The organism is Streptomyces sp. CNH189, assembly GCF_000527195.1.
The window spans coordinates 1-56,802 of record NZ_AZUS01000001.1; the positions used below are offsets into that span (position 1 = coordinate 1).

A 56,802-nucleotide genomic window follows, 5' to 3' on the forward strand; every position below is an offset into this window, starting at 1 on the left:
ACGTTGGAGACGAACCGGAACGTCAACTCCCGCGCGGTGAAGGCGCGCAGCGCCTCGTACGCCATCGCCGGGCCCAGGTCCGAGCCGCCGATGCCGATGTTGACGACGTTACGGATACGCCGGCCGGTGTGACCGGTCCACTCGCCCGAACGGACCCGGTCCGCGAAGTCGGCCATCCGGTCCAGCACCGCGTGCACGGCCGGGACGACGTTCTCCCCGTCGACCTCGATCACCGCGTCCCGCGGCGCCCGCAGCGCGGTGTGCAGCACCGCCCGGTCCTCGGTGGTGTTGATCCGCTCCCCGCGGAACATCGCGTCCCGCAGCCCGGACACCTCCGTGGCCACCGCCAGTTCACGCAGCAGCCGCAGCGTCTCGTCGGTCACCAGATGCTTGGAGTAGTCGACGTACAGGTCACCGACGCGGAGGGTGTATCCGGTGCCGCGGCCCGGATCGGCGGCGAACAGCTCGCGCAGCCGCACCTCGCCGAGCTCCTCGCGGTGCTTGGCCAGTGCGGTCCACTCGGGCGTCTGGTTGAGCCTGGTACGGCCGTCTGCGTTCATCTCGGACGTGAGCCTTCTTCCTTTGTATGTCCCCGCTGTGCCGGCTGGTCCCAACCTAATTGATCAGCCGTGAGGAGGACGGAAGGAGTCCGGAGTGCGAACCGGCCGGACGGCGGGCGTGCGCGCCCGTCCGTCAGGTGTCAGATCTCGCCCCGCAGCTTGGCGAGCGCCTCGGCGAGGATCGCCTCGCCGTCCGCGTCACTGCGCCGCTCCCGCACGTAGGCGAGGTGCGTCTTGTAGGGCTCGGTGCGCGGCGGGTCCGGCGGGTTGTCGCGGTCCTGCCCCGCCGGGAATCCGCAGCGCGGGCAGTCCCAGGTGTCGGGCACCTGCGCGTCGCTGGCGAAGCTGGGCTGTGTCTCGTGTCCGTTGGAGCACCAGAAGGAGATGCGCAGCCGGGGCGCGGACTCGCCCCGCTCGGCCTCGCCCATCGGCCCCGCCCCGACCCGGCTTCCCCGGATCGCGTTGCCACTTGCCACGGTCGTAACTCCCTGCGTAATGGTGCCGCGAAGCGAGTCGGCGTACCGCTTCGCTGCGAGCGCCTCAGTCTACGTAAGGCCCAACGCGCGTCCAGCCATAGGAGTTACCTGTCTCCCCATCCAGACGCAAGCCCCATGATAGGCCGCGCTCAGCTGCGCGTACCCAACACGGGGCGTTACGTGGAGAATGGGGGCGGATCGCGCTTCCGGGATCAGTTGTTGAGCTTCATCGTGATGCCGAGCACCACGATGCAGGTGAACCACAGCAGACCGATCACGACGGTGATCCGGTCGAGGTTGCGCTCGGCGACCGAGGAGCCGCCGACGGAGGACTGCATGCCACCACCGAACATGTCGGAGAGGCCGCCGCCCTTCCCCTTGTGCATCAGCACCAGCAGCATCAGCAGCAGGCTGAAGACGATCAGGGCGATGGAGAACCCCAGAACCACGGCTGGACCAACTTCCTCGGAAACGGATGGACGACACGGGGTCCAGCACAGGACTGGACCCCGCAAGAGTACGACGGATCGGCCCTGCGGCCTACTCCCGTCCCGTGGGTACGCCCGCACGCGGGCGCACCCGGCGGCTCACTGGTCGCGGAACCGGATGATCTTGACGAATTCGTCCGCGTCCAGCGAGGCACCGCCGACCAGGGCACCGTCGATGTCGGCCTGCGCCATGATCTCGGCGACGTTGCCGGACTTCACGGAGCCGCCGTACTGGATGCGGACCTTGTCGGCCAGCTCCTCGGAGTACAGCTCGGCGAGCTTGCCGCGGATCGCCCCGCAGACCTCCTGGGCGTCCTCGGCACCGCAGACCTTGCCGGTGCCGATGGCCCACACCGGCTCGTAGGCGATCACGACGGTCTCGGCCTGCTCGGCCGGGAGGTCCTTCAGACCGCCCTCGACCTGGGCCAGGGTGTGGCTGACGTGGTTGCCCGCCTCACGGACCTCCAGCTCCTCGCCGACGCACAGGATGGGGGTGATGCCGTGCTTGTAGGCGGCCTTCACCTTGGCGTTCACGATCTCGTCGGTCTCGGCGTGGTACTGGCGGCGCTCGGAGTGGCCGATGGCCACGTAGGCGCACTTCAGCTTGGCCAGCATCGGGCCGGAGATCTCGCCGGTGTAGGCACCGCCGTCGTGCGCCGAGATGTCCTGGGCGCCGTACCTGATCTTCAGCTTGTCGCCGTCGACCAGGGTCTGCACGGAGCGCAGGTCGGTGAACGGCGGCAGGACGGCGACCTCGACGGCGTCGTAGTCCTTGTCGGCCAGGGCGAAGGCGAGCTTCTGGACGTGGGCGATGGCCTCGAGGTGGTTGAGGTTCATCTTCCAGTTGCCCGCCATCAGCGGCGTACGGGTGGTCATTGAGGGTCAGTCCTCCAGTGCTGCGAGGCCGGGGAGCGTCTTGCCCTCGAGATATTCGAGGGAGGCGCCGCCGCCGGTCGAGATGTGGCCGAATGCATGCTCGTCGAAGCCCAGGGTACGGACGGCCGCGGCGGAGTCGCCGCCGCCGACCACGGTGAAGCCCGGGGAGTCGAGGAGGGCCTGGGCGACCGCCTTGGTGCCCTCGGCGTAGTCGGGGTGCTCGAAGACGCCCATGGGGCCGTTCCAGAAGACGGTGGCGGCGTCGGCGAGCTTCGAGGCGTAGAGCTTGCGGGTCTCCGGACCGATGTCCAGGCCCAGGGTGCCGGCCGGGATGGCGTCCACGGCGACGGTGGCGGGGTTGCCCGGCGTCTTGGCCTTCATGTCGGGGAACTCCGGCGCGACGAGCGTGTCGACCGGCACCACCAGCTCCACGCCGTTCTTCTCGGCCCGCTCCAGGTACTCCTGGACGGCCGGGATCTGATCCTCCTGGAGCAGGGACGCGCCGACCTCGTGACCCTGGGCCTTGAGGAAGGTGTACGCCATGCCGCCGCCGATGAGGATGCGGTCGGCCTTGCCGAGCAGCTGGTCGATGACGGCGAGCTTGTCGGAGACCTTGGCGCCGCCGAGGGCGACGACGTAGGGCCGCTTGACGTCGTCGGTGAGCTTCCTCAGCACGCCGACCTCGGTGGCGATGAGGTACCCGGCGTAGTGCGGCAGGCGGGCCGGAAGGTCGAAGACCGAGGCGTGCTTGCGGTGCACAGCGCCGAAGCCGTCGCCGACGTAGACGTCGGCGAGGGCGGCGAGCCGGTCGGCGAAGGCGCCGCGCTCGGCGTCGTCCTTGCTGGTCTCGCCCGCGTTGAACCGGAGGTTCTCGACGACGGCGACCTGTCCGTCGGCGAGGCCGGAGACGGTGGACGTGGCCGAGTCGCCGACCGTGTCGGTGGCGAACGCGACGTCGGCGCCGAGGAGTTCACCGAGGCGCGCGGCGGCCGGGGCGAGCGAGAAGGCGGGGTCCGGGGCGCCCTTGGGGCGGCCCAGGTGCGAGGCCACGACCACGCGGGCGCCCGCGTCGGCGAGAGCCTTGACGGTGGGCACCACGGCGCGGATGCGGCCGTCGTCGGTGATGGTGGTGCCGTCCAGCGGCACGTTGAGGTCGGCGCGGACGAGGACCCGCCTGCCCGCGACCCCTTCGGAGAGGAGTTCGTCGATCGTCTTCATGGGGGCTCCCTGCTAGAGCAACGTGTTCAGCGACCTGTTCGCTCGTGATCGCTCGTGATCGAAAGAGGGCGACCGTTCCGATACGTGCGTCAGGGCCCGGACGGCGCGTCGCCGCGCCTTCCGAGCCCTGCACTCATATCAGGCCGCCCGCTCCGCGATCAGAGCTGGTTGCCCACGAAGACCGTGAGGTCGACGAGGCGGTTGCTGTAGCCCCACTCGTTGTCGTACCAGCCGATGACCTTCACGCTCTTGCCGTCCTGGACCATGGTCAGGGACGAGTCGAAGGTGCAGGACGCCGGGGCGTTGACGATGTCGGAGGAGACGATCGGGTCCTCCGTGTACTCCAGGTAGCCCTTCAGCTCGCCCTCGGCGGCCTTCTGGAAGGCGGCGTTGACCTCTTCCTTGGTGACCTCGCGGGAGAGCTCGACCACCAGGTCCGTGACGGAGCCGGTGGGCACCGGCACGCGCATGGCGATGCCGTCCAGCTTGCCCTTGAGCTGCGGCAGCACCAGGGCGGTGGCCTTCGCGGCACCGGTGGTGGTCGGGATGATGTTCTCGGCGGCGGCACGGGCGCGGCGCAGGTCCTTGTGCGGGAAGTCCAGGATGCGCTGGTCGTTCGTGTACGCGTGCACCGTCGTCATCAGGCCCTTGACGATGCCGAAGTTCTCGTCGAGGACCTTCGCCATCGGCGCCACACAGTTGGTGGTGCAGGAGGCGTTGGAGATGACGTGGTGGTTCGCCGCGTCGTACTGCTCGTGGTTCACGCCCATGACGAGGGTGATGTCCTCGCCCTTCGCCGGGGCGGAGATGATGACCTTCTTGGCGCCACCGGTGATGTGCTTCCCGGCGTCTTCCTTCTTGGTGAAGATGCCGGTCGACTCGATGACGATGTCGACACCCAGCTCGCCCCAGGGGATGTCGGCGGGGTTGCGCTCGGAGAGCACCTTGATCGTCTTGTCACCGACGGTGATGGTGTCCTCGGTGTGCGAGACCTCCTGCTTGAGACGGCCCAGGATGGTGTCGTACTTCAGCAGGTGCGCGGTGGTCGCCGTGTCGCCCAGGTCGTTGACGGCCACGATCTCGATGTCGGCGCCCTGCTCCAGCAGTGCGCGGAAGTAGTTCCGACCGATGCGGCCAAACCCGTTGATGCCTACGCGGATCGTCACGAACCGATCTCCTCGTTGGTACGCCGGCTCTGACGCCGGCGAGCTGTATTTGGGATGTCCCCGACCACTGCCGACCCTACCTCTCCGGGGCCCCGGCCGTGACATCGAGTTGTCCCATACCCGGCAGGGCGGTCCGTACCCGCCAGTAGGGTACGGACCGCCCCAGGGCGACGGACTTCAGTCACCCTTTTTCCCCGCCTGTGCCCGGTTTCGCCGGCCCGGGTGTCAGCCGCGCAGAGCGCCCAGTGCCTTCTTCACCAGGGCCGCCCGGTCGGCCGCGGACGTGAGGTGCTCCAGGCCGAATCCCAGCAGCACGGTGTCATCCGTGGTGACCGCCGCGTACGTCCGGAAGAGCTCCCCGGTGCGGGTCCAGTCCTTCAGGACGGCCGGACTGCCCGGGGGAGGCCCGGAGGCCCGCCAGGCGCCCAGCGACGCCTCGAAGCCCTCGGTCCCGGTGGCGGTGCCGCCGACGACCAGCGAGGCCTCGTCGGCGAGGACGCCCCGGCCGCCGCTGCCCGGGTCGGTGACATAGGCGAGGGACACCTCGGCGGTCCGCCCGGCGTAGGCGCTCAGGTCGAACTCGACCTGCTGCCAGCCTCCGGAGGAGCCGGTGAGGCTGTTCCAGGCCCCGGTGGAGCCGGTCGCGGCGCAACCGTCGTCGCTCAGCGTGAGGTAGTGCTCCAGCCAGGGGTGCCCGTCGATGTAGAACCCGGCCGCGCACTCGGACGGCACGGTGGTGCGGGTGGCACCGCCGGTCTCGGGCAGGGTCGTCCAGTCGTCGCCGCCGGCCGTGCGTGCCTCGACGATGACGTTGTCGTAGCCGGGCTCGGTGTCCCACAGCAGGCGGGTGCGCAGCGTGGGCCGCTCGGCGGCGGTGACACCGGTGAGGTCGACGGTGCGGGTGAGGCGCTTGTAGCCGTCGTCGGTGTGCACGGCGGCCGCCATGGAGGAGCCGGCGTAGGGCCCGTACGGGTTGACCGTGCCGGGGAAGGAGCCGGCCCCGGTGCTCGCGAACTGCGGGTACGTCCCGGCGGGCAGCTCGTCGGAGGTGAGGCCGTAGCTGCCGGCCCGGTCCAGCGGGTTGCCGGGCGTGTCGCCGAGCGGGCCGCCGGTGCCCGCGAGGGGTCCGGCGCCGGTGAACGCGGTGGCCCCCGCGGTGGAGGTGCGGGTGTAGGCGCCCAGGTAGTACTGGCTGAAGTCGTCGGACAGGACGCCGTCGCCGAGGTCGACGCTGCCGCCTGCCTGCTCGCCCGCCTCGATCAGCCGGCCGCCCTCGTTGAGGAAGGCGCGCAGCTGGAGCTGGGTCGCGACGCCCGGGACGCCCGCGCCGGTGTGGTGCACGACCGTGCGGAAGTGGCTCAGCACGCCGAGCGCGTCCGGGGCGCCCTGTTCGGCGACGTCCCAGACCGCGGCGGTCCGCCGGTTCGCGCGGAGCGCGTCGACGTACGCCTGCGTCCGCGTGGCCTTCGCGCCCTCCTCGGAGACGACGAGGACGTCCGCCCGGGGCCGCTGCGCCACGGTGTACCTGAAGGACGTGGCGGCGGCCTTCTTGCCGCCGCGGGCCTTGCCGGTGAACCACACCTCTACCCGGTCGCCGGGCTCGCCGTGCCGCACCTTCGCGCGGTACTCGTCGAAGTAGAGGTTGTCCTCGCCGCCGTACCGCTCGCCGCCCCGCCAGGGCCTGAGGTCCACGGTGTGGGTGCGCCCGCCGTTGACGCGGTACCGAAGCTGCTTGTCCCGCACGGACTTGCGCGCCACCACGGAGACCTCCTGGTCACCGCCGCGCGCGTAGGAGGTCGTGAAGGCCGCCGGGGTGAAGTCCGGGGCCTCAAGGCCGACCGCGGAGGACGGCCGGTCGGGGTGGGCGGTGGTCTCGGCGACGGAGAGCGCGAACGGGACGTTCTTGGCGAACTCCTGCTGAATCAGCTTCTCGTCGTCGGGGAAGGTGAAGCCGGAGCGGCAGTCGCGCGGGTTCCACGCGTCGTCGGGGTCGACCTCGGACGCGGTCTGGCAGGTCGACATCTCGGGGGTGAACATCGCCATGCCGTTGACGTTGGCCGCGTGCCCGTCGGCCTCGCCGTTGGTGGTGTACAGCTCGGAGGAGAGCTGCGGGTGGTACCCGGGGATCGCCGAGTTGTCCGGCGTGCCGGCCAGGGCCTCGTAGAGCACGTCGTCGGGTGTCGGGGTGGCCACCTGCCAGCCGACCCCGTAGAGGAGGAGTTCGGCGGCGGAGTGGTAGTTGATGCCGTAGGTGAAGCCGATGCGCTTCTGGAAGGCGTCGATCGCCTTGGTCTCGGGCTCGGACCCCGGGGAGGCGCCCCGGTAGGTCTGGCTGGTGGGGTTGGGCGAGGAGCCCTCGTCGTCGTATCCCCACTTGTAGGGGAAGTTCCGGTTGAGGTCGACGCCGTCGCCGGTGCTGATCACTCCGTCGCCGTTGACGTCCCGCAGGTTCTTGCGCCACAGGCGGTTGGCGTCGTCGGCGAAGGTGTGGTCGTAGCCGTCGGGGTTGGCGGACAGGACGAACCACAGTTCGGTGGTGTCGACGATCTTCCTGATCCGCTTGTCCGTCCGGTACCGGTCCAGGTAGTGGTGCATCAGCCGGCGGGTCATCTCCGGCGTGATCCACTCGCGGGCGTGCTGGTTGGACATGTAGAGGACGGCCGGCTTGGAGCCGTCCTTGCTCTTGCGGGCGTGCTTGGTGAGCTTCAGCGCGAGGATGTCCTGCCCCCGCACCGTCTTGCCGATGGAGACCACCTTGGTGAGGTCGGAGTGGCGCTGTGCGGTGCGCAGCATCTCCTCCTTGAGGCCGCCCTTGCCGCTGTACGGCCGGAAGACCCCCTCGGCGGCGGCCGCGACGCGCTTCTCCGCCCCGGCGGAGAGCGTGTGCTCGGTGAGGTCGACGCCCTGTTCCTCGAGCTTCTCGGCCTGTCCCTCGGTGAGGTACACCTCGACGGCGGCCGTGCCCCGGTCGGGCACCCGCTCGCCGAGTTCGTGGCCGTCCTGCCCCGCCGCCAGCAGCAGGGGTACCTGCCTCCGGGTGACGTCGGCGCGGTAGACCTTGACCTCGTCGGGGTCGCCGGCCGCGGGCTGTGCGGGTTGTGCCTGGGCGATGGGTGCGAAGCTCGCTCCGCCGATCAGGAGCGTGCCGACAGCGAGGATCGATCTCGCTCTGTGTCTCATGAGCCCCCCAGAGAGTGGTCCGCCACAGCAGCGAACGAATGCCAGGCTCATGACACAACATGATCGAGTCAAGGGCGCCGTCACGACACAGGCGAACCGGCGCCGGTCACCCATGTGGGCGGCGGCGCCGGTTCTCTGATCAGGCGTCAGATGAAGGGCGGGAACTCGTGACCGGGCGTCAGACGCCGATCTTGTCGTCCAGCTCCTCTCCGAGGTTGGCCTCCGTGCCGGGGATGCCGAGGTCCGAGGCGCGCTTGTCGGCCATCGCCAGCAGCCGGCGGATACGGCCCGCGACCGCGTCCTTGGTGAGCGGCGGGTCGGCGAGCGCGCCCAGCTCCTCCAGGGAGGCCTGCTTGTGCTCCATGCGCAGCCGGCCGGCGGCGGCGAGGTGCTCGGGGACGTCGTCCGCGAGGATCTCCAGAGCCCGCTGGACCCGGGCGCCCGCCGCGACCGCCGCGCGGGCGGAACGGCGCAGGTTGGCGTCGTCGAAGTTGGCCAGCCGGTTCGCCGTGGCCCGCACCTCGCGGCGCATCCGCCGCTCCTCCCAGGCCAGCACCGACTCGTGCGCGCCCAGCCGGGTGAGCAGCGCGCCGATCGCGTCACCGTCCCGGACGACCACCCGGTCCACACCGCGGACCTCGCGCGCCTTGGCCGCGATGTGCAGCCTGCGTGCGGCGCCCACCAGGGCGAGCGCGGCCTCGGGACCCGGGCAGGTCACCTCCAGGGAGGAGGAACGGCCCGGCTCGGTGAGGGAGCCGTGTGCGAGGAAGGCACCCCGCCAGGCCGCCTCGGCGTCACAGGTGGCCCCCGAGACCACCTGCGGGGGCAGGCCGCGGATCGGGCGGCCCCGCCCATCCACCAGGCCGGTCTGACGGGCCAGCTGGTCACCGCCCGCGACCACACGTACGACGTAGCGCGAGCCGCGGCGCAGTCCACCCGGCGCCATCACGATCAGCTCGGAGCTGTGGCCGAAGATCTCCAGGATGTCCCGCTTGAGCCGCCGGGCGGCCATCGCGGTGTCCAGCTCCGCCTCGATCACGATGCGCCCGCTGACCAGGTGGAGGCCGCCGGCGAACCGCAGAATGGCGGAGACCTCCGCCTTCCTGCAGCAGGTACGGGTGACGGGTAGCCGGCTGATCTCGTCCTTCACCGCTGCCGTCATCGCCATGGGCCGATCCTTCCATGCATCCGAAAAATACGGTCGTACGCGGCGGCCAACAGCTCCGGGTCGTGCCGGGGGCTTCCGTCGGTCCGGGCCACGGGGGCCAGCTCGACCGCGGCACCGAACCGCTTGGCGGCATCGGTCAGCAAGTCGCGGTCGGGCACGGCGGCCTCGTCGGCCAGCACCACGTCCAGGGCGAGTTTAGGGGCGTGTCGCCCCAAAACCTCCAAATGACGCTGCGGGGAGAAGCCCTCGGTTTCTCCGGGCTGCGGAGCGAGGTTCAGCGAGAGGACCCGGCGCGCCTTCGTCTCGACGAGGGCGTCCAGCAGCTCGGGGACCAGCAGGTGCGGGATCACCGAGGAGAACCAGGAGCCGGGCCCGAGGACCACCCAGTCGGCGTCCAGCACCGCGGCGACCGCCTCGGGCACGGCGGGCGGGTCGTTCGGGACGAGATGCACGGACTGCACCTCACCGGGGGTGAGGGCCACGGTGGCCTGGCCGCGGACCGTGTCGGTGTCGTCGGGGCGCTCGGGGTCGTGCCCCTTGACCAGGGCCTGCAACTCAAGCGGCACGGCTGACATGGGCAGCACCCGCCCGTGCGCGCCGAGCAGCCGGCCCACCAGGTCCAGCGCCTGGACGTGGTCGCCGAGCTGCTCCCACAGGGCGACGATCAGCAGATTGCCGACCGCGTGCTCGTGCAGGTCGCCCTTGGACTGGAAACGGTGCTGGATGACGCGCGCCCACGTCTGGCCCCAGTCGTCGTCCCCGCACAGCGCGGCCAGGGCCTTGCGCAGGTCACCCGGGGGCAGCACGCCCAGTTCGTCACGCAGCCGACCGCTGGAGCCGCCGTCGTCGGCGACGGTGACCACGGCCGTGAGGTCGCCGGTGATCCGGCGCAGTGCGGCGAGCGAGGCGGACAGACCCATGCCGCCGCCGAGGGCCACGACCTTGGGCTGGGTCCCCCTGCGGCGCGGCCGTCCGCCGCGCGTCTCGGCCGGCCGGCCGGCGCGGCCCTCGGGGACCGCCCTGCGCAGCCGGCTCAGCCGCGGAGTACGTCGTGTCATTCCCGTCCCATGTCCCGGTGGACGACCACCGTCTCCACGCCCTCGGCGGCGAGCCGGGCGGCGAGCTTCTCCGACATGGCGACCGAGCGGTGCTTGCCGCCGGTGCAGCCGACCGCGATGGTCACGTAGCGCTTGCCCTCACGGCGGTAGCCCGCGGCGACCATGCGCAGCAGCTCCGCGTACCGGTCGAGGAACTCCTTGGCGCCGGGCTGGTTGAAGACGTACGACGCCACCTCCTCGTTGAGGCCGGTGTAGGGGCGCAGCTCGGGGACCCAGTGCGGGTTGGGCAGGAACCGCATGTCCACGACCAGGTCGGCGTCGACCGGGAGGCCGTACTTGAAGCCGAAGGACATGACGGTGGCCCGCAGCTCGGGCTCCTCCTCGCCGGCGAACTGCGCGTGCATCTTGGCGCGCAGTTCGTGCACGTTGAGGCCGGAGGTGTCGATCACCAGGTCGGCGTCGCCGCGCAGCTCGCGCAGCAGCTCCCGCTCGGCGGCGATGCCGTCGACGATCCGGCCGTCACCCTGGAGCGGGTGGGGGCGGCGCACCGACTCGAAGCGGCGCACCAGGGCATCGTCGGAGGACTCCAGGAAGACGGTGCGCCGGGTGACACCGCGCGCGTCGAGGTCGGCGAGGGACTCGCGCAGGTTGTCGAAGAAACGCCGGCCGCGGACGTCGACGACGACCGCGATCCGGGCCACGTTGCCCTGGGAGCGCGCGCCGAGCTCCACCATGGTGGGGATCAGCGCGGGCGGCAGGTTGTCGACGACGAACCAGCCGAGGTCCTCCAGACACTTGGCGGCCGTCGACCGCCCGGCTCCGGACATGCCGGAAATGATCACCAGCTCGGGGATGCCCACCTCGGGCACCCCGCCGTTCTCCTTGCCCGTCTTCACCTGTGCTCCGTTGTCCTGCGGGGCGCCGGCGTGGGCCGCGGCCCCGCCGGCCTGCTGCGCCGCTCCGTCCCGCCGCCCGGCGGGCCCTGTCTCGTGCTCGGTCATCGCTCCTGCCCCCGTCGTTCGTCCGGGGCGCCCGTGGACACGGGCTCCCCCGGAGAACCCGTCTGCTGCCCGGGTTCTTCCGTGTCATCCATGATCTCGCCCGTCGCCGTGTTCACGGCGGGCCCGCCCGGCACCGCCTGGGCGAGAGCCGCGACGATCGTCTCGGCCGTCTTGCGGCCTATGCCCGGGACGTCACAGATCTGCTCGATTGTCGCCGACCGCAGCCTCTTCAACGAACCGAAGTGCTTGATCAGCGCCTGCTTGCGGGTGTCACCGAGACCGGGGACGTCGTCCAGGGGGCTGGAGCGGAAGCGCTTGGCGCGCTTGGTGCGCTGGTAGGTGATCGCGAAGCGGTGCGCCTCGTCACGGATGCGCTGCAGCAGGTAGAGGCCCTCGCTGGTGCGGGGCAGCACCACCGGGTCGTCGTCGCCGGGCAGCCACACCTCCTCCAGCCGCTTGGCGAGGCCGCACACGGCGATGTCGTCGATGCCCAGCTCGTCCAGCGCCCGCTGGGCCGCCGCGACCTGCGGCGCGCCGCCGTCGACCACGACGAGCTGCGGCGGGTACGCGAACCGCTTGGGACGCCCGTCGTCCTCGGTGAGGGTGCTGGCGGGCGGCTCGGCGAGGCCCGCGGAGGCCGTCCCCGGGTCCGCCTGCGCCCCGGGCTCGGCGCCCGGCTCCTCGCCGTCGGTCCACTCCCCCGTCCGCTCCTTCTCCGCCAGGTAGCGGCGGAAGCGGCGGGTGATCACCTCGTGCATGGACCGTACGTCGTCCTGGCCGGCGAAGCCCTTGATCTGGAAGCGGCGGTACTCGCTCTTGCGGGCCAGCCCGTCCTCGAAGACGACCATGGAGGCCACCACGTCGTCGCCCTGGAGATGCGAGATGTCGTAGCACTCGATCCGCAGCGGCGCGCTGTCCAGCTCCAGGGCGTCGCTGATCTCCTCCAGGGCACGCGAGCGCGTGGTGAGGTCGGAGGCGCGCTTGGTCTTGTGCAGCACGAGCGCCTGCCGGGCGTTGCGCTCGACGGTCTCCATCAGGGCCTTCTTGTCCCCACGCTGCGGGACGCGCAGGGAGACGTTCGACCCGCGCCGCCCGGTCAGCCACTCCTGTACCGGCTCCACCGGGTCAGGCAGGGCGGGGACCAGCACCTCGCGCGGGACCGCGTCGCCGGTCTCCTCGCCGTACAGCTGCTGCAGGGCGTGCTCCACCAGGGCGCCGGTGGTGACGTCCTCGACCTTGTCCGTGACCCAGCCGCGCTGGCCGCGCACGCGACCGCCGCGCACGTGGAAGATCTGGACGGCGGCCTCCAGCTCGTCCTCCGCGACCGCGATCAAATCGGCGTCGGTGGCGTCCGCCAGCACCACCGCGTTCTTCTCCATGGCCTTCTTCAGGGCCCCGATGTCGTCGCGCAGGCGCGCGGCCCGCTCGTACTCCATGTCCTCGGCCGCCTCCACCATCTGCCTCTCCAGACGGCGCAGGTAGGTGCCGGTGCGGCCGGCCACGAAGTCGCAGAACTCCTCGGCCAGTTCCCGGTGGTCCTCGGCGGTGATCCGCTCCACGCAAGGCGCCGAACACTTGCCGATGTAGCCGAGCAGGCAGGGGCGGCCGGTGCGGGCGGCGTTCTTGAACACCCCGGCGGAGCAGGTGCGCACCGGGAACACGCGCAGCATGAGGTCCACGGTGTCGCGGATCGCCCACGCGTGCGCGTACGGACCGAAGTAGCGCACGCCCTTCTTCTTGTGACCGCGCATCACCTGCACGCGCGGGAAGTCCTCGTTCATCGTGACCGCGAGGTACGGGTAGCTCTTGTCGTCGCGGTACTTGACGTTGAACCGGGGGTCGAACTCCTTGATCCAGGAGTACTCCAGCTGGAGCGCCTCGACCTCCGTCGAGACCACCGTCCACTCCACGGACGCGGCCGTGGTGACCATCGAGCGGGTGCGCGGGTGCAGCCCGGCCAGGTCCTGGAAGTAGTTCGCCAGGCGCTGGCGCAGGCTTTTCGCCTTCCCGACGTAGATCACCCGGCGGTGCTCGTCGCGGAACCGGTAGACCCCCGGCGAGTCGGGGATCTCACCCGGTCTGGGGCGGTAGCTGGAGGGGTCGGCCATGTCTCACACCCTACTGGCGGGGACCGACAGGGCGGCGGGGCCGTGGCCGGGGGTGCGGGGGCCGGGGGCGGGAGGGGTGCGGGAGAGGGGCGGGGGCGTGCGGGTGGCTCACCGGGGGATCAGGTGGCTTGGAGGTGCGGGTGGCTCGGGGGTGGGGAGCGCGGGGCTCGGCGGCGTGGGGGGGGCGGAGCCCTCATTCAGGGGTCTCCTGGGGCGCCCGAGGGCTGCCGGCGGGGGCCGGTGCGGTCCGGATGGGTTACGGGGGCCGGTAAGCGGGAATGTGGGGGGTCCGTGCCTCGGACGATCAACGGGGCCGGCGGCCGGACCACGGCGATGGTCCGGGCGGCGGTCCGAGCCGGCTGTCCGGCCGGTGGTCCGAGGCGGTCGTGACAGCGGTCACAGAAGTGGCCGCGAGTCGGGAGGTCGTATGCGGCAGATGCGGATCGAGAAAGCACGACGGCCGGCCCGGCACCGCCGGTACGCGGACGAGACGGCCGCCTTCCCCGAGTCCCTCGACCCGCGCGACCCCGACATCGTGCGCGCCAAGCGCCTGCGCGTCGCGGGGACGCGGCTCCGGGAGGAGAGCCGGGCCGACGGCTCCTGAACCTCCCCGGAGGTGGTGGCAGGCCTCGGCGTGAGCCCCGGCGGCCCCGGCCACCGGGCACCGGACACCGGACACCGGACACCGGACACCGGACGAACACCACATCACGTACGCACCCCACGGGGGCCGTACCGGCCAGACGGCCGGTACGGCCCCCGCTCGTGTGCCGCTCTTGGCCTCAGACGGTTGTCGGGACTTGGTCAACACGCTTCAATGCGTGGGAACTCGGGGCGCTGAACGACGGCGTACGCATGTGAAGACAGCGCCGTGCCGATGGGGGCGGGCCCCCGAGGTGCCCCGTGCGAACGGTCTGACCAGCCGTTGTGACTTTCACAGAAAGGCCCCTGCATGCCGCACGCCACACAGCACGCGGACGTCGTCACCGCAGAACTGGACTCGGCTCTGCGCGGCGGCCCGTTCCACGTCGCCCTGCGCGCCGCGATAGCCGCGCGGGGACTGCCGCTGCAGCGGGTGCAGCACCACCTGTCGCGCCACGGCGTGAAGGTGGGCGTCACCAGCCTGAGCTACTGGCAGCAGGGCGCCCGCCGCCCGCAGCGCCCTGAGTCGCTGCGCGCCGTACGGGCGCTGGAGGAGATCCTTCAGCTGCCGGAGGAGTCCTTGATCCGTCTGCTCGCCGAGTCGGACGAGCACACCGGGGACCGCCGCTCCTCCGCCCGGTCCTACCGCTCACTCGTGGAGGCCTCGGGCGTCCTGGACCGGCTGCTCGCCGAGTTCGGCGCCCCGCGCGACGGCGGCCTGCACAGCCTCGGCCACCACGAGCGGGTACGCATCGGGACGCGCCGGGAACTGGCCGGGCGCGAGTCGCACCACATCGTGCGCGCCTACCGCGACGGCGTCGACCGTTTCGTGGCCGTCCACCACGGCGACCCGGGCTCCGTCCCGGAGCGGATGAGCGTGCGCGCCCTGGAGAACTGCCGGATCGGACGCGTCCGTTGGCACCACGACACCGGTGTGCTCGCGGCGGAGCTGCTCTTCGACATCCGGCTACGGGCCGGCGACACGTTCCTCTTCCGGTACGCCGTGGAGGACGGCACCGCCGGCGTCGCGCGCGAGTACGTACGCGGCGCGGACTCCCCCGGCGGCCAGTACGCCCTCCAGGTCTGCTTCGACTCCGCGGCGCTCCCGGTACGGTGCCACCGCTTCACCCAGCACTCGGCCGCGGCACCACGCGGAGGACGCCAGGAACTGGCGCTCAGCGCACGGCACCGCTCGGTGCACCTGGTGGAACCCCGCCTGCGCACCGGCTACGTGGGGATCGCCTGGGACTGGGACTGATCCCCGGCCGGGCAGGGGCGGGCCGGGTCCGGGTGTCGCGGGACCGGGTCCGGGTGTCGAGGGGCCGGGTGTCGAGGGGCCGGGTGTCGCGGGTCCGGGTGTCGCGGGTCCGGGTGTCGCGGGTGCGGGCGGACCAGCTTCGGGCGGGCCGGGTCAGGCCTGCGGCTTGGCGACGAGCGTGCCGTTCTTGACCTCGACGGCCAGCGGCTTCAGGGGCGCCACGGCCGGCTCACGCAGCACCTTCCCGGTGGTGACGTCGAACTCGCTGCCGTGACACGGGCAGACCAGCCTGGTCCCGTCCAGCTTGTTGATGGGACAACCCGCGTGCGTGCAGACGGTGTTGTAGGCCTTGAAGGACCCGTCCTCGCCCCGGCTGACGACCACGTTGTGGTCCCGGTACAGCTTGGCGTCGCCCGCGGCGACCTCACTCTCTGGCCCCAGCTCGACGGGCCCGGCCAGCGCGGCGGACCTGTCGTCGCCGCTGCCCCCGCACGCGGTGAGGCCCAGTCCGACGACGGGAGTGAGAGCAGCGCCTCGCAGGACGGTCCGGCGGGTCGCGGCGGGTCGGGCGGACATGCGGGCTCCCACGGGTGGTACGCGGTGGACGAGTGTTCACCGGGACGATACCGGGGGCTCGGGGAGCGGCTCGCGGGTGGGTGAGGATGGGCGGCGGGGTGGCGGGGCGCGGGGGCGCAAACGCTCGCGCAAGGGCTTGCGTAAACGCTTGCGCGAGCGTTGGCGTAAGCGTTCGCGTAAACGCTTACGCAAGCGTTTACGCCCGCCCCTCCCATGCGATACGGTCCCCACCCGGGACCCCCGCACGACCAGCGGACCCCGCCGACCCGAAGGAGAGCGGACGATGGCGACCATGGCGGATGTGGCGCGCAGCGCCGGAGTCTCCATCGCGACCGTCTCGCACGTGCTGAACGGCACCCGCCCGGTGCTCCCCCACACCCGCCAGGCCGTCCTGGACGCCGTGGAGGAACTCGGCTACACCCCCAACACCCTGGCCCGCTCCCTGGTCACGGCCCGCACCCGGTCGATCGGTCTGGCGGTCTCGGCGATCAGCAACCCGTACTTCACGGAGATCCTGCAGGGCGTCGAGGCGGCGGCCCTGGAGCAGGGGTACAGCCTCCTCATCGCCGATCCGCACGACAACCCGGTGCACGAGCGCGAGGTCGTCCAGCTGCTGCACGAGCGCCGGGTGGACGGCATGATCGTCGCGCCGTCCCCCGAGCCCCGCGAGCTCCTCACGTACCTGGGACGGCACCGTGTACCGACCGTCTTCCTGGACCGGCTGGTCGATCCGCCCGGTGACGGCGAACCGCCCCTCTACGACCAGGTAGGCGCCGAGAGCACGGAGCCGACGGCCCGCCTGGTCACCCATCTCGCCGGTCTCGGTCACCGCCGTATCGGCCTGGTGGCCGGTCTGCCCGGGCTCAGTACGACCACCGAACGGATCACCGGCTACCGGCACGGACTCGCGGCCGCCGGGCTGCCGTTCGACGAGCGCATCCTGGTGCACGGCCACTCGGAGGCCGCCGGTGCCGAACGCGCCACGGCCGCTCTCCTGGACCTGGGGTCGCGCCCCACCGCGCTGGTCACCGCCAACAACGCCATGACGATCGGCGCGCTGCGCGCCCTACGCGCCCATGGTCTGTCCGTGCCCGGGGACATCGCCCTGTGCTGTTTCGACGACTTCGCCTGGGCGGACCTCTTCTCCCCCCGCCTCACGGCCGTGGCCCAGCCGAGCCGGGACATCGGCGCCCGGGCCGTACGGATGCTGCTGGACCGCCTCGCCGACCCCGGCCGGCCCACCCGCACCGAACGTCTCCCGTGCACCTTCGTGCACCGCACCTCCTGCGGCTGCCCGGACGGTCAGGAGCACCCCGGCGCCCCGGCGGCCCGCTCCACTTCCGCCGGCCCCTCCGCCCGCGCATCCGGCCCCAGGGCCCACCAGGAAAGGAACCCGTCGTGATCGTCGTAGCCGGTGAGGCACTGATCGACCTGGTACCGCGGGGGGCGGGTGCGCTCGCCGCGCTGACGCCGGCGCTCGGCGGCGGCCCCTTCAACACCGCGGTGGCCCTGGGCCGTCTCGGCTCCCCCACCGCGTTCTGCTCACGGATGTCGCGGGACCCCTTCGGGGAGGCGCTGCTGGAACGGCTGCGGGCCACCGGGGTGGACGTGTCGTCGGTGCAGCGCGGTGACGAGCCGACGACGCTCGCCGTGGCCACGGTCGGCACCGACGGCTCGGCGGCCTACTCCTTCTACGTGGAGGGCACGGCGGACCGGCTGTTCACCGAGCCCGAGGCGCTGCCCGCCGGTACCCGCGCGGTGTCCTTCGGGACCTGCTCGCTCGTGCTGGAACCGGGGGCGAGCGCGTACGAGGCCATGATGCGCGACACCTCCGCGCGGGGTGTGTTCACGGCGCTGGATCCCAACATCCGGGCGGGGCTGATCCCGGACGCCGACGCCTACCGGGCGCGGTTCCGCAGCTGGCTGCCGTCGGTGTCGTTGCTGAAGCTGTCCGCGGAGGACGCCGAGTGGCTCGGCGGGTCCCCGCGGGAGTGGCTGGCGGCCGGTCCCGCGGCGGTCGTGATCACCCGGGGCGGGGACGGGCTGACGGTGTTCACCCGCGAGGGGGCCGAGTACGCGGTGCCGGGTGAGCGAGTGAAGGTGGTGGACACCATCGGCGCGGGCGACACGGTGAACGCGGCCCTCCTCCACGGCCTGGCGGAGCGGGACGCGCTCAGTGCCGAGGGCCTGGCAGCGCTCGGTGCCGAGGGCTGGGAAAGCCTGCTGGGCTTCGCGGCACGCGCGGCGGCGATCACCTGTTCCCGCGCCGGTGCGGAACCGCCGTACGCCCATGAGCTGGCGCCGCGGGCCCTCTGACGCACGTGTGCCGTGCCGCGGGGGCTTCCCCTGCGGCACGGCACACACGTCCGGGCGAGCGGGCCGCTCAGGCCTTGGCGCCGCGCGTCGTCTTCTTCGCGGCGGCCTTGGTGGCGGTCTTCTTGGCCGCGCCGGCCGTGACCGACTTGATGGCAGTCTTCTTGGCGGCCGACCTGGCGGCGACCGTCTTCTTCGCCGCCGCCTTGCGCGGGGCCCGGACCTGCGGGGCGTCGCTGATCCGCTCCGCGCCCAGAATCTCGCGCAGGAACTTGCCCGTATGGCTGGCCGGCTCGCCGGCGACCTGCTCGGGCGTGCCCTCCGCGACGACCAGGCCGCCGCCGGAACCGCCCTCGGGACCCATGTCGACGACCCAGTCGGCCGTCTTGATCACATCGAGGTTGTGCTCGATGACGATCACGGTGTTGCCCTTGTCGACCAGGCCGGACAGGACCGTCAGCAGCTTGCTGATGTCCTCGAAGTGCAGACCGGTGGTGGGCTCGTCGAGGACGTAGACCGTACGGCCGGTGGAGCGCTTCTGCAGTTCGCTGGCCAGCTTCACGCGCTGCGCCTCGCCGCCGGACAGGGTGGTCGCCGACTGCCCGAGCCGGACGTAGCCGAGGCCGACGTCGTTGAGCGTCCTCAGGTGGCGGGAGATCGCCGGGACCGCCTCGAAGAAGTGCATGGCCTCTTCGATCGGCATGTTCAGCACGTCGGCGATGGACTTGCCCTTGTAGTGGACCTCCAGGGTCTCCCGGTTGTACCGGGCGCCGTGGCAGACCTCGCAGGGGACGTAGACGTCCGGCAGGAAGTTCATCTCGATCTTGATCGTGCCGTCGCCCGCGCAGTTCTCGCAGCGGCCGCCCTTGACGTTGAAGGAGAACCGGCCCGGCATGTAGCCGCGCACCTTCGCCTCCGTCGTCTCCGCGAACAGCTTGCGGACGTGGTCGAAGACGCCCGTGTACGTCGCCGGGTTGGACCGCGGGGTGCGGCCGATGGGCGACTGGTCGACGTGGACGACCTTGTCGACGAGGTCGTCGCCGTCCACGCGCGTGTGGCGGCCGGGAACGCTGCGCGCGCCGTTCAGCTCACGGGCCAGGTGCGTGTACAGGATGTCGTTGACCAGCGTGGACTTGCCGGAACCGGACACACCGGTGACCGCGGTGAACACGCCCAGGGGGAAGGACACGTCGATGTCCTGCAGGTTGTTCTCCCGGGCGCCGCGCACCGTGATGCGGCGCGACGGGTCCTGCGGGCGCCGGACGTCGGGCAGCGGGATCGCCTTCCTGCCGGACAGGTACTGGCCGGTCTGCGACTCCTCGTTGACGAGCAGCTCCTTGAGGGAGCCGCTGTGCACGACCTTGCCGCCGTGCTCGCCGGCGCCGGGGCCGATGTCGACGATCCAGTCGGCGACCTTGATGGTGTCCTCGTCGTGCTCCACGACGATGAGCGTGTTGCCCATGTCGCGTAGCCGGACCAGGGTCTCGATGAGCCGGTGGTTGTCGCGCTGGTGCAGACCGATGGACGGCTCGTCGAGCACGTACAGCACGCCGACGAGTCCGCTGCCGATCTGGGTGGCCAGGCGGATGCGCTGGGCCTCGCCACCGGAGAGGGTGCCGGCCGCGCGGTTCAGCGAGAGGTAGTCCAGGCCGACGTCGACCAGGAACCGCAGCCGCTCGTTGACCTCCTTGAGCACCCGCTCGGCGATCTTCTTGTCGCGGGCGGTGAGCTTCAGTTCGCCCAGGAAGTCCGCGCAGTCGCTGATGGACATCGCGGAGACCTCGGCGATGGACCTGCCCATCACCGTGACCGCGAGAACGATCGGCTTGAGGCGTGTGCCCTCACAGGCGGGGCAGGGCACCTCGCGCATGTAGCCCTCGAAGCGCTCGCGGCTGGCGTCGCTCTCGGCCTCGCTGTGCCGGCGCTTGACGAACGGCACCGCGCCCTCGAAGGCGGTGGTGTAGCGGCGCTCGCGCCCGTAGCGGTTGCGGTAGCGGACCTCGACCTGGGTCTTGTGGCCGTGGAGCAGGGCCTTCTTGGCGCGCTGCGGCAGACCGGCCCACGGGATGTCCGTGCGGAAGCCCAGCGCGTCGGCGAGGGCTCCGATCAGGCGGTCGAAGTAGTCCTTGGTGTGGCCGTGCGACCACGGGTGGATGGCGCCCTCGTCCAGGCTCTTGTCCGGGTCGGGGACGATCAGCTCGGGGTCTACCTCCATGCGCGTGCCGATGCCCGTGCACTCGGGGCAGGCGCCGAAGGGCGAGTTGAAGGAGAACGAGCGGGGCTCAAGCTCCTCGAACGACAGGTCGTCGTACGGGCAGTAGAGGTGCTCGGAGTACATGCGCTCGCGCTCGGGGTCGTCCTCGGGGAGGTCGACGAAGTCGAGCACGACCATGCCGCCGGACAGCCCGAGGGCGGTCTCCACGGAGTCCGTGAGACGGCGCTTGGCGCTGTCCTTGACGGTGAGGCGGTCCACGACCACCTCGATGGTGTGCTTCTCCTGCTTCTTCAGCGTGGGCGGGGTCGACAGCTGGACGGTCTCGCCGTCCACCCGCGCGCGGGAGTAGCCCTTGGTCTGGAGGTCGGAGAAGAGGTCGACGAACTCGCCCTTGCGCTCACGCACCAGCGGGGAGAGCACCTGGAAGCGGCTGCCCTCCGGCAGCTCCAGGACCCTGTCGACGATGGCCTGCGGCGACTGGCGGGTGATCGGACGGCCGCACTCGGGGCAGTGCGGCTTGCCGATGCGCGCGAAGAGCAGGCGCAGGTAGTCGTAGACCTCGGTGATGGTGCCGACCGTGGAGCGCGGGTTGCGCGAGGTCGACTTCTGGTCGATCGAGACCGCCGGGGACAGTCCCTCGATGAAGTCGACGTCCGGCTTGTCCATCTGGCCGAGGAACTGCCGGGCGTAGGAGGAGAGCGACTCGACGTAACGCCGCTGCCCCTCGGCGAAGATGGTGTCGAAGGCCAGCGAGGACTTGCCCGACCCCGACAGGCCCGTGAAGACGATGAGCGAGTCGCGCGGGAGGTCGAGCGAGACGTTCTTGAGGTTGTGCTCGCGCGCTCCGCGGACGATGAGACGGTCGGCCACGCCGGTCCGCACCTTTCTTGAGGGAAGTGACAGGGGCGGGGCCCCCGTCACTTTCAGACTAGGGGGAGCCACTGACAACGCCGGTTCGGATTCACGGATAGTCAACAAACCCCGGCTCTCCAGCATGCCCGACGCCGGACCCGACCTTATAGCACGTGTATTCGATTTCACTGTCGGGTTCACCTGCTTCACCCGAAGGTGTGACGCGGCTAGGGTCGGCGGCATGATGGATCACGCTGATGACCTGGTGTCTGTACACGCCGCTACCGAGCGGCTGCTCCGCGCGGTCGGCGCAGTGGACAACGCGGCTGTGACCCAGTCGTCACGCCTGCCGGGCTGGACCCGGGGTCACGTCCTCGCCCACCTGTCCCGTAACGCGGACGCCCTGGTGAACGTCTTCGAGGGCCGCCCCATGTACGTCTCCGCCGAGGCCCGGGACGCCGACATCGAGGCGGGCGCCCCGCGCCCCCTGGACGCGCAGCTCGCGGACCTGCGGGAGAGCGCGGAACGCCTCCGCGCGGCCGCCGGGCGCGTGGCGGACTGGTCCCGCGTCGTCGAACTGCGCAACGGTGTCACCGACCGTGCGGAGCGGGTGCCGTTCCGGCGCTGGATCGAGGTGGAGCTGCACCACGTGGACCTGGGGATCGGTTACGAGCTGGAGGACCTGCCGGCCGACTTCACCGAACGGGAGATCGGCTTCCTCGCCGCACGGTTCAGCGGCCACCCCGACGTGCCCGCGACCACCCTCGCCGCTACGGACGGCCGCGCCTGGACGACCGGCGGCGGGGCGGACGACGACCCGGTCGCGGTCGAGGGGACGGCCGCCGACCTGCTCGGCTGGCTCGCCGGCCGCCGGGACGGCGCCGCCCTCGCGGTGAAGGGCGGCGCTCTCCCGTCGCTGCCCCCGCTGTGAGGTCTGTCCGGTGCCGGTTCCGGCGCTAGGCTGACATCCATGACGTACAGCGGTCGGGTGACGGTCGGCGGCCCAGCACACGTGCACGAACTCAAGGACCTGATGATCACCAAGGTCGCGGTCGGCCCCATGGACAACAACGCGTACCTGCTGCGTTGCCGGGCCACCGACGAGCAACTGCTGATCGACGCGGCGAACGACGCCGGGACGCTGCTGGGCACGATCGGTGACGACGGCATCGCGTCCGTCGTCACCACCCACCGGCACGGCGACCACTGGCAGGCACTCGCGGAGGTCGTGGCCGCCACCGCCGCCCGCACCTACGCGGGCCGGCACGACGCCGAGGGCATCCCGGTGCCGACCGACGTGCCGGTCGACGACGGCGACGTCATCCGCGTCGGGCAGGTGGAGCTCACCGCCCGCCACCTCGTCGGTCACACCCCCGGCTCGATCGCCCTCGTCTACGACGACCCCCACGGGCATCCCCATGTGTTCACCGGGGACTGTCTGTTCCCGGGCGGTGTGGGCAACACCCACAAGGACCCGAAGGCGTTCGCGAGCCTCCTGCACGACGTCGAGACCAAGATCTTCGACGCGCTCCCGGACGAGACCTGGGTCTACCCGGGCCACGGCAACGACACCACTCTCGGGACCGAGCGCCCGCACCTGCGGGAGTGGCGCGAGCGGGGCTGGTGAACCGGCGGCGGCCCGCTCAGGTCACGCCTCGGCCTGTCCCGGGCCGGCCAGCGCCGCGATCCGCTCCACCGCGAACACGTACCCCTGGACACCGCACCCCGCGATGACGCCGTCGGCGCGCAGGGAGACGTAGGAGTGGTGCCGGAAGCTCTCCCTGCGGTGGATGTTGGAGATGTGGACCTCCACCACGGGCAGCCCGTCGCAGGCGTTGAGAGCGTCGAGGATCGCGACGGAGGTGTGCGAGTAGGCACCGGGGTTGATCACGATGCCGCAGTGGTTCAGCCGTGCCTCGTGGATCCAGTCCACCAGCTGCCCCTCGTGGTTGGACTGGCGGAGGTCGACGGTGCCGTTGCGGGCGGCGGCCGCCCTGGCGCACATCGCCTCGACGTCGGCCAGGGTCTCGCGCCCGTAGATCTCCGGCTGTCGCTGACCGAGCAGGTTCAGGTTCGGCCCGTTGAGAATCATGATCGGGGCGTCGGCCAGGTTGCGGGGCACGGTTCCTCCGGTCCGTCGAGGGTGCGGTTCCTCGCCGGAACCGCTGATCGCACCCGGTCTATCACGCCGCGCCGAGGTGGCCCACGCCGCTGCCGCCCACGCTGACTCCCGCCTACCGCAGGCGCCCGGGCCTCCCGGCGGCATGGTCGTCCGGGCGGCCCGGGCGCTGTCACGGGCGGGTGCGGCTCGTGCCGCCGTCAGGGGTTGATCGCGAGTTCCAGATAGGCGGCGAGCAGCACCAGGTGCACGCCTCCCTGAAGCGGTGTGGCCCGGCCCGGGACCACCGTCAGCGCGCTCACCACGACGGTCAGGGCCAGCAGCACCATGTGGGTGCTGCCGAGACCGAGGATCAGCGCGCCGGGCAGCCAAAGCGTCGCCACCGCGACGGCGGGGATGGTCAGGCCGATGCTGGCCATGGCCGACCCCAGCGCCAGGTTCATGCTGGTCTGCACCTGGTTGCGGTGTGCCGCGCGCACGGCGGCGATGGTCTCCGGCAGCAGCACCAGCAGAGCGATGATCACACCGACGACGCCGTGGCCGAGACCGGCCGCCTCCACCCCGGACTCGATCGTCGGTGAGACGCCTTTGGCCAGACCGACGACACCGACCAGGGCCAGGAGCAGCATCCCCAGGCTGATCAGCGCCGTGCGCGTGGAGGGCGCCTCGGCGTGCGCCTCGGGAGAGGGTTTCTCCCCCTGTCTCACCACCGGCAGGAAGTAGTCGCGGTGCCGCACGGTCTGGGTCGCGACGAACAGCCCGTAGAGGGTCAGCGACGCGATGGCGGCGAAGGTCAGCTGGACGGTGGAGAACTCCGCACCCGTCTTGCTCGTGGTGAACGTCGGTATCACGAGGCTGAGCGTCGCCAGTGTGGTCACGGTGGCGAGGGCGGCTCCGGTGCCCTCCGAGTTGAAGACGGCCGTCTTGTGCCGCAGCGAGCCGACGAGCAGGCTGAGTCCGAGGATGCCGTTACAGGTGATCATCACGGCGGCGAACACGGTGTCCCGGGCGAGCGTCGCGCTCTTGTCGCCGCCGTCGAGCATCAGGGTGACGATGAGCGCCACCTCGATGACCGTGACGGCGACCGCCAGGACCAGGGAGCCGAACGGCTCACCTACCCGGTGGGCGACCACCTCGGCATGGTGCACGGCCGCCAGCACCGCCCCCGCCAGGACCACGGTCACCACCACGACGATCCCGCCGGGCAGGTCCCTTCCCCAGGTCAGGGCGAGCAGTACGACAGCGAGCACCGGAACGGCGAGCGTCCATCGTGAGGCCATGGACTTGATCCGATCCGTCATGCGGCGATCGTCCCCGGCATGAGGGAGCGCGGCATTTCGAGGACTTTCGACCACCGGGCGATCGTGGAGGGCGTCGGATGTGTCACCGCCGTACGGCGACCCCTTCCGCTCCGCGATCCTGATCGTCTCGGGGTCATCATGGTCACGCATGGCCTCCTTCTACGAGTCGAGTGCGGTCTGCGCCGCCCGCGGGCGGCGCGGTGAACGTGCGGGCCCGGGAGCGTCGGCCGGCGACGTGCTGTCCTGCGCTCCCGGTGCCCGGTGTTCCTGATGTGCGGTGCCCCGATGTCGGACGGTTGTCCGACGGATCAGGCGTCGACGTCGGTCTTCGTGGAACTCTCGCCCCGGTCCGTGGCCGCCTCGGCCTCCGCCTTCTTGCGGGACGCCCGGAGGCTGGTGATCGTGGTGACGATCAGGACCGAACAGATCACGCCCAGCGAGACCGGAATGCTGATCTCGGGCACGTGCACCCCGGACTCGTGCAGGGCGTGCAGCACCAGCTTCACGCCGATGAAGCCCAGGATGATCGACAGCCCGTAGGACAGGTGGACCAGCTTCCTGAGCAGTCCGCCGATGAGGAAGTACAACTGGCGCAGACCCATCAGCGCGAACGCGTTGGCCGTGAACACGATGTACGGGTCCTGGGTCAGACCGAAGATCGCCGGGATCGAGTCCAGTGCGAACAGGACGTCGGTGGTGCCGATGGCGAGCATCACGACGAGCATCGGGGTCATGACCCGCTTGCCGTTCTGCTGGATCCACAGCTTGGTGCCGTGGTAGCGGTCGGCCACCCCGAAGCGACGCTCGGCCGCCTTGAGGAGCTTGTTCTCCTCGAACTCCTCGTCCTCCTCGTCGGCCCTGGCCTCCTGGATGAGCTTCCAGGCGGTGTAGATCAGGAAAGCACCGAAGATGTAGAACACCCAGGAGAAGCTGGCGATGATGGCGGCACCGGCGGCGATGAATATCGCGCGCAGCACCAGGGCGATGAGCACGCCGACCAGCAGTACGCGCTGCTGGTACTGCGAGGGCACCGCGAACTTCGCCATGATCAGCACGAAGACGAAGAGGTTGTCGACGCTCAGCGACTTCTCGGTGATGTAGCCGGCGAAGAACTCGCCCGCCGGCTGGCCGCCTTCGAAGACCAGCAGCCCGAGCCCGAAGAGCCCGGCCAGGACGATCCAGACGACGGTCCAGATCCCGGCCTCCTTGACGGACACGTCATGAGGTTTGCGGCCGATGAAGAAATCGACGGCGATCAGGGCGCACAGGCCCACGATCGTCAAGACCCACAGGGTCAGGGAAACATCCACTGCGCCTCCGGCAGATACGTCACACGGCAAATGTCAGCGTCGTCGCTGCCGGAGGTCTCTTCCACCCAAGCCTGGACGCTTGCTGCGCCCGGGCGGTTGGGCCGACGCCCCGGGATCTGGCCTGATCCGTATTGACGGGGTCGCCGCACAGACAGGGAGTACTCCCCTCCGTGCGGCCAAGACTACCCAATCACCAAGGATTGGTAAAGAGATCGATAAAGGAAGCACAAAATCCCTGGTCAGAGGGCTTTACACGTCCTTGGTCAAAGGTGTTGGAGGCTCACCTGTTCCACGTCCGGCGGGCCTGTGCGACCCGGGTGAGCACCTGACGCAGCACCTGGCTGCCCGGTGGCACGACCGGCGGCTCGTAGGTCCAGGCGTGCCCCACCCACGGGTCGGCGAGGTGATCGTCCGGCACCGCGGTCAGTCGCAGCAGCGAACGCCACAGCGGGTCGAGCAGCGGCCCGTATCCCGCGGACTCCTCGCGGTCCGCGACCATCATGAGGTGGACGCCGACCGACGGCCCTTCGTCGACGAGGTAGCGCAGCTGGTTCACGGCACGGTCGTCGAAGCCGTGCGGGAAGTCGTTGACGATCAGCAACTGCTGCGAGGTGTCGAACCCGGGCGGCAGCGCGTCGGGGGCGCCGCCGCGCAGCGCCATCTGGACCAGGTCGACCCGCTGCGTCAGCCGGGCCAGCACCTCCGTCACCCCCGCGGCGCCCTGGGCGGGGGTGACGGCGAGGACGCCGGTCTGGGTCAGCGGTGCGAGCGCCTGCGCCCCGGATCCGGCCGGATCGATGACGTGCACGGTGAACTCGCCCGCGGGGTAGACGGCGAGCAGTCGGGCCGCGTGCGCCACCGCGGTCTCCATGGCCAGGCGCCGCATGTCGTGGGAGTCCGTGAACGACCCGTCCAGGGCGTCGGTGCGTCCGCTGTCGATCCACAGCCCGCGCTCCAGCGGCAGCCTGAGCAGCATGGGAATGCGGATCGACTCGGCCTCGGGAAGCCGGAGGTCGCCCAGACGCAGCGCCATGGGTATCTCCATCGGCACCCGGTGGGCGTGCCAGCAGGGGTTGTCCCAGCGGGCGAAGGCCGGGGGCAGGGCCGGCTCGACGACCTCGGCCTCGGCGACGAGCTGGGCGACGTCCCGGTCGAGGGACGCCCGCGCCTGGTCGACGAGTTGCGCGTACCGGGTACGGGCCGCCTCCCGGGCGGCGTCGCCCTGCCCGCCGATGCGGCTGCGCGGGTCGGACAGGGCCTGCTCAAGCTCCTTGTCCATCCGCGATTCGGCGAAGTCCACCGCGCTGCGGTACGCGGCGGTGGTGCGGGCCAGGTCCTCGAACATGCCCCAGACCTGGTTGTAGAGCCGCTCCTCCATGGACCAGCCGGTCGCGTCGCCGGCCACCGGCCGCGCGGGCTGTCCGGGCTGCGCCGGGGGTGCCGCGGGCGGGGGCGGGGGCGGAGCGGAGGTCTGTCTGCGGGGGTGGCTGTAGTTGACGGGACCCCCGCCGGTGGTGGCGTGCGGGTCCGCGTTGCCGTAGGCGGGCTGCGGTCCGCCCTCGCCCTGGCCGCCGACCGGCTGTCCGCCGAACGACGGCGCGGGGCCGGGGGTGCCTTGGGGGGCGGCGCCCTGGTCGGGACCGACCGCGGGGGCCGCCGCCTGCCGGGAGCGGTCTCCGTCGGCCGGGCGGGGCGGGGGCGCCTGGACGGAGCGGGCGAGGCCCCGGGCGACCGCCTCGTCGATGCCGGCCGCGAGCTGCACGGCCTCGGGCAGTCCCTGGTCGGCGAAGAGTTCGGCCAGTCCGCCCGCGTAGCCCTGGCCCACGGCGCGCACCTTCCAGGCGCCCTGACGCCGGTAGAGCTCCAGCGCGACGACGGCGGTCTCGGCCTCCAGGCCGGTGATGGTATAGCTGGCGACCTCGGCGCCGTCGAGTCCCGTGACGGCGACGAAGGGGGCCGCCACGGCCCCGAAGCGGGCCGGCCCCGCGCCGCCGTTCGCGGCGGGCAGGGCGAGCAGCACGCTGACACGGTGGACCGCGTCGGTCACGGCGTCCAGGTCCACCGCGAGACGGTGGTCGGCGGCCGCCTGGCGCGACACCTCCAGACCGGGCTGCACGGGCGCGCCGGGGTGGGCCACCCACTCCGTACCGTGGATCCGCCCGTTCTCGTCACTGAGCGCGGCGGCTGCCGCGACCGGTGTGCCGGCCGAGATCCGGACTTCCAGACGGGACTGGGACAGCGGGTGGTTCTGCCCCCGCACCAGCTCGGCCGTCATCGCCTTGGTCCCCCTGCGTCGCGTTGATGTGTCGGGTGGCCGCGAACCGGCCCCGGGCGGGGGCCGGTTCACCTCCGGGTGCTCAGAGGACCGGCAGGATGGCCGGCATCAGGTCCTGGAAGGTACGGCCGTTGGCCGGGTTGCCGAGGGCCGTCATCGACCAGCCCGATCCGACGCGGTGCACCTTGGCCATGATCTGGGCGGTGAAGGCTCCGCCGCCGGCGAGCGTGTAACGGGCGAGCTCCTGGCCGTTGGTCTCGTCGACCAGGCGGCAGAAGGCGTTCTGCACCTCCTGGAACGTCTGGCCCGTGAAGGAGTTCACGGTGAAGACGATCTGGTCGATGTGGACCGGGACGCGCGACAGGTCGACGAGGATCGCCTCGTCGTCGCCGCCCTGGCCGACGCCGCCGACGAGGTTGTCACCGGTGTGGCGCACGGAGCCGTCGTCGCTCACCAGGTGGCGGAAGAAGACGACGTCGACCGGCTGCTTGTCGGCGAACAGGACGGCGGAGGCGTCCAGGTCGATCTCCCGGGTGCGCGAGCCGAACAGGCCGCGACGGGGAGCCGCCTGCCAGCCGAGACCCATGCGCACCGCGGTCAGGCTGCCGCCGTCGTTCTTCTGCAGACTGATGGCCTGACCCTTGGTCATGTTGACGGTCACGCGCTGATTCCCCTCTCGGACGTCCCCTGTTGCCGCGAAGACCGCGGTTGCCGAGAACCCTACGCAGGCGCACTGACAGTGACGTACCCCGGTCCACACTTTGTGTCGGTCTTGCAACACATTCCGGTGGACGTCAGGACAGGCCCGCCTCCTGCATCTGCCGCAGTTCCTTCTTCATCTCCGACACCTCGTCGCGCAGCCGTGCCGCGATCTCGAACTGCAGGTCGGCGGCGGCGGCCCGCATCCGCGTGGTGAGTTCCTCGATCTGCCCGGCGAGTTCGGCCGCGGGACGGTCGGTGGGCACGGTCTCGGCGGCCTTGGCCTTGGCACCCTTGGCGTTCTTCGCGCCCTTGGCCGCCTTGCCGAGGGCCGGCACGGGCGCCTTGGTGCCGCCGCCGTCCTTCTTGGCCTGGCGGTAGCCCGACCCGAGCAGCTGCTCGGTGTCGATGTCCTCGCGGGCGATCTGCGCGACGATGTCGTTGATCTTCTTGCGCAGGGGCTGCGGGTCGACGCCGTTCGCCTTGTTGTAGGCGATCTGCTTCTCCCGGCGGCGGTTGGTCTCCTCGATGGCCCTCTCCATCGCCGGCGTGATCTTGTCGGCGTACATGTGGACCTGTCCGGAGACGTTGCGCGCCGCGCGGCCGATGGTCTGGATCAGGGAGGTGCCGGACCGCAGGAAGCCTTCCTTGTCGGCGTCGAGGATCGCCACCAGGGAGACCTCGGGCAGGTCGAGCCCCTCGCGCAGCAGGTTGATGCCGACGAGGACGTCGTACTCGCCGCTGCGCAGCTCGCGCAGGAGCTCCACACGGCGCAGGGTGTCGACGTCGCTGTGCAGGTAGCGCACCTGGATGCCGAGCTCGAGGAAGTAGTCCGTGAGGTCCTCGGCCATCTTCTTGGTGAGCGTGGTGACCAGGACGCGCTCGTCCTTCTCCACGCGGGTGCGGATCTCGTGGACCAGGTCGTCGATCTGGCCCTCGGTGGGCTTGACGACGACCTCGGGGTCGACGAGGCCGGTCGGGCGGATGATCTGCTCGACGAAGCCGTCGGAGCGGGAGAGCTCGTACTGCCCGGGGGTGGCCGACAGGTACACGGTCTGGCCGACGCGCTCCTGGAACTCCTCCCACTTCAGCGGGCGGTTGTCCAGGGCGGAGGGCAGCCGGAAGCCGTGGTCGACGAGGGTGCGCTTGCGGGAGGCGTCGCCCTCGTACATGGCGCCGATCTGCGGGACGGTGACATGCGACTCGTCGATGACGAGCAGGAAGTCGTCCGGGAAGTAGTCCAGCAGGGTGTTGGGCGGGGAGCCCGGGGAGCGGCCGTCGAAGTGCATCGAGTAGTTCTCCACGCCGGAGCAGGAGCCGATCTGGCGGAGCATCTCGATGTCGTAGGTGGTCCGCATGCGCAGTCGCTGGGCCTCCAGCAGCTTGCCCTGCTTCTCCATCTCCGTGAGGCGCTCGACGAGCTCCTTCTCGATGTCGTTGACCGCGCGCTCCAGGCGCTCGGGGCCGGCGACGTAGTGGGAGGCGGGGAAGACGTAGAGCTGCTGGTCGTCGCTGATGATCTCGCCGGTGAGCGGGTGCAGCGTGGACAGCGCCTCGATCTCGTCGCCGAACATCTCGATGCGGACGGCGAGCTCCTCGTAGACCGGGAAGATCTCGATGGTGTCGCCCCGGACGCGGAAGGTGCCGCGGCTGAAGGCCATGTCGTTGCGCGTGTACTGGATGTCCACGAAGCGGCGCAGCAGTTCGTCGCGGTCGAACTCGTCGCCGACGCGGAGGGGCACCATGCGGTCCACGTACTCCTGCGGCGTGCCCAGGCCGTAGATGCAGGAGACGGAGGCGACCACGACGACGTCGCGGCGGGTGAGCAGCGAGTTGGTCGCCGAGTGCCGCAGCCGCTCGACCTCCTCGTTGATCGAGGAGTCCTTCTCGATGTAGGTGTCCGACTGCGGGACGTACGCCTCGGGCTGGTAGTAGTCGTAGTACGACACGAAGTACTCGACCGCGTTGTTCGGCAGCAGCTCGCGGAACTCGTTGGCCAGCTGGGCGGCCAGGGTCTTGTTCGGCGCCATGACCAGGGTGGGGCGCTGGAGCTTCTCGATCATCCACGCGGTGGTGGCGGACTTGCCGGTGCCGGTGGCGCCGAGCAGAACGACGTCCTGCTCGCCCGCCTCGATGCGCCGGGCGAGCTCGGCGATGGCCGCGGGCTGGTCGCCGTTGGGCTGGTAGGGGCTGACGACCTCGAAGGGCGCCACCGTGCGTTCGATCTTGGAAACGGGCCGCATGCCATCCACGGTACGACCCCCCACTGACAACGGGTCCGGGTCAGCGTCGCTGGGGCGTGCGGGCGCGGTGTTCCACGGGGCCGCGGGCGCTCAGCCGGGCGCGCGGTGAGGGGTGGTGGGCCGGGGAGTGGGCGGGGATGCCGGGGCGGGGGTCGGTGGCGGGCGCCGCGGGCCGGCCCATGACCACCAGCGGGTCGAAGATGACCACGATGCCCGCGAGGACGAGGACGGCCAGTGGGCCGACCATCATGGGGCCGAGCAGCGCGGCGGCGGACTCTCCCGTGTCGGGCGCGGCCGTGCCGTGCACGTGGACGTCGACGGCGGCCATGCCCAGGTAGTGCATTCCGGTGACCGCGAGACCCATGACCAGACTCGCGCCCACGCTCCACAGGAAGCCCCTGGCCTGGCCCGCAGCCCACAGGGCGGCGCTGGCGGCGGCCATGGCGACGGCCACGGAGGCGGCGACGGTGAGGGTGTTGTACTCCAGCTGTCCGTCGAGGCTCATGCCGGCCATGCCGAGGTAGTGCATGGAGGCCATGCCGAGACCGGTGACGGTCCCCCCGGTGAACAGGGCCGTCCCGGTGGCGCCCTTGTAGCCGACGATGAAGATGCCGATGCCCACCATGACGACGGCGACGGCCAGGCTCGCGAAGGTCATCGCGCGGTCGTAGCGGATCGGCGTCCCCTCGACGGTGAAGCCCATCATCGCGATGAAGTGCATCGTCCAGATGCCCGCGCCGATGGTCGCCGCGCCCAGGGCGAGCCAGCCGGGACGCCAGGAGCGGGGCGCCAGCCCGGCCCGGGCGGTGCAGCGCAGCCCGAGTGCTCCGCCGAGGCAGGCCATGAGATAGGCCACCAAGGGTGTGACCATGCCGTAACTGAAACCGTCGACCGTGCCTTGCATGCGCGGCTGCCCTTCCCGCCCTGTACGTCCCGCGTTGACCCGTTGTGCGCCCCCTCCCAGGACCGCAGCGGCGGCCAGGGTGTCGCAGAGAGTATGACCCCCACCGGAATGGTCGAACGACTATCCGGCAAAGAAACACGTCCTTGCCCCAGGTGTGTGGCACCGGTGTGCGGGGTCGGGGCGCCGGCGTTCGGTCTGTGGCCATTTCGCGCCCGTCTCGCGTTGACCCTCTGCTGTCACAGTGGTTCTGACCGTGACCGTTCGACGCGAGGAGTCCGCATGCACGCTCGTGCTGTCGCCGCATCGACCACCGCGCTCCTGGGAACCGCCGCCTTCCTGCTCCCGCTCTCCCCGGCCCGGGCCGCCGACGGCTCCGCCACCGCTCCGGTGGTCGTCGCCCATCGTGGCGCCTCCGGGTACGCCCCGGAGAACACGCTGGCGGCTGTCGACAAGGCGGCCGACCTGGGCACCGCGTGGGTGGAGAACGACGTCCAGCGCACCAAGGACGGTGAGCTCGTCGTCGTCCACGACGACAGCCTGCAGCGCACCACCGACGTCGAGGAGGTCTTCCCCGACCGGGCGCCGTGGAAGGTGAAGGACTTCACCGCCGCCGAGATCGCCCGCCTGGACGCCGGCGGCTGGTTCGACCCCGCGTACGCGGGCGCGCGCGTGCCGACGCTGGAGCAGTTCGTGCACCGGGTCGACCAGCACCGGCAGAAGCTGCTGCTGGAGATCAAGAATCCGGAGCTGTACCCCGGCATCGAGCGGGACATCCTCAAGGTCCTCGACAACGAGGGGTGGCTCGACCGCGCGCACGTGCAGCAGCGGCTGATCATGCAGAGCTTCAGCGCGGACAGCGTACGTACGGTCCACGAGCTGAAGCCCGATGTGAAGACCGGCTTCCTCGGGACGCCTCCGGTCGCCGACCTGCCGGTGTACGCGGCCTTCGCCGACCAGATCAACCCGTCGCACAGCTCCCTCACCGCCGCCTACGTCAGCGCGGTGCACGGCTTCGAGGGCGCGCACGGCAAGCGGCTGGAGACGTTCACCTGGACGGTGAACGACGCGGCCGCCGCCCGGCGGGGTGCCGGGTTCGGGGTGGACGGGATCATCACGAACCGTCCCGACGTGGTGCGCGACGCGGTGGGAGGCTGAGCCTTCGGCCCTTGAGTCCGCCCGGCCCCGGGGCGTTGTCGGTGGCGGGCCGTACGGTGGGGCGCATGGACAGCGATGGGCGGTACGAGCAGCGGGTCGTGTGGGCCGTCGTGGACAGCGGCATCGGCCCGCTGCTGTTGGCCGCGACCCGCGAGGGCCTGGTCAACGTGGTGTTCCACGCCACCGACGAGGTGCGCGACAGGGCGCTGGAGCGGCTGGCGTCCCGGCTCGGCGGCGAGCCCGTGGAGGAACCCGGCTCTCCCCTGCTGGCCGAGGCGATACGCCAGGTCCACGCCTACTTCGCGGGTGAGCGGAACTCCTTCGAGCTGCCGCTGGACTGGTCGCTGATCTCGGGCTTCAACCGCGAGGTGCTGCGGGAACTGGCCACGGGCGTGCCGTTCGGCACGGTGGTGGGGTACGGCGATCTGGCGGGGCGGGTCGGTCAGCCCGGCGCCGCGCAGGCCGTGGGCATGGCCATGGGCGCCAATCCGCTGCCGGTGGTCGTGCCCTGTCACCGGGTCGTGGAGAGCGGGGGCGGCATCGGCGGTTTCGGGGGCGGGCTGGAGACGAAGAGGCGGCTGCTCGCCCTGGAGGGTGTGCTGCCCGAGCCGCTGTTCTGACGACGGCGCGACGACCGCGAGGCCGGTGGGCGATGTCACCTGCCCGCCTGCCGTCGTTCGTCGGTCGTCGCCGCGGCGTGCTCGTTGCTGCCGTGCCTGCGTCGTCGTGGCGCGCCTCAGTCGTCGTGGCGCGCCATCGTGGTGGCGGGCCCCTCAGTCGTAGTGCCGGGCCTCGAAGACGTTGCCGTCGGGGTCGCGGAAGTAGAAACTGCGCTTGGCCAGGCCGCGGGCCCCGAAGGAGTCGTGCGCGACGTCCGACACCGGCACGGACTGCTCCCGCAGGCGGTCGAGGAGCGTGTCGAAGGCGGCCGCGGTCAGGGACAGACAGACGTGGTTGACGGGATGGCCGGAACTCTCGGCGGCCCCGGGGAGCATCGACATGCGGTCCGCCTTGGACCGTGGCATGAGGTCGAGGATCGTCTCCCCGTTGACGCGTACCGAGGGGAAGGGCGCCTCTCCGACCGAGAAAGCGTCGAGCCTGACCGGCTCCAGTCCCACGGCCTTCTCGTAGAAGTGCGCGGCGGCGATGGGATCGCTCACCCACAGGACGACATGGTCGAGCCGGGTCTCGTGGTCCGTCATGGTGACAGCCTCCGCGAACCCTGGGACGGGCCGCAAGGGTTTGGCCCGGTGTGGCGCTCGCCAGAGATGGAGGGAGAGGCGGCAGACGGGAGGCAGCGCGTGGTGCTCATGGTGTCGGAAGAGGTACAGGAGGCGTTCGCGGCGGGCCGGCCGGTGGTGGCCCTGGAGTCCACGATCATCGCCCACGGACTCCCCCGGCCACGCAATCTCCAGGTGGCGCGGGAGCTGGAGGCCGTGGTGCGACGGGAGGGCGCGGTGCCGGCGACGATCGCCGTGCTGGACGGGAAGCCACGGGCCGGCCTGGACAAGGAGCAGCTGGAGCGGGTCGCGAACGAGGACGGCATCCGCAAGCTGGGCCACCGTGATCTGCCGCTCGCGGTAGCAGCGGGGGCGAGCGGGGCGACGACGGTGTCGGCGACCGCGCTGCTTGCGGCGCTCGCGGGGGTCCGGGTGTTCGCCACCGGTGGGCTCGGGGGTGTGCACCGGGAGTGGACCGTCACCCAGGACGAGTCGGCCGACCTGGGGCTGTTGGCACGCACCCGGATCACCGTGGTGTGCGCGGGGGTGAAGTCGATCCTGGACGTGCCGGCGACCCTGCAGCGGCTGGAGACGCTGGGAGTGGCGGTCGCCGGGTACGGCACGGACCGCTTCCCCGGCTTCTACCTGTCGGACTCGGGGCATCCCGTGGACTGGCGGCTGGACACCCCGGATCAGGTGGCCCGGGTCATGCGGGCGCAGGACGCGGTGGGCGGACCGGAATCGGCGCTGATCGTGGCCAACCCGGTGCCGGAGGACGAGCAGCTGGATCCCGGGGTGCACACGCGGGTGCTCGACGAGGCGCTGCGGGCGTGCGAGGAGGCCGGGGTCACCGGCCAGGGGGTCACCCCGTTCCTGCTGGACCACCTGGTGCGGCACACCGACGGCGCCTCCCTGGAGGCCAATCTGGCGGCGGTGCGGGGCAACGTGCGGCTGGCGGCCCGGGTGGCGGCGGCCTGGACCGCCGCGGAGTGACCGGGCGGGCGCGGGGCAGGGCGTTGCTGGTCGTCGGGGACGTGATCACGGACGTGGTCGCGCGGCACCCGGGCCCGCTCGCCGCGGGCACGGACACCGCGGCCGTGATCCGCACGGTGCCGGGCGGGGCGGGCGCCAACGTGGCCTGCTGGGCCGTTCACCGGGGTGGCTGCGAGGTACGCCTGTTGGGTCGGGTGGGTTCGGACGCGGCGGCGTGGCACGAGCGGGAGCTGATCGCCTGCGGCGTGCGCCCGCGGTTGGTCGTGGACGACGAGGTGCCCACGGGGACGGTCGTCTGCCTGGTCGACGGGCAGGCGGAGGCCGAGCGGACCTTCCTCACGGACAGTGGGGCGTCGCTGCGGCTCGGTCCTGAGGACTGGTCGGACATGCTGCTGGAGGGGGTGGCGCGGCTGCATCTGTCGGGTTATCTGCTGTTCGGCGACAGCAGCCGCGCCCTTGTGGCGGTGGCGCTGAAGGCGGCAGCGGCGCGCGGGATTCCGGTGAGTACGGACCCGGCGTCGGCCGGGTTCCTCGCCAGGCTGGGCCCGGACCGTTTCCTGTCGCTGGTGGAGGGTGTGGACGTCCTGCTGCCCAGCCGGGACGAGGCGTGCCTGCTGGCGGGTCGCTCCGACGTGGCGGAGGCGGCGGCGCGGTTGAGCCGGCGGATTCCGCTGGTGGTGGTCAAGCAGGGCGCGGAGGGTGCGCTGCTGGCACGGTCCGGCGAGGTGTGGGCCCGTGTCCCGGCCGTGCCGGTGACGCCCCGGGACACCACCGGTGCCGGAGACGCCTTCACGGGAGCCTTCCTCGCGGCTCTGCTCGCGGGCGCGCTGCCCGAGAAGGCGGCGGAGGAGGGGTGCCGGGCGGGAGCTCGGGCGGTGGAGCGGACCGGAGCGCGGCCGCCGGCGCGGGGCTGAGCGGGCAGCGGTATGCGCTGAGCAGCGGGGCGGTACGGGACCGTCCGGCTCTCGCCCCACGGCCGACCGTCGCTTCGTCGACCCACGACCGACCGCCGCTTCGGGACCGGCCGTCGGACTGCGCGGCACCCCTCGACGGCATGCGCGGCACCGACCGTGCCGGTCGACGAGGGCTGCGCCGCCCTGTTGTCCACAGGCGGGAACCAAGCGGAAGTTGACGTTTCCACAGGCCCGGACGAGGACGGCCGGTGGCTGGCAGACTGGCGCGGCAGGGTCGACGAGCAGGTCGGCACGGGGGATCACGCTAGGGGGACCGAATGTCGATGGCGGGGAATGTGCGGAAGGTCAGGGGTCTCGGCCGGGTCGGCAGGCTGCGCAGGCTGGCGCGCCGCCGTCCCCGGGTCGATCTGAGCCACCCCGCCCGGTCCCCACTGGGCTCCTCGGTGGTCAACTGCGTGACCTACCGGGACGGTCACCGTGTCTCCGTGCCCGGGGATGCGGCCGACGCCGTCAAGTTGGTCCGCGAGAGCGGGGAGGGGTTCGTCTGGCTGGGGCTGCACGAGCCGACGAGCCGGGAGTTCGCCGGCATCGCCGAGCTGTTCGACCTGCATCCGCTGGCGGTGGAGGACGCCGTCGAGGCCCACCAGCGGCCCAAGCTGGAGCGGTACGGCGAGACGCTGTTCGCCGTGTTCAAGACGGTCTGCTACGTCGAGCACGAGGAACTGACCGCGAACAGCGAGGTGGTGGACACGGGCGAGATCATGGTCTTCGTCGGCCCCGACTTCGTGGTGACCGTGCGGCACGGGCGGCACGGTTCGCTGGGGCCGCTGCGCGAAGGGCTGGAGTCCGATCCCGGGCGGCTGGTCCAGGGGCCGTCCACGGTGCTGCATGCCATCGCGGACCAGGTGGTCGACGACTATCTGAGCGTGACCGACTCGGTCCAGGAGGACATGGACCAAGTCGAGACGGACGTCTTCGCGGAGCACGGCGCCCGGGTCGATCCGGGCCGCATCTACCAGCTCAAGCGCGAACTGCTGGAGCTGAAGCGGGCCGTGGTGCCGCTCGGCCGGCCGCTGGAGGAGCTGGCCACCCGGCCGAGCCGGGTGATCGCCCCGGACATGCAGGCGTACTTCCGCGACGTCGCCGACCATCTGCAGCGGGCGACCGAACAGATAGCGGCGTTCGACGAGTTGATCAACTCGATCCTCCAGGCCCACCTGGCGCGGGTCACGGTCGCCCAGAACGAGGACATGCGGAAGATCACCGCCTGGGCGGCGATCGTCGCGGTGCCGACCATGGTGTGCGGGGTGTACGGCATGAACTTCGACCACATGCCGGAGCTGCACTGGCGGTACGGCTACGGCATGGTCCTCGCGGTGATATCCGTGGCCTGCGGACTGCTCCACCGGGCGTTCCGGCGCAGCGGCTGGCTGTGACGTCCGCCGGCCACACCACCGGCGGGCGGCGGGGTCAGCCCGAGGCGGACCGGGCGTAGACGCTCTCGGCGAAGGCGGCGATCTGTTCGTCCGTCAGGTGCTGGGCCAGGTCGGCCTCGCTGATCATGCCGACGAGGCGCTTGTCGTCGATGACGGGCAGGCGGCGGATCTGGTGGGTCCGCATCTCGTTGAGCACGTCGTCGATGTCGGCGTCGGACGCGATCCATCGTGGTGTGCCCTTGGCCATCTCGCCCGCGGTGACCCGGGCGGGGTCGTGGCCCATGGCGACACAGCCTACGACGATGTCGCGGTCGGTGAGGATGCCGCAGAGCCGCTCGTTCTCGTCACTGATGGGCAGCGCGCCGACGTTCAGCTCGCGCATCAACTGTGCCGCGCGGTCGAGGGTTTCGTGCGCGGGGATCCACTGGGCGCCGCGGTGCATGATGTCTCCGGCGGTGGTCATGAGGTACCTCCCGGTGCCGGACGGCCGGCGCGGCGCGGGGGCGCGCCGCGAGTCCCGACGCCCTTCATTGTCGCCGGGTCGTCGGCGGACGGCACCCGCAGCGGGCGGCTCCGCGACCTGCGCCCCTGGGCCGCGACCGCCGCTCTGGTGCCGCGACCGGTGCCCCAGGTCCGCGAGCCGGCTCCGCCGACCTTCCAGGTCCGTGAGCGGGGGCCGCGCGGTCTCAGCCGCGCCAGGCCGGACGGCGGGGGTCGTCGGCCCGCACCAGCACGTCGGCCGTGGCGGCCGGGTCGGTCTCCTCCTCGTAGCGCTCGAAGGCGGGGAGCGTCCAATGCTCGGTCTCGGGGGTGCGGCGGCGCAGCGCACCGGGCGAGAGAAGGACGTGGACACTCAGATCGAAGGGGAACCAGTGACGCAGCAGAAGCGGTCCGTGCAGCAACAGCACGCCGCCGGGTGGCAGCTGGACGTAAGGGCTGCGGGTGGCGCGGTCGGTGGCCGGGTCCCAGAGGTCGGGCAGCACCCGCCCGCTGCCGCCGGGCCCGAGCGGGTCGAACACCTCGCGCCACAGGGCGCCGGTGTCGTACCAGCCGCCGTAGTAGGACTCCAGGTCCTGGTGGCCGTACTCCAGCCGGACGGAGGCGGGGCGCAGGAAGCCGTCCGTGCCCACGACCAGGCTGGGGCGGCCCCGTGTGCGCAGCGCCTCGGCGAGGCGTTCGGCGAGGTCGCCCGGGCGGGCGGCCGGGGCGCCGTCGAGGGCGACGCGGGGCCAGGGGGCGCCGTCGGCCGTCTCGAGCTCCAGCAGGCGCTCGGCGAGCAGGTCGACGAGCCGGTCCCAGGTGATCGCTTCGAGTCGCACAGGGCCATGATGCGTCACGCCCCCGGCGGCTTCCGAGGCGCCGGGAGGGGGCCCTGCAGCCGTGGTGCCTACGGGCGGGCGCGGGTCGTGGACGCTCCCGCATGGCCGTGCGCTGTTCGGCCATGGCCCGCGGTGTGCGGGGCGCGTTGACTGGTGATGACGGCGACCGGGAGGGAGTTCCGGTCCGAGGGACGGGGGTGACCGCACATGAGCGACGGGCCGTATCCGGTGCTGACGATGCTGGGTGTGCTTGGGACGGGGGTGGTGGCCGGGGTGTTCTGCGCGTTCTCGACGTTCGTGATGCGGGGGCTCGCGGCGCTGCCGCCGGCGCGGGGCGTGGCCGCGATGCAGGCGATCAACGTGGCGGCGGTGCGCCCGCCGTTCATGCTGGTGTTCCTCGGCTCGACGGTGCTGTGCGCGGTGCTGACGGCGGTGACATGCGTGGTGTGGCCGGACGAGGGCGCGGTCGCGTCGCTGGAGGGCGGTGCGCTGTACCTGTGCGGGTCGTTCGGGCTGACGGTGGTGGCGCACATACCCCGGAACGACCGGCTGGCCCGGCTGGAGGCGGACAGCGCGGAGGCGGCCGCGTACTGGCCGGTGTACGTGCGCGGGTGGACACGGTGGAACCACGTCCGAGCCCTCGCCTCGGCCGGTGCGGCGCTGGCGTACCTGCTCGCCCTCACCGGTTGACGTACCGGCGCCCGCACCGGCTCCCACCTGCGCCGCACGGGCCGGCAGGGTGTCGTGCGGACGGCGTCGGGCGCGCTGCGGGCGGGGGTGGGCGGACGTATCGTGTGCGCAGGAGTGCCGCCCGACGACGCACGGCCTGTCACCCGCCCACGCAAGGAACACGGCCATGGCCGATCCCAAGGGTTTCCTCACCACACCCCGCCAGGACTGGCCGCGCCGGCCTGTGGAGGAGCGGGTCCGCGACTGGGACGAGGTGTACGTCCCCGGGGGGCTGCTGCCGATCATCAGCACGCAGGCGGACCGGTGCATGGACTGCGGTGTGCCGTTCTGCCACGAGGCCTGCCCGCTGGGCAATCTCATCCCGGAGTGGAACGACCTGGTCTCACGGGAGGACTGGCGGGCGGCGGCGGAGCGGCTGCACGCCACCAACAACTTCCCCGAGTTCACGGGGAGGCTGTGTCCGGCTCCGTGCGAGGCGGGCTGTGTGCTCGCCATCAACCAGCCGGCGGTCACCATCAAGAACGTCGAGTGCGCGATCGCCGACCGGGCCTGGGAGGAGGGTTTCGCGGCACCGGCCCCGCCGGACCGGCTCTCCGGTCGTACGGTCGCGGTCATCGGCTCGGGTCCCACCGGACTGGCCGCGGCCCAGCAGCTGACCCGGGCCGGGCACACGGTCGCCGTGTACGAGCGGGACGACCGGATCGGCGGGCTGATGCGCTACGGCATCCCCGAGTTCAAGATGGAGAAGCACCATCTGGAGCGGCGGGTGGAGCAGATGCGGGCCGAGGGGACGAGGTTCCGTACGTCCATCACGGTGGGCCGGGACGTGGACGCGGCGGAGCTGCGGAGCCGCTACGACGCGGTGGTGATCGCCACGGGGGCGACGGCGTGGCGGGAGATCGCGGTGCCGGGACGTGAGCTCGCGGGGATCCATCAGGCCATGGAGTATCTGCCGCTGGCGAACCGGGTGCGCGAGGGCGACCTGGAGACGTCGCCGCTGTCCGCGGAGGGCCGGCACGTCGTCATCGTCGGGGGCGGCGACACGGGCGCCGACTGTCTTGGCACGGCGGTGCGGGAGCGGGCCGCGTCGGTCACCCAGCTCGACATCTACCACCGGCCGGGCGCCGAACGCGACGAGGAGGCCGAACCCTGGCCGACGTATCCGAAGCTGTACCGGCTGTCGGCGGCGCACGAGGAGGCGGGTGCGCTGCGGACGGCACCGGCGGCGGACGCGGACGCGCGGCTGTTCGCGGCGTCGACGCTGCGCTTCGACGGGGACGCGGCGGGGCGCGTGAGCGCGCTGCGTCTGGTGGAGGTGGACGCGGGTCGTCGTCCCGTGCCGGGCACGGAGCGGGCGCTGCCAGCCGACATGGTGCTGCTCGCGCTCGGTTTCTCCGGGCCCGATCAGCGGGACGGGCTGACGGCCCAGCTCGCCGTGACGCTGGAGCCCCGTGGCACCGTGGCGCGCGGGGCGGACTTCGCCACGAACGTCCGGGGGGTCTTCGCGGCGGGGGACGCCGCACGGGGGCAGTCGCTGATCGTGTGGGCCATCGCAGAGGGCCGGGCCGTGGCGGCGGCGGTGGACGGTTACCTGACGGGCGGCACATCCCGCCTGCCGGCACCGATCGGCCCGTACGACCGGCCGATGACGGCCTGACCAATCCGCGGAAACCGCCACCTCCCCACGTCGGCGACCGGCCCGGCCGGCATCTGCACACAGGCCACCGCCCCCGGACCCCCGGGGCGAACCGGGCGTACGGGGGCGGGCGCGCGGGACTACGGCTTGCGGGCCACCGCGCCGTAGCCGGGGATGACCCCGTCCTCCTGGCCGGGGATCGGGTCGCCCAGTTCGGGGTGCCACAGGTGCGGCACCTCGACGCCCGGCTCCACGAGGTCCAGGCCGTCGAAGAAGCGGGTGAACTCCTCGCGGCTGCGCAGCGCCAGCGTGACGCCCGCGGCCTTGAGCTTCGCGACGGCCGCTTCAGACTCCTCGGGCGTGAAGTCGGCCGTGGCGTGGCTGATCACCAGGTGGCTGCCCGAGGGCATCGCGTCCAGCAGCCGCCGCACCAGCTCGTGCGCGCCGTCCTCGTCGGGGACGAAGTGCAGCAGGGCGATGAGCGAGAGACCGATCGGCTCGTCGAAGTCGAGGATCTTGCGCGCGCCCTCCAGGATCGTGTCCGGGTCCCGCACGTCGGCCTGGAGGTAGTCGGTGACCCCCTCGTCCGTGCCGCGCAGCAATGCCGCCGCGTGGGCCAACACGATGGGGTCGTTGTCGCAGTACACGACGCGGGCGTCCGGCGCGATGCGCTGGGCCACCTGGTGCAGGTTCGGTTCGGTGGGTATGCCCGTGCCGACGTCCAGGAACTGACGCACGCCCTGCCCGGCGAGCCAGCGCGTGGCCCGCTGCATGAACGCGCGGTTCACGCGTGCCATGACCGGCACCCGCGGGTCCAGGGCGAGCATCTGCCGGCCCATGGCCTCGTCGACCGGATAGTTGTCCTTGCCGCCGAGGTACCAGTCGTACATCCGCGCGGGATGCGGCCTGGTGGTGTCGATCTCCGCAGGGTGCTGCCCGGTCATGACAAGCTCCGTAACTGTCCGCAAGCCTTAGTGATCAATTCAGTGCCAAGTTGGTGAGTGATGAGTGCCAAGTGCCAAATGCTGAGCGCGAAGTGCCACGTGCCAAGGGGGAAGAAACAAGGTAGTGCGGCAAGCGGGGGTCAGGACAGCAGGAAATCCGCCTCTCCGGCCTTGGCTCCCTCGATGAAGGCCGTCATCTCGGCGGAGGTGTAGATGAGCGCCGGCCCGTCCGGGTCGGTGGACTGGCGGACGGCGATGCGGCCGTCGTCGAGCTTCATCGCCTCCAGGCAGTTGCCGCCGTTGCCGCCGCTCCAGGGCTTGTGCCAGCCCTCGCTGCCCAGCTCCCGCGCGGGCATGCCGTTGTAGATCCTCCCGGCGCGCGCCCGCGCACGCGGTTGGGTCTTCGGGGGCTTGATGAGTTCCATTCACAGCTCCTTGCGGAGATCCCGGAGGATCTCCTTCGTGCGATGTGCCGTGGCGGCCTGGGCCGCCATGCGGTCCATGACCTCGAGGTGGGTCGCCACCTCGGTGCGCGCGTCCAGGTAGACGGCGCCGGTCAGGTACTCGCTGTAGACCATGTCCGGCAGTTCGGGCATGGCGAATCGGAACAGCACGAACGGCCCGTACGTGCCGGGGTGCGGCCCGCTGTCGAAGGTCGCGACCTGCAGCGTCACATTGGGCAGCGCCGCCGCTTCGAGCAGCTTGTCGATCTGTGCACGCATCACCTCCGGGCCGCCGACCCGGCGGCGGAGCGCGGTCTCGTCCATGACGACCCACAGTCGGGGCGCGTCCTCACGGGTGAGCAGTTCCTGCCGTTGCATGCGCAGGTCGACGTGGCGCTCTATGTCCTCGGGCCGGGTCTGCCCTATGGCACCGGAGCGCAGCACGCCGCGCGCGTAGTCCTCGGTCTGCAGCAGTCCGGGGACGAAGTGGGGTTCGTAGCTGCGGATGAGGGAGGCCGCGCCCTCCAGGCTGACGTACATGGAGAACCAGCCGGGCAGGATGTCGTGGAAGCGCTGCCACCAGCCGGGCTTGTTGGCGTCCTCCGCCAGCTGCACGAAGGCGTCGGCCTCCTCGTCGGAGACGCCGTAGGCCTTCAGCAGCAGCTGGAGGTACGGGATCTTGAGCGCGACCTCGGCCATCTCCATGCGGCGTACCGTGGCGGGGGCGACACGCAGGATGCGGGCGGCCTCCTCCCGCTTGAGACCGGCGCGCTCACGCAGGTCCAGCAGGCGGCGCCCGAGGACGACCTGCCCCACCGTCGGCGCGGACCGGGGTTCACTCACGCTCCACCTCCCTCGAACAAATCCTGACAGCCCGGCGGCGCCATTCGATGATCAGCCACGAAGACCGTTCGAACCGAACACACATTCGAATCAATCTTCGGCGATCCCAACTGGCGCCGCGCGAGGTCCTGTTGCGAGCAGTGTGCCACGCCAGTCCAGACCGTCACACAGCACTCTGCATTTTTCAGAGTGACACTTGCCAAGTGTTCACGGCGGGGCGATAGTGGCAAGCGTGATTCCGTCCGCGCCCTTAGGAACAGACGCCGCCGCGGCCCCCGTCGGCCTCGGCGCCGCCCCGGCCACCGCCCCTTCGGGGGACGACGCCGCGCGCCGGTTCCGTTTCGAACTGGCCGCCCACCCGGGTTCCCCTGCCCGGGCCAGACGGCTGACCCGGGCCCGGCTGTCCGGCTGGGCGGTGTGCGAGGACACCTGCGACACGGCGGCCCTGATCGTCTCCGAGCTGGTCACCAACGCCATCGTGCACACCGCGAGCAGCAGCGTCGTCTGCGAGCTGCACGACGGTGACGACCTGCTGCGCATAGCCGTGCGGGACGAGGGCTGCGCCCCGGACCGGCCCCGGGCGAACACCCGGCAGCGGCCGGAGGAGGAGCACGGGAGGGGACTGCTCCTCGTCGACGCCCTGTGCCACGCGTGGGGCGCCAACGAGCACGGTCCCGGCCTGCTGGTCTGGGCGGAACTCCCGCGCCAGGCGGACACCCCGCACGAACCCGCCGGACCCCGCAACGACCTCGGCTGGGGCGCCCGGCCCAAGCCCGGCCCGGCCGGCGGCTCGGGGGACGGCGACAGCGACGGCGACGAGAGCGCCCGTTCGCATCCGGCGCAGAAGAGCCTCGACATACCCGCGGGGCGGCATCCCGGCCGGGACGGAGGACGCGCGTGACGAGCGCCGGCGGTACCCGCGCGCTGAGCCTGGACTCACTGGTCCGCCTGCAGCGCGGACGGACGGCCCCGGACGCGCCCCGGCGCCTCCCGGTCCCCGACGGCATGACCGCCCCGATGGGCTGCGACGCGGTGGCGGTGCCCGCCCGCTTCGGCCCGCTGGTCCTGCCCCGGCTGCCCCGCGTGGGGTGCGTCTACGCCGATGAGGCGCACTGGTGGTGGCTGGTCCCGTCCGACTCCGACTACGCCCTGGACTGGCCCGCCCCCGCGCACTACGCGGCCGGTGCGGTTCTCCCCGACGGCCCGGCCGCCACGGGCGACGCCGGCCTCCCGGGTCTCATACACCGCCCGGACGGCACACTCCCCTACACGCCGCCGATACCGCTCTACCTGGCCCTGTGCCGGCTCACGGAGACCACCCCCGCCTGGTCACGCCCCGTCACCGCCTGACGGCCTCCGACGACCCCTCGCGGGACCGCTCACGCCACCGCCTCACCGCCGGCGCGCTCGCCGCGGACGATCACCAGGAACATGTCGGTCGCGAGGTCCATGACAACCTCGGCGGGCAGGCCCTCCAGGCGCCGCGCGTGCGCGAACTCCTCCGCGGGCCATGAGCCGCGCGGCCCACCTGCGGGAAAGCGTTCGAGCACTGTTCGCCCGTTCACCCTGCCACCTCCATGTAGCGCTGTACTCGTAGAGTTAAACGCCAACCATGGGGCGAACGCCTCGTCCGGTGACGGTACTGAGACGTAGTTGACACCCGTTCACTGCCAAGTGTGAGCGCGCTCTCAGCTTTTCGGAGTAATCCGTCACCGTCCGTGTCAGAGGTCGTACTCGTCGTGGTAGCGGAGATGCTCCTGTGCCACAGGTGCTCCGACGGCCCACGCGCGCCCCTCGGGCTCCTCCCACGGTTCCTGCCTGCCGAGCGCGGTGAGGTCCAGCAGGCTGGTGGTGGAGCCCAGCCCTTCCAGACCGCGCCCGTAGGCCGAGTAGGTGTGGAAGACGCGGTCGCCCTCACGCAGGAAGCAGCTCACGCCGGGCCGCTGGACGGGGGTCCCGCCCTCTTCGGAGAACACCTCGAAGTCGGCGTCGAAGTCGCCGGGGTACGACGAGTACCAGGGCACCGTCCACCCCATCCGCGCCTTGAACGGCAGGATCCTGGTGAACGGTGCCCGCGAGACGGCCACGAACGTGGTGCGCCGCGCCTGGAGGTGTGCCAGGTGCCCGATCTGGTCCAGGAAGGCCGAACAGCAGCGGCACCCGGACTCCCACTCCGGGGCGAACTCGAAGTGGTGCACGACGAGCTGCTGCCGCCCCTGGAAGAGGTCGAGGAGCGTGGCCTTGCCGTCGCCGCCCTCGAAGACGTACTCGCGGTCGACGGGGACCATCGGCAGCCGGCGCCGTTCGGCGCGGAGGGCGTCGAGCGCACGGGTGACGGCCTTCTCCTTGTCGAGCAGTTCTTCGCGCGCCGCGCGCCACTCGGCGCGCGAGACGATCTCCGGAAGCGACATGGTTCCTCCTGTGCGACGGTCCCGTTGCGAGGGGTGACCGGGCGGCCGCTCGGAACTCATCGTTCGCGTCCAAGATCTTTTCCGCCGGGCCCGTCCGCGCCGGCCGCGCGCCGGCCGTCGCGCGCCGGTTCAGGTGTCGTACCGCTGGATGCGGCGGCCGTGGCTCCGGTCGGTCAGGGCGGGCAGGCGCTCCCCCAGCTCGCGTACGGTCTCGGGGACGTCGACGGTGAGCAGGCACCGGTCGCGCATGAGGATCCGGCCGTCCACCACGGTCGTACGGACGTCGGCGGCGCGGGCGCTGTGCACCAGGGTCGCCGCCAGGTCGTGCACCGGCTGGGTGTGCGGGCCCGTGAGGTCCACGAGGACGATGTCGGCGCGGTGGCCGGGCGCGATCCGGCCCACGCTCCCCTCAAGGCCGACCGCGCGGGCGCTCTGCAGGGTGGCGTGGTGCAGCGCCTGACGGGAGGTCAGCCACCGCGGGTCGCCCTCCACGGACTTCTGAATCAGGGAGGTGAGCGCCATCGACTCCCACACGTCGAGGGAGTTGTTGGAGGCGGCGCCGTCCGTGGCGAGGCCGACCGGCACGCCGATGTCCCGCAGCGCCCGCACGGGCGTGGTGGTGGGCCAGGCGAACTTGAGGTATCCACGGGGCGCGGTCGCCACCGCCGTACGGCCGTCCGCCCGTTCCAGCAGCGGCAGGTCGCTCTCGACGATGCCGGTGCCGTGGGCGATGAGCACGTCGGTGTCCAGGACGCCGGTGCGGGAGAGGACCTCGACGGGGGTGACGCCGTGCCGGGCGAGGGAGGCCTCGGTCTGGTCGCGGTTCTCAGCGGCGTGCAGATGGACGGGCAGGCCGTGCGCGCGGGCCAGTTCGGCGGTGGCGGCGAGGTCGGCGTCGTCCACGGTGTACGGGGCGTGCGGGGCGAGCGCGGTGGTGATCCGCCCGCCGGCGCTCCCCCGGTGCCCGAGCGCGAACTCCAGGGACCGCTCGCGCCCGCCGGGGCCCTGGGAGGAGAAGTACGTCTCCCCCAGCAGCGCCCGCATCCCGCTCTCGGCGACCACCGGGGCGACCGCGTCCATGCCGAAGTAGTGGTCGGCGAAGCAGGTGACGCCGGCCCGGATCATCTCCGCGCAGGCGAGCCGCGCCCCGAGGGTGACGTCCCGCTCGGTGAGGTTGGACTCCACCGGCCAGACCACGTCGTTGAACCACTGCTCGGTCGGCAGGTCCTCGGCGAGTCCGCGCAGCGCCACCATGGGGGCGTGGGTGTGGCAGTTGATCAGGCCGGGCAGCGCGACCTGCCCGCGCGCGTCGATCCACTCGTCGGCCGTCCGCCCGGCGACGGCCCCGGCGTCCGTCACCTCCGCCACGGCCCCGTCGCGCACCACGACGGCGGCGTTCTCACGGAAACCGACGCGCTCTTGATCGTCGTGCGTGAGCACGGTGCAACCGGTGATGATGAGCCCGGCGGGACTCTCCACGGCAGAAGGCGTCATCACGTCAACGTACGACGGGACCCTGACCCGGGGTGAGCCGAACCGCGACATCCCGTCGCGGCACTGTCGCGGGGCGGGCCGGGCGCGCACCCTGGCTCCGACCACGAGCCCGCCCACGGCTGAAAGGGGCCCGCCTTGCTCCTCGGCACCTGGAACCTGGAGAACCTGTACCGGCCCGGTGGCCCCTTCGGGCCCGACGACGAGGCCGCGTACGCGTCAAAACTGGCCGCGCTCGCCGCGGTGATCACGGAACTGGATCCGGGGCTGCTCGGCGTGCAGGAGGTGGGCGACCCCGGCGCGCTGGAGGATCTCGCCGGACTGCTGGACGACGGCTGGCACGTCGCGCTGTCCGAACACGCCGACAGCCGGGGCATACGGGTGGGGTTCCTCAGCCGTACGGAGATGACGGTGGTCGCCGACACGGCGATGTTCCCGGCGCGGGTCCTGCCGGTGCAGGCGGACGACACGGGACTGACCGCCGGCCGGGCCGGGCGGGGGTTCCTCGCGGTGGAGGTCGCGGGCGAGCGGGAGCCGTTGCGGGTGGCGGTCTGCCATCTGAAGTCGAAGCTGCTGTCGTATCCCGACGGCCGTTTCCAGCCGCGCGACGAGGGTGAGCGGGCCCGGTACGCCGCCTACGCCCTGTACCGGCGGGCGGCCGAGGCGGCGGCACTGCGCGCACTGGCGGACGAGTTGCTGGAGGGCGACGGGCGGGAGCGGGACGTGGCCGTGCTCGGCGACCTCAACGACGGGGTGCAGGCGGCTACGACGCAGATACTGCTGGGGCCGCCCGGCTCGGAGATCGGCACCCCCGGGTACGACCGTCCTGACCGGGGGGACGCGTTCCGGCTGTGGGACGTGGCCCCGCTCATCCCCGCGGCGGAGCGGTACTCGCGGGTGGAATCCGGGCGGCGGGAGCTGATCGACCATGTGCTGCTGAGTCACCGGCTGGTGCGGAGGGTGTCGGTGGCGGGGACGGGGCTGCCGGGTGACGGGCCGCCCCGGCTGCCGTCCGTGGGGGCGGATCCCGGGGAGCGGCGGGGGGTGGCGGGGTCGGATCATGCGCCGGTGTGGGTGCGGGTGGGGTGAACGCGGGGCGTTCTTCGGGGGGTTCCCCCTGCGGGGGGCTGCGCGAGATTGCGGGTGCCGGTTCTACTGGGCTGGTCGCGCCGTTCCCCGCGCCCCTTACGGGGCCTCAGCCCGCGGCGATGGGCGGCCACCGTTGGTGAGCGACCGGCCGCCGAGTCCGCGGGTGCAGGTGCGTGGGGGCTGGTCGCGCCGTTCCCCGCGCCCCTTCGAGGGCTTCAGCCGCGGCGATGGGCGGCCACCGTTGGTGAGTTGGTCGCGCCGTTCCCCGCACCCCTTCGGGGGCGCTCAGACGGTGTTGGGCTGTGGGTGTGCTCGGGGGTCGAGGTTGTTCTGGAGGGTGGTGAGGCGGTGTAGGTGGTGGGGGTCGAGGTGGCCGGTGTCGTCCAGGTGGACGGCGCAGGCGGTGGTGATGTCGACGAGCAGTTCGAGGGTCGTGGCGATCTCGTCGGCGCCGTCCGCGTGCCGGGCGAGCGGCGGGAGTTCGGCGGAGGCGAGGGTGATGGCGGTGCGGGCCTCCGCGAGGGTGCGGTAGGCCTCGCGGCGCAGCGCCCAGCGGGCCTCGCGGTCCTCGGACTCCCCCAGGACGTGGGCCAGGTACTCCTGCGCGGCCGCGCTCGCCTCGGTGAGCCGGGCCCGGATGGCGTCGCCGCGCCGGCCCGGTGTCGGCAGGTGTCCGACGACCAGCACGATGGCACAGGCGAGCAGGGTTTCGCCGATCCGGGCGAGGGACGCCTGCGGTTCGCCTCCCGCCATGACCAGGGCCAGCACGAGCACGGTGACGACGGCGGTCTGCGCGGCGAAGTGCCGGGTGGCGAGGGGGATCAGTGCCCCGCAGACGGTGACGACGGCGACGAGCCCTTCCGGCCGGGGCAGCACCGCGGCGAGCCCGGCGAACAGCAAAGCCCCGACGACGGTTCCGGCGGCGCGGGACATCACCCGGGAGGCGAGCGGCCCGAGGTCGGGCTTGACGAGGAAGACGGCGGTGGCGGGCAGCCAGTACCAGTGCTCGTGCTGCCCGTACCAGCGGGCGTGGTACAGCGCCTGGGCGACGGCGGCGCTCACCCCGAAGCACAGGGCCACCCGCATCCCGTACTCCCGGCCGCGCGCGCCGAGGACGGTCCGCAGGACGGCGGCCCGGGACCGCCTGCGGCCGTGCAGCCGCCCGCCGTCGGCGCGGTCGAACGCCTCGGCCGCGTACAGGAGGGCGTCGTCCAGAGCGCGCAGACCGGGGGCGTGGCGGGAGGGGGCGGGCAGCGGACCGGTGGACGCGCCGTTGCGTACGGCGGCGGCCAGGCGGCGCGGCCCCTCGGAGGCACGGTCCGGCACCTCCTCCCGCGCCCAGGCCAGCGCCGTCGCGGCCTCGGCGAGGGGCAGGGCCGCGGCGTACTGGGCGTGCAGCCGGCGCTCGGCCGCGGAGGAGGGGTGGCGGCGCAAGCGGGGTCCGGCGAGCGCGTCCTGCGCCTGGTCCAGGGCCGCGGTGAGCGCGGCCCGCCGTACGGGCGCCCGGTCCGAGCCCGCGGCGTCGAGGAGTGCGGCGATCGCCTCGTAGACCCCGGCGACGGCGGCGCGCTCCCCGTCGAAGCGCAGCCCGGACCGGAGGTCCCCGGCGAGCGAGCGGGAGGTGGGCAGTGCGAGCCGCAGCAGAAGCAGCCATCCCGCGCCCGCGAGGAAGGCGAACGCCCGCAGCCATCCCGGCTCGGGCAGCGGCATGCCCGCCCCGACGGCGGCGCCGACCAGCAGTTGGGTGCCGACGGAGGAGCCGACGGGTCCCAGCGCGCTGGTCCCGCCGGCGAGCAGGCCGAGGGCGGTGAGGAGCAGGGTGAGCGGCACTGCGGGGGCGTGGTCCCCGGCGAGGGTGCCGGTGAGCAGTCCGGCCGCGCCTGCGAGGGCCGGGGCCCCGATGCGTGCGACGGAGGCGCGGCGGCTGCCGGGCCGGTCGTTGATCCCGGCGAACATGGCGCCGATCGCGGCGACCACCCCGAGGGTGGGCCGCCCGGCGAGGACGGCGGCCAGCAGCAGCGGCCCGCCGCTCAGCGCCCCGCGCAGCAGCGCGCTCCAGGAGACCGGCCCGCGCTGGGACCGCAGGGCGTGGGCGAGCCACGGGGGTACGGCGGGGGCGGTGCGAGTCACAGGGCTCCAGTCGTCCGGTCGAGGCGAAGTGGGCCTTCGGGCGACGGTGGCCGAGCGGATTGCCTGCCCCCACGCTAGGCCGTCCCGTGGGACGGAAGCGCACAGGTGTGTTTCCGGCGTGTGACATCACGGGCGGCCGGCCCGCCGACGCCCGGCCGGTTCCGGCCGGGCCCCGTGGAGCCGACGACCCGCGCGGCCCCGCAGTATTCGCCGTCGAGGCCCCCACCGCTCCTCGAATTGGGCTGTTGGTGGGAAAGCTTTCTCTCCGCGCGCCCGGTCACCTCGTTGCACCTACGCTGCCGACAAGGGAAGGCAAAGTCCGCGCCATTTCAGTTCGAGGAGAGCCGATGGCTGAACGCATTGCACCTGCGCGCCGACGCGGATATCGCGAAGGCCTCGGCGGCGAGATGCTCGCTGAATTTCTGGGGACTTTCGTCCTGATTCTGCTGGGTATCGGATCCGTCGCCGTCGCACTCGTGGGTCTGCCCGGGTCGGGGCGCCAGTTCGTGGACTTCGGTCCGGCGAACTGGCTCATCATCTGCTGGGGCTGGGGCTTCGGCGTCATCTTCGGCGTCTACGTGGCGGGCGGCATCAGCGGCGCCCACCTCAACCCTGCGGTGACGCTGGCCTTCACCGCACGCAGGGATTTCCCCCTGAAGAAGGTGCCGGCCTACTGGCTGGCCCAGGTCCTCGGCGCCTTCGTCGCCGCCGCGCTCGTCTACGCCTGCTACCACTGGGCGATCGACGCCGCCGACGCCAAGGCGGGGCTCGCCCGCGACCAGTCGCTGGGCACCTATTCCATCTTCGCCACCTTCCCCGCGGAATACTTCGGGGATTCCTGGTGGGGTCCGCTGCTCGACCAGATCGTGGGCACGGGAATCCTGCTCCTGCTGATCTGCGCGCTCATCGACATGAAGAATGTCGCGCCCCTGGCGAATCTCCACCCGTTCCTCATCGGCCTGGTGGTCGTCGCCATCGGTATGACCTTCGGCACGAACGCCGGTTACGCCATCAATCCCGCGCGTGATTTCGGCCCCCGGTTGTTCACCTACTTCGAGGGCTGGGGCGACATCGCGTTGCCGGGCACGTTCGGGTGGTTCAGCGGCTACTGGTGGATCCCCATCGTCGGCCCGCTGATCGGCGGTGTCATCGGCGTGCTGGTGTACGACCTCCTCATCAAGCCGGTGATCAACGCAAGGGCACGGGCGATGGAGGCGCAGGAGGAAGGCCCGGCCACCGAGGACGTGTAGGTCCCCGGCCTGTCGTCACTCACGAAAGGTGTCAGCGATGCCCGAATTCGTAGGCGCGGTGGACCAGGGGACCACCAGCACCCGCTTCATGATCTTCGATCATGCCGGTAACGAGGTGGCCAAGCACCAGCTGGAACACCAGCAGATCCTGCCTCGTTCCGGCTGGGTCGAGCACGACCCGGTGGAGATCTGGGAGCGCACCAACACGGTGATCCAGAACGCGCTGCGCGACGGCGGCCTGTCGGCCTCCGACCTGCGGGCCATCGGCATCACCAACCAGCGTGAGACGACCGTCGTGTGGGATCCGCGCACCGGCCGTCCGTACTACAACGCGATCGTCTGGCAGGACACCCGCACCGACAGCATCGCCGCCGCCCTCGAACGCGACGGCCACGGCGACACGATCCGCCACAAGGCGGGGCTGCCGCCGGCCACCTACTTCTCCGGCGGCAAGATCAAGTGGCTGCTGGACAACGTGGACGGGCTGCGCGAGGCGGCCGAGGCGGGCAACGCCCTGTTCGGCAACACGGACGCCTGGGTGCTGTGGAACCTGACCGGTGGCCCCAACGGCGGCATCCACGCCACGGACGTCACCAACGCCAGCCGCACCATGCTGATGAACCTGGAGACCCTCGACTGGGACGACGAGCTGCTCGGCATCTTCGGCATCCCGCGGTCGATGCTCCCGGCCATCCACCCCTCGTCGGACGCCGAGGCGTACGGCCAGGCCCGTACCTCCCGCCCGCTGGGCGCCGCCGTGCCGATCACCGGCGTCCTCGGCGACCAGCACGCGGCCACCGTGGGGCAGGTCTGCTTCTCCCCCGGCGAGGCCAAGAACACCTACGGCACCGGCAACTTCCTGGTGCTGAACACCGGCACCGAGCTGGTGCGCTCGCGGAACGGGCTGCTGACGACGGTGGCCTACCAGTTCGCCGGCAGCCCGGCGGTCTACGCGCTGGAGGGTTCCATCGCGGTGACCGGTGCGGCGGTGCAGTGGCTGCGCGACCAGCTGAAGATCATCGGGAGCGCCCCGGACAGCGAGCAGCTGGCGCGGTCGGTGGAGGACAACGGCGGCATGTACTTCGTGCCGGCCTTCTCGGGCCTGTTCGCCCCCTACTGGCGTTCCGACGCCCGGGGCGCCATCGTCGGTCTGTCCCGCTTCAACACCGGGGCGCACATCGCGCGGGCCACGCTGGAGGCGATCTGCTACCAGAGCCGTGACGTGGTCGAGGCGATGGAGCAGGACTCCGGGGTGCACCTGGACGTGCTCAAGGTGGACGGCGGCGTCACCGCCAACGACCTGTGCATGCAGATCCAGGCGGATGTGCTCGGGGTGCCGGTCAGCCGGCCCGTGGTCGCGGAGACCACCGCGCTGGGCGCCGCGTACGCGGCGGGTCTCGCCACCGGTTTCTGGAGCGACACCGACGAACTGCGCACGCACTGGCAGGAGTCGAAGCGCTGGGAGCCGCAGTGGAGCGACGACCGGCGCCAGCAGGGGTTCCAGGACTGGAAGCGGGCCGTCGAGCGCACCCTGGACTGGGTCACGGTCGACTGAGCCGGCGGCCGGCGCTTCGCGGCCGGAGCGTCAGCGGTCGGCGGATCAGTGCTCAGCGGGTCAGCGGTCGGCGATGTCCTCGCGGAGACCGTCGGAGAACTCCCACCACGACAGCGGGAGCCAGTCGCCGTTGACGAAGGCGTCGACGGAGGCGCCGCGGCCGCGCACGGTCACGGTCGTGCCCGGGGGGTACAGGGTGCCGGACAGTCCGGGCACGGCCACGAGCAGGGTTCCCAGCCTTTGAGCTGCCATTTCCGCCTGTTCCCCTTTCGTCGGGATGTCGGTCGCGGCGCCCGCGGAAGGGGGCCGGGCGTCGCACGATATTCGTCGGATGCTACCGGCTTGCCCCGGTCACAAGACCGGAGAATCATGAGATATCGGTCACGCGGGCCATCGGGAGGGGCGTCACTGCGGGACACGCACACCAACCGAACGGAGAACGCATCATGAAGGCCGTCGTGTACAAGGGACCGTTCGAGGTCGCCGTCGAAGACGTGGACAACCCCACGATCCAGCATCCGAACGACGTGATCGTACGGGTCACCTCGACCGCGATCTGTGGCTCCGACCTGCACATGTACGAGGGCCGCACGGCCGCCGAGCCGGGCATCACCTTCGGCCACGAGAACATGGGCACCATCGCCGAGGTCGGCCCGGGCGTCACCTCGCTCAAGGAGGGCGACCGCGTGGTCATGCCCTTCAACGTCGCCTGCGGCTTCTGCACCAACTGCGTCGAGGGCTTCACCGGCTACTGCCTCACCGTCAACCCGGGCTTCCCGGGCGGCGCCTACGGCTATGTCGCCATGGGCCCCTGGAAGGGCGGACAGGCGGAGTACCTGCGCGTGCCCTACGCCGACTTCAACTGCCTGAAGCTGCCGCCGGGCACCGAGCACGAGAAGGACTTCGTGCTGCTGGCGGACATCTTCCCCACCGGCTACCACGGCTGCGAACTCGCCCAGGTGCGCCCCGGCGACAGCGTCTCGGTGTACGGCGCCGGCCCGGTCGGGCTGATGGCCGCGTACTCGGCGCTGTTGCGCGGCGCGAAGAAGGTGTTCGTGGTCGACCGGGTCGCCGAGCGGCTCCAGAAGGCCGAGGAGATCGGCGCCGTGCCGATCAACTTCGCCGAGGGTGACCCGGTCGAGCAGATCCACGACCAGACCGAGGGCATGGGCACCGACAAGGGCATCGACGCCGTCGGCTACCAGGCCTCGGCGGGCGGCGGCACGGACCGCGAGGAACCGGCGACCGTGCTGAACTCGCTGGTCCGCACGGTCCGCGCCACCGGCATGCTCGGCATCCCCGGGCTGTACGTCCCGTCCGACCCGGGCGCCCCGGACGAGCAGTCCAAGCAGGGCATGCTGCTGGTCGCGGTCGGCAAGCTCTTCGAGAAGGGCCTGAAGCTCGGCACCGGCCAGTGCAACGTCAAGCGCTACAACCGGCAGCTCCGCGACATGATCATCGAGGGCCGGGCCAAGCCCAGCTTCGTGGTCTCGCACGAACTGCCGTTGGACCAGGCGCCGTCGGCGTACGACAAGTTCGACAAGCGCATCGAGGGCTACACCAAGGTGGTGCTGCACCCGTAACGGGCCGGCGGGCCCGTCAGGCCGGGCGGCGGGCGTACCGGTCGGTCGCCGCCACCAGGGCGTCGTCGCCGGTCGCGCCCGCGTCGTGGCCGGCGTCGTCGACGACGATCAGCTCGCTGTCCGGCCAGGCGTGGTGCAGCCGCCAGACGATGCCGAGAAGGTTGCCGAAGTCGAGGCTGCCCTGGACCAGGGTGCCGGGGATGCCCTTGAGGAGGTGGGTGTCGCGCAGGACGACGCCCTCCTCTCCCCCGTCGCCGAAGAAGTGGTCGTTGCCCCAGTAGTGGGTGACGGTGCGGGCGAAGCGCAGGCGGTACGCGGGATCGCGGAACCGCTCGACGGAACCGGGCGGCGCGGGGATGATCGCCGTCTCCCAGTCCGTCCACGCCTGGGCCGCCCGGGCCCTGACCTCCGGGTCGGGTGATTCCAGCAGCCTGTTGTACGCGGCGGCCAGGTTGCCGTCCCGCTGCTCCTCGGGCAGTTCGGCGAGGAAACGCGCGTGGGCCTCCGGGAAGATCTGGCCGAGGCCCCGCGTCAGCAGGCCGACCTCCGCGGGCGAACCGGTGGTCACGCCGGTCAGGACGAGCTCGGACACCACACCCGGGTGCGTCTGCGCGTAGCGCAGGCCGAGGGCCGAACCGAAGGACACGCCCCACACCAGCCACCGCTCGATGCCCAGGTGGGCGCGGAGCCGCTCCAGGTCGGCCATGAGGTGCGGGGTCGTGTTGACGCCCATGTCGGTGGCGGGGTCGGCGGCCGACGGCTCCGACCGTCCCGCGCCGCGCTGGTGGAACAGCACGATGCGGTAGGCGGCGGGGTCGAAGTAGCGTCGCAGGCCGCCGCCGGCCCCCGAACCGGGGCCGCCGTGCAGCACCACCGCGGGCTTGCCGCGCGGGTTCCCGCTGGTCTCCCAGTAGAGACGGTTGCCGTCGCCGACGTCGAGCATGCCGTGGTCGTACGGTTCGATTGCGGGATACCTGGCCATCGGGGCACCGTACCGCCGCCGCGCGGGCCGGCTCACCCCCTTTCCGTGGGGCTCAGTCCGGCCGCTTCGGCCGCCGTGCGCAGGACGTCCCGGAGCATCTCGGGGGTGAGCTTGCCGGTGAAGGTGTTGCGCTGGCTGACGTGGAAGCAGCCGAACAGGCCGAGCGGCGGCCCGTCGGCGGCGTCCAGCACCACGTGGGTGCCGTGTCCGAAGGCGGGCCGGGGCCGGGGCACGGTCCAGCCGGCCTCGGCGAACGCGGGCAGCGCCGCCTGCCAGCCGAAGGCGCCGAGGACGACCGCCGCCCGGACCGTCGGCCGCAGCAGGTGCAGTTCCTGCACCAGCCAGGGGCGGCAGGCGTCCCGCTCGGCCGGGGTGGGCTTGTTGGCGGGCGGGGCGCAGTGCACGGGCGCGGTGACGCGGACGCCGTACAGCTCCAGTCCGTCGTCGGCGTGCGTGGCGGTGGGCCGGGAGGCGAGCCCCACGTCGTACAGCGCCTGGTAGAGCACGTCGCCGGAGCGGTCGCCGGTGAACATCCGGCCGGTGCGGTTGCCGCCGTGGGCGGCGGGGGCGAGGCCGATGATCAGCAGGCGCGCGTCCGGCGGCCCGAAGCCGGGCACCGGCCTGCCCCAGTACGTCCAGTCCGCGAACGCGGCCCGCTTCGTACGGGCGACCTCTTCGCGCCAGTCGACCAGTCGGGGGCAGGCACGGCAGC

At 71.7% G+C, this 56,802-nt stretch carries 51 protein-coding genes and 1 pseudogene (1 of these 52 only partly in view); 19 read left to right on the forward strand and 33 right to left on the reverse strand.

Annotation, left to right across the window (positions count from 1 at the left end; translation table 11 throughout):
* The 11 genes and pseudogenes from B100_RS0100005 to uvrC all read right to left on the reverse strand — a co-directional run.
* Positions 1 to 560 (reverse strand): annotated as a pseudogene (locus B100_RS0100005) (glucose-6-phosphate isomerase); the annotation flags it as partial.
* A gap of 140 nt (positions 561 to 700) precedes the next feature.
* On the reverse strand, positions 701 to 1,036 hold the full coding sequence (locus tag B100_RS0100010) for an RNA polymerase-binding protein RbpA (RefSeq protein ID WP_003957010.1): 336 nt from the start codon (positions 1,034 to 1,036) through the stop codon (positions 701 to 703).
* 212 nt (positions 1,037 to 1,248) lie between these two features.
* Positions 1,249 to 1,485 carry a preprotein translocase subunit SecG gene (gene secG, locus B100_RS0100015; RefSeq protein WP_024882419.1) on the reverse strand — a complete coding sequence of 79 codons (237 nt, stop codon included), beginning with the start codon at positions 1,483 to 1,485 and terminating at the stop codon, positions 1,249 to 1,251.
* A 138-nt stretch (positions 1,486 to 1,623) separates the two neighbouring features.
* Positions 1,624 to 2,400, reverse strand: coding sequence for a triose-phosphate isomerase (tpiA, locus tag B100_RS37410; protein ID WP_024882420.1), 777 nt, complete (start codon positions 2,398 to 2,400; stop codon positions 1,624 to 1,626).
* Between the two features lie 6 nt (positions 2,401 to 2,406).
* Positions 2,407 to 3,618 carry a phosphoglycerate kinase gene (locus B100_RS37415; RefSeq protein ID WP_024882421.1) on the reverse strand — a complete coding sequence of 404 codons (1,212 nt, stop codon included), beginning with the start codon at positions 3,616 to 3,618 and terminating at the stop codon, positions 2,407 to 2,409.
* A gap of 158 nt (positions 3,619 to 3,776) precedes the next feature.
* Complete coding sequence (gap, locus tag B100_RS0100030; protein ID WP_024882422.1) at positions 3,777 to 4,784, reverse strand: type I glyceraldehyde-3-phosphate dehydrogenase; 1,008 nt, start codon at positions 4,782 to 4,784, stop codon at positions 3,777 to 3,779.
* A 225-nt stretch (positions 4,785 to 5,009) separates the two neighbouring features.
* On the reverse strand, positions 5,010 to 7,964 hold the full coding sequence (locus tag B100_RS0100035; protein ID WP_024882423.1) for a M14 family metallopeptidase: 2,955 nt from the start codon (positions 7,962 to 7,964) through the stop codon (positions 5,010 to 5,012).
* A gap of 178 nt (positions 7,965 to 8,142) precedes the next feature.
* A complete protein-coding gene (whiA, locus tag B100_RS0100040) occupies positions 8,143 to 9,132 on the reverse strand; it encodes a DNA-binding protein WhiA (RefSeq protein ID WP_024882424.1) in 990 nt (329 codons plus the stop codon).
* Positions 9,123 to 10,190: a gluconeogenesis factor YvcK family protein gene (locus tag B100_RS0100045; RefSeq protein WP_024882425.1), complete on the reverse strand. Its 1,068-nt coding sequence runs from the start codon at positions 10,188 to 10,190 to the stop codon at positions 9,123 to 9,125. Before B100_RS0100045 ends, whiA begins: the two co-directional genes overlap by 10 nt.
* Entirely contained in the window at positions 10,187 to 11,191 is a 1,005-nt protein-coding gene (gene rapZ / locus B100_RS0100050; RefSeq protein WP_024882426.1) for an RNase adapter RapZ, read from the reverse strand. The genes B100_RS0100045 and rapZ overlap by 4 nt, the downstream gene beginning before the upstream one ends.
* Positions 11,188 to 13,299 (reverse strand): excinuclease ABC subunit UvrC, encoded by a 2,112-nt coding sequence (uvrC, locus tag B100_RS0100055; RefSeq protein WP_024882427.1) that lies wholly within the window; start codon positions 13,297 to 13,299, stop codon positions 11,188 to 11,190. Before uvrC ends, rapZ begins: the two co-directional genes overlap by 4 nt.
* 427 nt (positions 13,300 to 13,726) lie before the next feature.
* On the opposite strand from uvrC, the gene B100_RS37130 reads away from it, so the two are divergent.
* Together B100_RS37130 and B100_RS0100065 are read left to right on the forward strand one after the other, a co-directional pair.
* Positions 13,727 to 13,903, forward strand: coding sequence for a hypothetical protein (locus tag B100_RS37130; protein ID WP_199785192.1), 177 nt, complete (start codon positions 13,727 to 13,729; stop codon positions 13,901 to 13,903).
* Positions 13,904 to 14,251: 348 nt separating this feature from the next.
* On the forward strand, positions 14,252 to 15,199 hold the full coding sequence (locus B100_RS0100065) for a hypothetical protein (protein ID WP_024882428.1): 948 nt from the start codon (positions 14,252 to 14,254) through the stop codon (positions 15,197 to 15,199).
* A 153-nt stretch (positions 15,200 to 15,352) separates the two neighbouring features.
* Here B100_RS0100065 and B100_RS0100070 read toward each other — a convergent pair whose 3' ends face one another.
* Positions 15,353 to 15,775, reverse strand: a complete 423-nt coding sequence (locus tag B100_RS0100070) for a Rieske (2Fe-2S) protein (protein ID WP_024882429.1) — start codon at positions 15,773 to 15,775, stop codon at positions 15,353 to 15,355.
* A 283-nt stretch (positions 15,776 to 16,058) separates the two neighbouring features.
* Here B100_RS0100070 and B100_RS0100075 point away from each other — a divergent pair, with 283 nt between their 5' ends.
* Both B100_RS0100075 and B100_RS0100080 read left to right on the forward strand, forming a co-directional pair.
* Positions 16,059 to 17,177, forward strand: a complete 1,119-nt coding sequence (locus tag B100_RS0100075) for a LacI family DNA-binding transcriptional regulator (RefSeq protein ID WP_024882430.1) — start codon at positions 16,059 to 16,061, stop codon at positions 17,175 to 17,177.
* A complete protein-coding gene (locus B100_RS0100080; protein WP_024882431.1) occupies positions 17,174 to 18,091 on the forward strand; it encodes a carbohydrate kinase family protein in 918 nt (305 codons plus the stop codon). Before B100_RS0100075 ends, B100_RS0100080 begins: the two co-directional genes overlap by 4 nt.
* 67 nt (positions 18,092 to 18,158) lie before the next feature.
* Here the strand turns inward: B100_RS0100080 and uvrA are convergent, their stop codons facing one another.
* Positions 18,159 to 21,173 (reverse strand): excinuclease ABC subunit UvrA, encoded by a 3,015-nt coding sequence (gene uvrA / locus B100_RS0100085; RefSeq protein WP_024882432.1) that lies wholly within the window; start codon positions 21,171 to 21,173, stop codon positions 18,159 to 18,161.
* A gap of 223 nt (positions 21,174 to 21,396) precedes the next feature.
* Between uvrA and B100_RS0100090 the strand changes: the two genes are divergently transcribed.
* Both B100_RS0100090 and B100_RS0100095 read left to right on the forward strand, forming a co-directional pair.
* A complete protein-coding gene (locus B100_RS0100090) occupies positions 21,397 to 22,086 on the forward strand; it encodes a maleylpyruvate isomerase family mycothiol-dependent enzyme (RefSeq protein ID WP_024882433.1) in 690 nt (229 codons plus the stop codon).
* 39 nt (positions 22,087 to 22,125) lie between these two features.
* On the forward strand, positions 22,126 to 22,782 hold the full coding sequence (locus tag B100_RS0100095) for an MBL fold metallo-hydrolase (protein ID WP_024882434.1): 657 nt from the start codon (positions 22,126 to 22,128) through the stop codon (positions 22,780 to 22,782).
* A 21-nt stretch (positions 22,783 to 22,803) separates the two neighbouring features.
* Here the strand turns inward: B100_RS0100095 and aroQ are convergent, their stop codons facing one another.
* The 7 genes from aroQ to B100_RS0100130 all read right to left on the reverse strand — a co-directional run bounded on the left by aroQ (position 22,804) and on the right by B100_RS0100130 (position 32,006).
* The gene (gene aroQ / locus B100_RS0100100) at positions 22,804 to 23,277 is read right to left on the reverse strand and encodes a type II 3-dehydroquinate dehydratase (RefSeq protein ID WP_024882435.1); all 474 of its coding nucleotides are present in this window, start codon (positions 23,275 to 23,277) and stop codon (positions 22,804 to 22,806) included.
* 197 nt (positions 23,278 to 23,474) lie between these two features.
* Positions 23,475 to 24,575, reverse strand: a complete 1,101-nt coding sequence (locus B100_RS0100105) for an ionic transporter y4hA (RefSeq protein ID WP_024882436.1) — start codon at positions 24,573 to 24,575, stop codon at positions 23,475 to 23,477.
* A gap of 308 nt (positions 24,576 to 24,883) precedes the next feature.
* A complete protein-coding gene (locus tag B100_RS0100110; RefSeq protein WP_024882437.1) occupies positions 24,884 to 25,885 on the reverse strand; it encodes a TerC family protein in 1,002 nt (333 codons plus the stop codon).
* A 280-nt stretch (positions 25,886 to 26,165) separates the two neighbouring features.
* Positions 26,166 to 28,160, reverse strand: coding sequence for a TerD family protein (locus B100_RS0100115; protein WP_024882438.1), 1,995 nt, complete (start codon positions 28,158 to 28,160; stop codon positions 26,166 to 26,168).
* Between the two features lie 82 nt (positions 28,161 to 28,242).
* Positions 28,243 to 28,821, reverse strand: coding sequence for a TerD family protein (locus B100_RS0100120; RefSeq protein ID WP_024882439.1), 579 nt, complete (start codon positions 28,819 to 28,821; stop codon positions 28,243 to 28,245).
* A 133-nt stretch (positions 28,822 to 28,954) separates the two neighbouring features.
* A complete protein-coding gene (uvrB, locus tag B100_RS0100125; protein ID WP_024882440.1) occupies positions 28,955 to 31,102 on the reverse strand; it encodes an excinuclease ABC subunit UvrB in 2,148 nt (715 codons plus the stop codon).
* A 40-nt stretch (positions 31,103 to 31,142) separates the two neighbouring features.
* Complete coding sequence (locus B100_RS0100130) at positions 31,143 to 32,006, reverse strand: MHYT domain-containing protein (RefSeq protein ID WP_024882441.1); 864 nt, start codon at positions 32,004 to 32,006, stop codon at positions 31,143 to 31,145.
* A gap of 279 nt (positions 32,007 to 32,285) precedes the next feature.
* Here B100_RS0100130 and B100_RS0100135 point away from each other — a divergent pair, with 279 nt between their 5' ends.
* Both B100_RS0100135 and B100_RS0100140 read left to right on the forward strand, forming a co-directional pair.
* Positions 32,286 to 33,161, forward strand: a complete 876-nt coding sequence (locus B100_RS0100135; protein WP_024882442.1) for a glycerophosphodiester phosphodiesterase family protein — start codon at positions 32,286 to 32,288, stop codon at positions 33,159 to 33,161.
* A 65-nt stretch (positions 33,162 to 33,226) separates the two neighbouring features.
* On the forward strand, positions 33,227 to 33,781 hold the full coding sequence (locus B100_RS0100140) for a methylated-DNA--[protein]-cysteine S-methyltransferase (protein WP_024882443.1): 555 nt from the start codon (positions 33,227 to 33,229) through the stop codon (positions 33,779 to 33,781).
* 153 nt (positions 33,782 to 33,934) lie between these two features.
* Here the strand turns inward: B100_RS0100140 and B100_RS0100145 are convergent, their stop codons facing one another.
* Complete coding sequence (locus B100_RS0100145; RefSeq protein WP_024882444.1) at positions 33,935 to 34,363, reverse strand: VOC family protein; 429 nt, start codon at positions 34,361 to 34,363, stop codon at positions 33,935 to 33,937.
* A gap of 99 nt (positions 34,364 to 34,462) precedes the next feature.
* Between B100_RS0100145 and B100_RS0100150 the strand changes: the two genes are divergently transcribed.
* The 3 genes from B100_RS0100150 (at position 34,463) to B100_RS0100165 (ending at position 37,724) form a co-directional block, all read left to right on the forward strand.
* A complete protein-coding gene (locus tag B100_RS0100150; RefSeq protein WP_024882445.1) occupies positions 34,463 to 35,374 on the forward strand; it encodes a pseudouridine-5'-phosphate glycosidase in 912 nt (303 codons plus the stop codon).
* A complete protein-coding gene (locus B100_RS33550; RefSeq protein WP_051489907.1) occupies positions 35,356 to 36,288 on the forward strand; it encodes a PfkB family carbohydrate kinase in 933 nt (310 codons plus the stop codon). The genes B100_RS0100150 and B100_RS33550 overlap by 19 nt, the downstream gene beginning before the upstream one ends.
* Positions 36,289 to 36,605: 317 nt before the next feature.
* On the forward strand, positions 36,606 to 37,724 hold the full coding sequence (locus B100_RS0100165) for a magnesium and cobalt transport protein CorA (RefSeq protein WP_024882448.1): 1,119 nt from the start codon (positions 36,606 to 36,608) through the stop codon (positions 37,722 to 37,724).
* A 34-nt stretch (positions 37,725 to 37,758) separates the two neighbouring features.
* Here B100_RS0100165 and B100_RS0100170 read toward each other — a convergent pair whose 3' ends face one another.
* Both B100_RS0100170 and B100_RS0100175 read right to left on the reverse strand, forming a co-directional pair.
* Positions 37,759 to 38,187 carry a CBS domain-containing protein gene (locus B100_RS0100170; protein WP_024882449.1) on the reverse strand — a complete coding sequence of 143 codons (429 nt, stop codon included), beginning with the start codon at positions 38,185 to 38,187 and terminating at the stop codon, positions 37,759 to 37,761.
* Positions 38,188 to 38,410: 223 nt separating this feature from the next.
* Positions 38,411 to 39,043, reverse strand: coding sequence for a uridine kinase (locus B100_RS0100175; protein ID WP_024882450.1), 633 nt, complete (start codon positions 39,041 to 39,043; stop codon positions 38,411 to 38,413).
* A 207-nt stretch (positions 39,044 to 39,250) separates the two neighbouring features.
* Between B100_RS0100175 and B100_RS0100180 the strand changes: the two genes are divergently transcribed.
* Entirely contained in the window at positions 39,251 to 39,733 is a 483-nt protein-coding gene (locus tag B100_RS0100180; RefSeq protein WP_024882451.1) for an anthrone oxygenase family protein, read from the forward strand.
* Positions 39,734 to 39,899: 166 nt separating this feature from the next.
* Entirely contained in the window at positions 39,900 to 41,390 is a 1,491-nt protein-coding gene (locus B100_RS0100185; RefSeq protein WP_024882452.1) for a glutamate synthase subunit beta, read from the forward strand.
* Between the two features lie 119 nt (positions 41,391 to 41,509).
* Here the strand turns inward: B100_RS0100185 and B100_RS0100190 are convergent, their stop codons facing one another.
* The 3 genes from B100_RS0100190 to B100_RS0100200 form a co-directional block, all read right to left on the reverse strand.
* A complete protein-coding gene (locus tag B100_RS0100190) occupies positions 41,510 to 42,313 on the reverse strand; it encodes an SAM-dependent methyltransferase (RefSeq protein WP_024882453.1) in 804 nt (267 codons plus the stop codon).
* Positions 42,314 to 42,453: 140 nt separating this feature from the next.
* Positions 42,454 to 42,738, reverse strand: coding sequence for a DUF397 domain-containing protein (locus B100_RS0100195; RefSeq protein ID WP_024882454.1), 285 nt, complete (start codon positions 42,736 to 42,738; stop codon positions 42,454 to 42,456).
* Positions 42,739 to 43,599: a Scr1 family TA system antitoxin-like transcriptional regulator gene (locus B100_RS0100200; protein ID WP_024882455.1), complete on the reverse strand. Its 861-nt coding sequence runs from the start codon at positions 43,597 to 43,599 to the stop codon at positions 42,739 to 42,741.
* Between the two features lie 223 nt (positions 43,600 to 43,822).
* On the opposite strand from B100_RS0100200, the gene B100_RS0100205 reads away from it, so the two are divergent.
* Both B100_RS0100205 and B100_RS0100210 read left to right on the forward strand, forming a co-directional pair.
* Positions 43,823 to 44,500: an ATP-binding protein gene (locus B100_RS0100205; protein WP_024882456.1), complete on the forward strand. Its 678-nt coding sequence runs from the start codon at positions 43,823 to 43,825 to the stop codon at positions 44,498 to 44,500.
* On the forward strand, positions 44,497 to 44,949 hold the full coding sequence (locus B100_RS0100210) for a hypothetical protein (RefSeq protein WP_024882457.1): 453 nt from the start codon (positions 44,497 to 44,499) through the stop codon (positions 44,947 to 44,949). The genes B100_RS0100205 and B100_RS0100210 overlap by 4 nt, the downstream gene beginning before the upstream one ends.
* 29 nt (positions 44,950 to 44,978) lie before the next feature.
* Here the strand turns inward: B100_RS0100210 and B100_RS0100215 are convergent, their stop codons facing one another.
* From B100_RS0100215 to B100_RS0100225, 3 genes are all read right to left on the reverse strand, one after another.
* Positions 44,979 to 45,164: a hypothetical protein gene (locus tag B100_RS0100215; protein ID WP_024882458.1), complete on the reverse strand. Its 186-nt coding sequence runs from the start codon at positions 45,162 to 45,164 to the stop codon at positions 44,979 to 44,981.
* 156 nt (positions 45,165 to 45,320) lie between these two features.
* Positions 45,321 to 46,010, reverse strand: a complete 690-nt coding sequence (locus B100_RS0100220; protein WP_024882459.1) for a DUF899 domain-containing protein — start codon at positions 46,008 to 46,010, stop codon at positions 45,321 to 45,323.
* A 129-nt stretch (positions 46,011 to 46,139) separates the two neighbouring features.
* Positions 46,140 to 47,504 carry an amidohydrolase gene (locus tag B100_RS0100225; protein WP_199785193.1) on the reverse strand — a complete coding sequence of 455 codons (1,365 nt, stop codon included), beginning with the start codon at positions 47,502 to 47,504 and terminating at the stop codon, positions 46,140 to 46,142.
* 135 nt (positions 47,505 to 47,639) lie between these two features.
* Between B100_RS0100225 and B100_RS0100230 the strand changes: the two genes are divergently transcribed.
* Positions 47,640 to 48,590, forward strand: coding sequence for an endonuclease/exonuclease/phosphatase family protein (locus B100_RS0100230; protein ID WP_024882461.1), 951 nt, complete (start codon positions 47,640 to 47,642; stop codon positions 48,588 to 48,590).
* 285 nt (positions 48,591 to 48,875) lie between these two features.
* On the opposite strand, the gene B100_RS0100235 is transcribed toward B100_RS0100230, so the two are convergent.
* A complete protein-coding gene (locus B100_RS0100235; protein WP_024882462.1) occupies positions 48,876 to 50,720 on the reverse strand; it encodes an FUSC family protein in 1,845 nt (614 codons plus the stop codon).
* Between the two features lie 347 nt (positions 50,721 to 51,067).
* Between B100_RS0100235 and B100_RS0100240 the strand changes: the two genes are divergently transcribed.
* Positions 51,068 to 51,970 (forward strand): MIP family channel protein, encoded by a 903-nt coding sequence (locus B100_RS0100240; RefSeq protein WP_024882463.1) that lies wholly within the window; start codon positions 51,068 to 51,070, stop codon positions 51,968 to 51,970.
* A 37-nt stretch (positions 51,971 to 52,007) separates the two neighbouring features.
* Complete coding sequence (gene glpK / locus B100_RS0100245; protein ID WP_024882464.1) at positions 52,008 to 53,525, forward strand: glycerol kinase GlpK; 1,518 nt, start codon at positions 52,008 to 52,010, stop codon at positions 53,523 to 53,525.
* A gap of 60 nt (positions 53,526 to 53,585) precedes the next feature.
* On the opposite strand, the gene B100_RS0100250 is transcribed toward glpK, so the two are convergent.
* A complete protein-coding gene (locus B100_RS0100250) occupies positions 53,586 to 53,777 on the reverse strand; it encodes a hypothetical protein (protein WP_024882465.1) in 192 nt (63 codons plus the stop codon).
* A gap of 194 nt (positions 53,778 to 53,971) precedes the next feature.
* Between B100_RS0100250 and B100_RS0100255 the strand changes: the two genes are divergently transcribed.
* Positions 53,972 to 55,108, forward strand: coding sequence for a glutathione-independent formaldehyde dehydrogenase (locus tag B100_RS0100255; protein WP_024882466.1), 1,137 nt, complete (start codon positions 53,972 to 53,974; stop codon positions 55,106 to 55,108).
* A gap of 16 nt (positions 55,109 to 55,124) precedes the next feature.
* On the opposite strand, the gene pip is transcribed toward B100_RS0100255, so the two are convergent.
* Together pip and B100_RS0100265 are read right to left on the reverse strand one after the other, a co-directional pair.
* On the reverse strand, positions 55,125 to 56,090 hold the full coding sequence (gene pip, locus B100_RS0100260) for a prolyl aminopeptidase (protein WP_024882467.1): 966 nt from the start codon (positions 56,088 to 56,090) through the stop codon (positions 55,125 to 55,127).
* 32 nt (positions 56,091 to 56,122) lie between these two features.
* Positions 56,123 to 56,802, reverse strand: the 3' portion of a protein-coding gene (locus B100_RS0100265) for a uracil-DNA glycosylase (protein ID WP_024882468.1). The gene runs 43 nt beyond the window's last position; the window shows 680 of its 723 coding nt (coding positions 44-723); its start codon lies beyond the right edge, outside the window; it ends in the stop codon at positions 56,123 to 56,125.

Excerpts from the sequence above, each read along its gene's own strand:
- tpiA (WP_024882420.1), bottom strand. The coding sequence starts at position 2,400 with ATGACCACCCGTACGCCGCTGATGGCGGGCAACTGGAAGATGAACCTC.
- B100_RS37415 (WP_024882421.1), bottom strand. The coding sequence starts at position 3,618 with ATGAAGACGATCGACGAACTCCTCTCCGAAGGGGTCGCGGGCAGGCGG.
- B100_RS0100035 (WP_024882423.1), bottom strand. The coding sequence starts at position 7,964 with ATGAGACACAGAGCGAGATCGATCCTCGCTGTCGGCACGCTCCTGATC.
- whiA (WP_024882424.1), bottom strand. The coding sequence starts at position 9,132 with ATGGCGATGACGGCAGCGGTGAAGGACGAGATCAGCCGGCTACCCGTC.
- B100_RS0100045 (WP_024882425.1), bottom strand. The coding sequence starts at position 10,190 with ATGACACGACGTACTCCGCGGCTGAGCCGGCTGCGCAGGGCGGTCCCC.
- rapZ (WP_024882426.1), bottom strand. The coding sequence starts at position 11,191 with ATGACCGAGCACGAGACAGGGCCCGCCGGGCGGCGGGACGGAGCGGCG.
- uvrC (WP_024882427.1), bottom strand. The coding sequence starts at position 13,299 with ATGGCCGACCCCTCCAGCTACCGCCCCAGACCGGGTGAGATCCCCGAC.
- B100_RS37130 (WP_199785192.1), top strand. The coding sequence starts at position 13,727 with ATGCGGCAGATGCGGATCGAGAAAGCACGACGGCCGGCCCGGCACCGC.
- B100_RS0100065 (WP_024882428.1), top strand. The coding sequence starts at position 14,252 with ATGCCGCACGCCACACAGCACGCGGACGTCGTCACCGCAGAACTGGAC.
- B100_RS0100070 (WP_024882429.1), bottom strand. The coding sequence starts at position 15,775 with ATGTCCGCCCGACCCGCCGCGACCCGCCGGACCGTCCTGCGAGGCGCT.
- B100_RS0100075 (WP_024882430.1), top strand. The coding sequence starts at position 16,059 with ATGGCGACCATGGCGGATGTGGCGCGCAGCGCCGGAGTCTCCATCGCG.
- B100_RS0100090 (WP_024882433.1), top strand. The coding sequence starts at position 21,397 with ATGATGGATCACGCTGATGACCTGGTGTCTGTACACGCCGCTACCGAG.
- B100_RS0100095 (WP_024882434.1), top strand. The coding sequence starts at position 22,126 with ATGACGTACAGCGGTCGGGTGACGGTCGGCGGCCCAGCACACGTGCAC.
- B100_RS0100105 (WP_024882436.1), bottom strand. The coding sequence starts at position 24,575 with ATGACGGATCGGATCAAGTCCATGGCCTCACGATGGACGCTCGCCGTT.
- B100_RS0100115 (WP_024882438.1), bottom strand. The coding sequence starts at position 28,160 with ATGACGGCCGAGCTGGTGCGGGGGCAGAACCACCCGCTGTCCCAGTCC.
- uvrB (WP_024882440.1), bottom strand. The coding sequence starts at position 31,102 with ATGCGGCCCGTTTCCAAGATCGAACGCACGGTGGCGCCCTTCGAGGTC.
- B100_RS0100130 (WP_024882441.1), bottom strand. The coding sequence starts at position 32,006 with ATGCAAGGCACGGTCGACGGTTTCAGTTACGGCATGGTCACACCCTTG.
- B100_RS0100135 (WP_024882442.1), top strand. The coding sequence starts at position 32,286 with ATGCACGCTCGTGCTGTCGCCGCATCGACCACCGCGCTCCTGGGAACC.
- B100_RS0100140 (WP_024882443.1), top strand. The coding sequence starts at position 33,227 with ATGGACAGCGATGGGCGGTACGAGCAGCGGGTCGTGTGGGCCGTCGTG.
- B100_RS0100145 (WP_024882444.1), bottom strand. The coding sequence starts at position 34,363 with ATGACGGACCACGAGACCCGGCTCGACCATGTCGTCCTGTGGGTGAGC.
- B100_RS0100165 (WP_024882448.1), top strand. The coding sequence starts at position 36,606 with ATGTCGATGGCGGGGAATGTGCGGAAGGTCAGGGGTCTCGGCCGGGTC.
- B100_RS0100170 (WP_024882449.1), bottom strand. The coding sequence starts at position 38,187 with ATGACCACCGCCGGAGACATCATGCACCGCGGCGCCCAGTGGATCCCC.
- B100_RS0100180 (WP_024882451.1), top strand. The coding sequence starts at position 39,251 with ATGAGCGACGGGCCGTATCCGGTGCTGACGATGCTGGGTGTGCTTGGG.
- B100_RS0100185 (WP_024882452.1), top strand. The coding sequence starts at position 39,900 with ATGGCCGATCCCAAGGGTTTCCTCACCACACCCCGCCAGGACTGGCCG.
- B100_RS0100190 (WP_024882453.1), bottom strand. The coding sequence starts at position 42,313 with ATGACCGGGCAGCACCCTGCGGAGATCGACACCACCAGGCCGCATCCC.
- B100_RS0100195 (WP_024882454.1), bottom strand. The coding sequence starts at position 42,738 with ATGGAACTCATCAAGCCCCCGAAGACCCAACCGCGTGCGCGGGCGCGC.
- B100_RS0100220 (WP_024882459.1), bottom strand. The coding sequence starts at position 46,010 with ATGTCGCTTCCGGAGATCGTCTCGCGCGCCGAGTGGCGCGCGGCGCGC.
- B100_RS0100225 (WP_199785193.1), bottom strand. The coding sequence starts at position 47,504 with ATGACGCCTTCTGCCGTGGAGAGTCCCGCCGGGCTCATCATCACCGGT.
- B100_RS0100240 (WP_024882463.1), top strand. The coding sequence starts at position 51,068 with ATGGCTGAACGCATTGCACCTGCGCGCCGACGCGGATATCGCGAAGGC.
- glpK (WP_024882464.1), top strand. The coding sequence starts at position 52,008 with ATGCCCGAATTCGTAGGCGCGGTGGACCAGGGGACCACCAGCACCCGC.
- B100_RS0100250 (WP_024882465.1), bottom strand. The coding sequence starts at position 53,777 with ATGGCAGCTCAAAGGCTGGGAACCCTGCTCGTGGCCGTGCCCGGACTG.
- B100_RS0100255 (WP_024882466.1), top strand. The coding sequence starts at position 53,972 with ATGAAGGCCGTCGTGTACAAGGGACCGTTCGAGGTCGCCGTCGAAGAC.
- pip (WP_024882467.1), bottom strand. The coding sequence starts at position 56,090 with ATGGCCAGGTATCCCGCAATCGAACCGTACGACCACGGCATGCTCGAC.